General features: G+C 46.2%; 50 protein-coding genes and 1 other RNA gene (2 of these 51 cut by a window edge). 13 read left to right on the forward strand and 38 right to left on the reverse strand.

The window, feature by feature from the left end; all coding sequences use genetic code 11:
• The 15 genes from ftsZ to rsmI all read right to left on the reverse strand — a co-directional run.
• Positions 1-607 carry the 5' portion of a cell division protein FtsZ gene (gene ftsZ / locus L3V30_RS13260; RefSeq protein ID WP_012842149.1) on the reverse strand. 632 nt of this gene lie to the left of the window's left edge, so 607 of the gene's 1,239 nt are visible here — the first part of the coding sequence; it begins with the start codon at positions 605-607; its stop codon lies beyond the left edge, outside the window.
• Positions 608-637: 30 nt separating this feature from the next.
• Positions 638-1,900, reverse strand: coding sequence for a cell division protein FtsA (gene ftsA / locus L3V30_RS13265; protein ID WP_012842150.1), 1,263 nt, complete (start codon positions 1,898-1,900; stop codon positions 638-640).
• Complete coding sequence (locus L3V30_RS13270; protein ID WP_012842151.1) at positions 1,893-2,675, reverse strand: cell division protein FtsQ/DivIB; 783 nt, start codon at positions 2,673-2,675, stop codon at positions 1,893-1,895. Before L3V30_RS13270 ends, ftsA begins: the two co-directional genes overlap by 8 nt.
• Positions 2,676-2,867: 192 nt before the next feature.
• Positions 2,868-4,325 carry a UDP-N-acetylmuramate--L-alanine ligase gene (gene murC, locus L3V30_RS13275; protein ID WP_005396442.1) on the reverse strand — a complete coding sequence of 486 codons (1,458 nt, stop codon included), beginning with the start codon at positions 4,323-4,325 and terminating at the stop codon, positions 2,868-2,870.
• A gap of 22 nt (positions 4,326-4,347) precedes the next feature.
• Positions 4,348-5,415, reverse strand: a complete 1,068-nt coding sequence (gene murG / locus L3V30_RS13280) for an undecaprenyldiphospho-muramoylpentapeptide beta-N-acetylglucosaminyltransferase (RefSeq protein WP_104974500.1) — start codon at positions 5,413-5,415, stop codon at positions 4,348-4,350.
• Positions 5,402-6,598, reverse strand: coding sequence for a cell division protein FtsW (gene ftsW, locus L3V30_RS13285; RefSeq protein WP_005396444.1), 1,197 nt, complete (start codon positions 6,596-6,598; stop codon positions 5,402-5,404). Before ftsW ends, murG begins: the two co-directional genes overlap by 14 nt.
• An 18-nt stretch (positions 6,599-6,616) precedes the next feature.
• Positions 6,617-7,930, reverse strand: a complete 1,314-nt coding sequence (murD, locus tag L3V30_RS13290) for a UDP-N-acetylmuramoyl-L-alanine--D-glutamate ligase (protein WP_237309075.1) — start codon at positions 7,928-7,930, stop codon at positions 6,617-6,619.
• 39 nt (positions 7,931-7,969) lie between these two features.
• Positions 7,970-9,052, reverse strand: a complete 1,083-nt coding sequence (gene mraY, locus L3V30_RS13295; RefSeq protein WP_005372931.1) for a phospho-N-acetylmuramoyl-pentapeptide-transferase — start codon at positions 9,050-9,052, stop codon at positions 7,970-7,972.
• The gene (gene murF, locus L3V30_RS13300) at positions 9,052-10,416 is read right to left on the reverse strand and encodes a UDP-N-acetylmuramoyl-tripeptide--D-alanyl-D-alanine ligase (RefSeq protein ID WP_237309076.1); all 1,365 of its coding nucleotides are present in this window, start codon (positions 10,414-10,416) and stop codon (positions 9,052-9,054) included. The genes mraY and murF overlap by 1 nt, the downstream gene beginning before the upstream one ends.
• Positions 10,413-11,894, reverse strand: a complete 1,482-nt coding sequence (murE, locus tag L3V30_RS13305) for a UDP-N-acetylmuramoyl-L-alanyl-D-glutamate--2,6-diaminopimelate ligase (protein WP_237309077.1) — start codon at positions 11,892-11,894, stop codon at positions 10,413-10,415. Before murE ends, murF begins: the two co-directional genes overlap by 4 nt.
• A gap of 62 nt (positions 11,895-11,956) precedes the next feature.
• Positions 11,957-13,750 carry a penicillin-binding transpeptidase domain-containing protein gene (locus L3V30_RS13310; protein WP_006743237.1) on the reverse strand — a complete coding sequence of 598 codons (1,794 nt, stop codon included), beginning with the start codon at positions 13,748-13,750 and terminating at the stop codon, positions 11,957-11,959.
• Positions 13,747-14,064 carry a cell division protein FtsL gene (gene ftsL / locus L3V30_RS13315; protein WP_012842154.1) on the reverse strand — a complete coding sequence of 106 codons (318 nt, stop codon included), beginning with the start codon at positions 14,062-14,064 and terminating at the stop codon, positions 13,747-13,749. Before ftsL ends, L3V30_RS13310 begins: the two co-directional genes overlap by 4 nt.
• A gap of 5 nt (positions 14,065-14,069) precedes the next feature.
• On the reverse strand, positions 14,070-15,020 hold the full coding sequence (rsmH, locus tag L3V30_RS13320) for a 16S rRNA (cytosine(1402)-N(4))-methyltransferase RsmH (RefSeq protein WP_006743238.1): 951 nt from the start codon (positions 15,018-15,020) through the stop codon (positions 14,070-14,072).
• 229 nt (positions 15,021-15,249) lie between these two features.
• Positions 15,250-15,677: RNase P RNA component class A (gene rnpB / locus L3V30_RS13325), an RNA gene on the reverse strand.
• 167 nt (positions 15,678-15,844) lie between these two features.
• Positions 15,845-16,708, reverse strand: a complete 864-nt coding sequence (rsmI, locus tag L3V30_RS13330) for a 16S rRNA (cytidine(1402)-2'-O)-methyltransferase (RefSeq protein ID WP_005396454.1) — start codon at positions 16,706-16,708, stop codon at positions 15,845-15,847.
• A gap of 68 nt (positions 16,709-16,776) precedes the next feature.
• Between rsmI and L3V30_RS13335 the strand changes: the two genes are divergently transcribed.
• From L3V30_RS13335 to L3V30_RS13350, 4 genes are read left to right on the forward strand one after another with little or no spacing between them, the layout of a single operon-like run.
• Complete coding sequence (locus tag L3V30_RS13335) at positions 16,777-18,588, forward strand: penicillin-binding protein activator (protein WP_237309078.1); 1,812 nt, start codon at positions 16,777-16,779, stop codon at positions 18,586-18,588.
• On the forward strand, positions 18,575-18,943 hold the full coding sequence (locus L3V30_RS13340; protein ID WP_012842156.1) for a YraN family protein: 369 nt from the start codon (positions 18,575-18,577) through the stop codon (positions 18,941-18,943). Before L3V30_RS13335 ends, L3V30_RS13340 begins: the two co-directional genes overlap by 14 nt.
• Positions 18,944-18,946: 3 nt before the next feature.
• Positions 18,947-19,537: a phosphoheptose isomerase gene (locus tag L3V30_RS13345; protein ID WP_005372901.1), complete on the forward strand. Its 591-nt coding sequence runs from the start codon at positions 18,947-18,949 to the stop codon at positions 19,535-19,537.
• A gap of 21 nt (positions 19,538-19,558) precedes the next feature.
• Positions 19,559-20,224: a BON domain-containing protein gene (locus tag L3V30_RS13350; RefSeq protein ID WP_005396458.1), complete on the forward strand. Its 666-nt coding sequence runs from the start codon at positions 19,559-19,561 to the stop codon at positions 20,222-20,224.
• Between the two features lie 70 nt (positions 20,225-20,294).
• On the opposite strand, the gene sspB is transcribed toward L3V30_RS13350, so the two are convergent.
• From sspB to zapE, 8 genes are all read right to left on the reverse strand, one after another.
• Positions 20,295-20,780, reverse strand: coding sequence for a ClpXP protease specificity-enhancing factor (gene sspB, locus L3V30_RS13355; RefSeq protein WP_031780550.1), 486 nt, complete (start codon positions 20,778-20,780; stop codon positions 20,295-20,297).
• Between the two features lie 17 nt (positions 20,781-20,797).
• On the reverse strand, positions 20,798-21,433 hold the full coding sequence (sspA, locus tag L3V30_RS13360; RefSeq protein ID WP_005372897.1) for a stringent starvation protein SspA: 636 nt from the start codon (positions 21,431-21,433) through the stop codon (positions 20,798-20,800).
• 96 nt (positions 21,434-21,529) lie between these two features.
• Positions 21,530-22,267, reverse strand: coding sequence for a cytochrome c1 (locus tag L3V30_RS13365; RefSeq protein WP_005372881.1), 738 nt, complete (start codon positions 22,265-22,267; stop codon positions 21,530-21,532).
• Positions 22,264-23,529, reverse strand: a complete 1,266-nt coding sequence (locus tag L3V30_RS13370) for a cytochrome bc complex cytochrome b subunit (protein ID WP_005372880.1) — start codon at positions 23,527-23,529, stop codon at positions 22,264-22,266. Before L3V30_RS13370 ends, L3V30_RS13365 begins: the two co-directional genes overlap by 4 nt.
• The gene (gene petA / locus L3V30_RS13375) at positions 23,529-24,119 is read right to left on the reverse strand and encodes a ubiquinol-cytochrome c reductase iron-sulfur subunit (protein ID WP_005396462.1); all 591 of its coding nucleotides are present in this window, start codon (positions 24,117-24,119) and stop codon (positions 23,529-23,531) included. Before petA ends, L3V30_RS13370 begins: the two co-directional genes overlap by 1 nt.
• 618 nt (positions 24,120-24,737) lie before the next feature.
• Entirely contained in the window at positions 24,738-25,130 is a 393-nt protein-coding gene (gene rpsI / locus L3V30_RS13380) for a 30S ribosomal protein S9 (protein ID WP_005372876.1), read from the reverse strand.
• A 15-nt stretch (positions 25,131-25,145) separates the two neighbouring features.
• Entirely contained in the window at positions 25,146-25,574 is a 429-nt protein-coding gene (gene rplM / locus L3V30_RS13385) for a 50S ribosomal protein L13 (protein ID WP_012842158.1), read from the reverse strand.
• Between the two features lie 250 nt (positions 25,575-25,824).
• A complete protein-coding gene (gene zapE, locus L3V30_RS13390; protein WP_237309079.1) occupies positions 25,825-26,928 on the reverse strand; it encodes a cell division protein ZapE in 1,104 nt (367 codons plus the stop codon).
• A 195-nt stretch (positions 26,929-27,123) separates the two neighbouring features.
• Between zapE and zapG the strand changes: the two genes are divergently transcribed.
• The 3 genes from zapG to degS all read left to right on the forward strand — a co-directional run bounded on the left by zapG (position 27,124) and on the right by degS (position 30,393).
• A complete protein-coding gene (gene zapG, locus L3V30_RS13395; RefSeq protein ID WP_005395919.1) occupies positions 27,124-27,567 on the forward strand; it encodes a Z-ring associated protein ZapG in 444 nt (147 codons plus the stop codon).
• A 203-nt stretch (positions 27,568-27,770) separates the two neighbouring features.
• The gene (locus L3V30_RS13400) at positions 27,771-29,138 is read left to right on the forward strand and encodes a Do family serine endopeptidase (protein ID WP_005395920.1); all 1,368 of its coding nucleotides are present in this window, start codon (positions 27,771-27,773) and stop codon (positions 29,136-29,138) included.
• Between the two features lie 190 nt (positions 29,139-29,328).
• Positions 29,329-30,393: an outer membrane-stress sensor serine endopeptidase DegS gene (gene degS, locus L3V30_RS13405; protein WP_046873999.1), complete on the forward strand. Its 1,065-nt coding sequence runs from the start codon at positions 29,329-29,331 to the stop codon at positions 30,391-30,393.
• 38 nt (positions 30,394-30,431) lie between these two features.
• On the opposite strand, the gene parC is transcribed toward degS, so the two are convergent.
• The 6 genes from parC to nudF all read right to left on the reverse strand — a co-directional run bounded on the left by parC (position 30,432) and on the right by nudF (position 37,444).
• The gene (gene parC / locus L3V30_RS13410; RefSeq protein WP_164666723.1) at positions 30,432-32,717 is read right to left on the reverse strand and encodes a DNA topoisomerase IV subunit A; all 2,286 of its coding nucleotides are present in this window, start codon (positions 32,715-32,717) and stop codon (positions 30,432-30,434) included.
• Between the two features lie 3 nt (positions 32,718-32,720).
• On the reverse strand, positions 32,721-34,601 hold the full coding sequence (parE, locus tag L3V30_RS13415) for a DNA topoisomerase IV subunit B (RefSeq protein WP_006743361.1): 1,881 nt from the start codon (positions 34,599-34,601) through the stop codon (positions 32,721-32,723).
• 249 nt (positions 34,602-34,850) lie between these two features.
• Positions 34,851-35,435, reverse strand: coding sequence for an esterase YqiA (gene yqiA / locus L3V30_RS13420; protein WP_046874000.1), 585 nt, complete (start codon positions 35,433-35,435; stop codon positions 34,851-34,853).
• A 47-nt stretch (positions 35,436-35,482) separates the two neighbouring features.
• Positions 35,483-36,289: a 3',5'-cyclic-AMP phosphodiesterase gene (gene cpdA / locus L3V30_RS13425; protein ID WP_046874001.1), complete on the reverse strand. Its 807-nt coding sequence runs from the start codon at positions 36,287-36,289 to the stop codon at positions 35,483-35,485.
• 61 nt (positions 36,290-36,350) lie between these two features.
• Entirely contained in the window at positions 36,351-36,794 is a 444-nt protein-coding gene (locus tag L3V30_RS13430) for a DUF1249 family protein (protein ID WP_005395930.1), read from the reverse strand.
• On the reverse strand, positions 36,794-37,444 hold the full coding sequence (nudF, locus tag L3V30_RS13435) for an ADP-ribose diphosphatase (RefSeq protein ID WP_170892353.1): 651 nt from the start codon (positions 37,442-37,444) through the stop codon (positions 36,794-36,796). Before nudF ends, L3V30_RS13430 begins: the two co-directional genes overlap by 1 nt.
• Before the next feature lie 229 nt (positions 37,445-37,673).
• Between nudF and tolC the strand changes: the two genes are divergently transcribed.
• Entirely contained in the window at positions 37,674-39,038 is a 1,365-nt protein-coding gene (gene tolC / locus L3V30_RS13440) for an outer membrane channel protein TolC (protein WP_053808562.1), read from the forward strand.
• Positions 39,039-39,216: 178 nt separating this feature from the next.
• Here tolC and hldE read toward each other — a convergent pair whose 3' ends face one another.
• From hldE to L3V30_RS13455, 3 genes are all read right to left on the reverse strand, one after another.
• Positions 39,217-40,647, reverse strand: coding sequence for a bifunctional D-glycero-beta-D-manno-heptose-7-phosphate kinase/D-glycero-beta-D-manno-heptose 1-phosphate adenylyltransferase HldE (gene hldE / locus L3V30_RS13445; RefSeq protein ID WP_012842166.1), 1,431 nt, complete (start codon positions 40,645-40,647; stop codon positions 39,217-39,219).
• A 67-nt stretch (positions 40,648-40,714) separates the two neighbouring features.
• Positions 40,715-43,558 carry a bifunctional [glutamate--ammonia ligase]-adenylyl-L-tyrosine phosphorylase/[glutamate--ammonia-ligase] adenylyltransferase gene (gene glnE, locus L3V30_RS13450; protein ID WP_237309080.1) on the reverse strand — a complete coding sequence of 948 codons (2,844 nt, stop codon included), beginning with the start codon at positions 43,556-43,558 and terminating at the stop codon, positions 40,715-40,717.
• 113 nt (positions 43,559-43,671) lie between these two features.
• Positions 43,672-44,928, reverse strand: a complete 1,257-nt coding sequence (locus L3V30_RS13455) for a methyl-accepting chemotaxis protein (protein ID WP_005395942.1) — start codon at positions 44,926-44,928, stop codon at positions 43,672-43,674.
• A gap of 105 nt (positions 44,929-45,033) precedes the next feature.
• On the opposite strand from L3V30_RS13455, the gene L3V30_RS13460 reads away from it, so the two are divergent.
• On the forward strand, positions 45,034-45,807 hold the full coding sequence (locus L3V30_RS13460; protein ID WP_237309081.1) for a potassium channel family protein: 774 nt from the start codon (positions 45,034-45,036) through the stop codon (positions 45,805-45,807).
• A gap of 40 nt (positions 45,808-45,847) precedes the next feature.
• Here L3V30_RS13460 and L3V30_RS13465 read toward each other — a convergent pair whose 3' ends face one another.
• Complete coding sequence (locus L3V30_RS13465) at positions 45,848-47,380, reverse strand: inorganic triphosphatase (protein ID WP_005395946.1); 1,533 nt, start codon at positions 47,378-47,380, stop codon at positions 45,848-45,850.
• A 212-nt stretch (positions 47,381-47,592) separates the two neighbouring features.
• Here L3V30_RS13465 and L3V30_RS13470 point away from each other — a divergent pair, with 212 nt between their 5' ends.
• The 3 genes from L3V30_RS13470 (at position 47,593) to L3V30_RS13480 (ending at position 50,454) form a co-directional block, all read left to right on the forward strand.
• Entirely contained in the window at positions 47,593-48,273 is a 681-nt protein-coding gene (locus L3V30_RS13470; RefSeq protein WP_031780508.1) for a TIGR00153 family protein, read from the forward strand.
• Positions 48,274-48,404: 131 nt separating this feature from the next.
• Complete coding sequence (locus L3V30_RS13475; RefSeq protein ID WP_005395948.1) at positions 48,405-49,664, forward strand: inorganic phosphate transporter; 1,260 nt, start codon at positions 48,405-48,407, stop codon at positions 49,662-49,664.
• Positions 49,665-49,842: 178 nt separating this feature from the next.
• Positions 49,843-50,454, forward strand: coding sequence for a TIGR04211 family SH3 domain-containing protein (locus tag L3V30_RS13480; protein WP_031780509.1), 612 nt, complete (start codon positions 49,843-49,845; stop codon positions 50,452-50,454).
• 91 nt (positions 50,455-50,545) lie between these two features.
• On the opposite strand, the gene ggt is transcribed toward L3V30_RS13480, so the two are convergent.
• The 3 genes from ggt to L3V30_RS13495 form a co-directional block, all read right to left on the reverse strand.
• Positions 50,546-52,276, reverse strand: coding sequence for a gamma-glutamyltransferase (gene ggt / locus L3V30_RS13485; RefSeq protein WP_237309082.1), 1,731 nt, complete (start codon positions 52,274-52,276; stop codon positions 50,546-50,548).
• Between the two features lie 280 nt (positions 52,277-52,556).
• Positions 52,557-53,240, reverse strand: coding sequence for a general secretion pathway protein GspB (locus tag L3V30_RS13490; protein WP_005395951.1), 684 nt, complete (start codon positions 53,238-53,240; stop codon positions 52,557-52,559).
• Complete coding sequence (locus L3V30_RS13495) at positions 53,240-54,856, reverse strand: ExeA family protein (RefSeq protein ID WP_150916238.1); 1,617 nt, start codon at positions 54,854-54,856, stop codon at positions 53,240-53,242. The genes L3V30_RS13490 and L3V30_RS13495 overlap by 1 nt, the downstream gene beginning before the upstream one ends.
• Before the next feature lie 138 nt (positions 54,857-54,994).
• Between L3V30_RS13495 and L3V30_RS13500 the strand changes: the two genes are divergently transcribed.
• Positions 54,995-56,215, forward strand: coding sequence for a multifunctional CCA addition/repair protein (locus L3V30_RS13500; RefSeq protein WP_237309083.1), 1,221 nt, complete (start codon positions 54,995-54,997; stop codon positions 56,213-56,215).
• Positions 56,216-56,444: 229 nt separating this feature from the next.
• On the opposite strand, the gene L3V30_RS13505 is transcribed toward L3V30_RS13500, so the two are convergent.
• A complete protein-coding gene (locus L3V30_RS13505) occupies positions 56,445-57,248 on the reverse strand; it encodes an undecaprenyl-diphosphate phosphatase (RefSeq protein ID WP_006743204.1) in 804 nt (267 codons plus the stop codon).
• 9 nt (positions 57,249-57,257) lie between these two features.
• Positions 57,258-57,671, reverse strand: partial view of a 2-amino-4-hydroxy-6-hydroxymethyldihydropteridine diphosphokinase gene (gene folK, locus L3V30_RS13510; protein WP_012841141.1) — the 3' portion only. Its footprint extends 75 nt past the window's final position; the window shows 414 of its 489 coding nt (coding positions 76-489); its start codon lies off the right edge, out of view — the gene reads right to left on this strand; its stop codon occupies positions 57,258-57,260.

A 57,671-nucleotide genomic window follows, 5' to 3' on the forward strand; every position in this document is an offset into this window, starting at 1 on the left:
GAGTAATTAGCTCTGCAATGCCTTGAACTGCGTTCTTAAGAACGTCGTTCGCACTTGCAAAAGCTTCTAGTAGCGTGACACCACGGCCAAGTACTTTAAGCAGCTTTTCGTTTGGAATCGTAATCAAAGAGTCAACGTGCTTAGACAGCTCATCGATACCTTGCTCAGCGAACGCCAAACGCTTTTTGCCTTCAAAGCTGAACGGTTTTGTCACGACCGCGACAGTTAGAATGCCAAGCTCTTTAGCTACTTCAGCAATAACAGGTGCTGCACCAGTACCAGTACCACCACCCATACCAGCTGCGATAAACACCATATCGGCGCCAGTTAGGGAATCTTTAATTCTATCTCTGTCTTCGAGAGCTGCGTCACGGCCAACCTGTGGATTAGCACCTGCACCCAGACCTTTGGTGATATCGCCACCGATCTGAATAACATTGCCAACGCTTGTCTTACGAAGTGCTTGCGCATCAGTGTTGACGCTGATGAATTCCACACCTTCGATGGATTCACGCACCATGTGTTCAACGGCGTTACCACCGCCGCCACCAACCCCAACGACCTTGATTACTGCATCGTCAGACATTTCCATCATCGGTTCAAACATGTGTTGTCTCCGTTTATCCTGCAACTCAGGTTAAAACTCTTTTTGTATCCAGTTACGCAATTTATCGAAAAAGCCAGTAACAGATGAGCGTTTAGGTTCATTATAATCGCTATCGTCGCTAGACTGCATGTCTCTTGCGTAATGAAGTAATCCAACTGCCGTAGAATGGTACGGCTCTTTTACATAGTCAGTTAATCCGCTGACTTCGAGCGGTTTGCCGACCCTTACTTGATTGCGGAATACGCGTTCCGCACATTCTATCACTCCGTCCATTTGCGCAGCACCGCCGGTGAGTACAACTCCCGCAGCTAGATGGTGCTTTATACCCTCTTCGCGCAATTTCGCTTGTACAGAGTCAATAGTTTGGTTAACCAGTCCCATAAGTTCAGAGTAGCGTGGCTCTATCACTTCTGACAACGTTTGACGTTGCAGACTACGTGATGGTCGCCCACCTACGCTTGGTACATTAACCGTGTCATCCTTACTGACCAGTTCACTCAAAGCACAGCCATATTTAACTTTTATTTCTTCAGCATCGCTCACTGGCGTACCAAAAGCAAAAGCAATATCGCTGGTTACAGCATTTCCTGCGTACGAAAATACTTCTGTGTGACGTAACGCACCGCCAGTCCAGATGGCCACATCCATCGTGCCGGCGCCAATATCCACCACACAAACTCCAAGCTCTCTTTCATCCTCGGTGATTACTGCATTACTTGCAGCAAGCCCAGAAAATACGAGTTGCTCTACTTTAAGGCCGCATCGTTCTACCGCCTTAATAATATTGCGTGCCATGTCATTATGGCATGAGATAAGGTGGACACTTACTTCCATTCTTACCCCAGATAAACCAAGCGGATTTTTGATTCCCTCTTGGTAATCAATGGTGAACTCTTGCGGAATCACATGAAGGATTCGCTGTTCATCACCGATTTTAATCGATTTTGCGGTATGGATAGCGCGATCCATGTCTTCTTGAGACACTTCTTCATCTGAAATCGTGCCCATACCTTTTTCAATTCGGCTTGCGATATGCTTACCAGACAACGAAATGAAGACTCGGCTGATCTGGCACTCGGCCATCAATTCAGCTTGATCAATTGCACGTTGTACTGATTTTACAACCGACTCCAAGTCATTCACGCCACCTTTATCCATGCCACGTGAAGGGCTACTACCTGCGCCAATAATATTAATTTGACCGTCTGGTAGAACCTCACCCACTAGAGCCGATACGGTTGCAGTGCCTATATCAAGACCAACAATAATGTTGTCATCAGCGGCCTTAGTCATCTGTACTCTCTTCTAACTCTTGTTCAGGAAACCAACCAACTGCGGCTCCTGTATCGTACCTAAGATCGATATAACTGATTCTTTGCGTGTCACTGCCAAGCTTGTTATAGAGCTTAAAAAATCGCTCTATACGCTCAAGAAGAGACTCTTTACCGAGCTCTAATCGAATACCGTTATCAAGGATGATTTGCCAAGCTCGTCGCTCGTTTAATACCAGAGACGATATCGCTAAACCCAATTGCTGAAACTTAGGACTCAAATCACGGTAAGTCTGTAAGACTTCTGGTCCGCTGTCTTTGGGTCCGTACAGTTTCACTTTTTCTTCTTGTAACAGAGCCACATCGCCATCAAAAACAAACCCGTTTTTATCTAACAGTTCGTTGCCATTCCAAATGGCTTCAGGTTGATGCTCTGTCAAAAAAACTTTTACTGTATCCGGCCACTGCTTTCGGATTGCGGCATGCGCCACCCACGGCAGAGCTTCGACACTTTGCTGTAATACATCAATATCCTGAGACATAAATGTACCGATGTGATCTATTCGACTAAATGCAGCCTGCACATCGTCAGCTTGGACATACTCCAGTTTTCCCTGAAGTACTATTTTGGAGAGAGGTAACCTTTGGTCATCCCACATCCAACTGATCGCCGAGTACAAAACAGAACTAATTAAGGTCACAACCACAACGAAAAATAACGCACCCAAGATTTTCTCTTGGCGACCACGGTTATTATCCGTGTTTGGTCGCTCGTCATTCAGTGCAATATTCAACAACGTCTTCGTTTCCTGACTTTTGTCGTGTACTTTTTACCCACATAATTACGCAGAGGTAAAAGTCTTGACTTTAACCTTGGGATTATACTGAGCTCTTGTAAACTATCAAACACTGATAGCAATAAATCACAATGATATTGACGCAAAATCGAGATCTGAGTCTTTATCTGTCCTTCGCGCCAACAATCTATGTTAACCAAGCATCTTGTTTATATTTAATTCAAGACCTGCCAGTTGTTTCGCCACTTTACCAACATCACCCGCACCTTGCGTTAAGATTAGGTCGCCGTCTTGTATAACGTTAGCTAAAACTGAAGGTAATTGCTCGATTTCTGGAACAAAAATCGGATCTACCTTACCTCGGCTGCGAATTGTGCGACACAATGAACGTCCATCAGCTCCTGCAATTGGCTTTTCACCTGCGGCATAAACATCCAACATGATTAATACATCAACTTGCTCTAGAACATTCGCAAAGTCATCGTATAGATCACGAGTACGGCTATAACGGTGTGGTTGGAAAATCATAACGAGACGTTTATCTTGCCAACCGCTTCGCGCAGCATTAATGGTCACATCAACTTCTGTTGGGTGGTGTCCGTAATCATCCACTAACATGGCATGACCATTACCGGTATCAAACTCGCCAAGGTGATCAAAACGTCGTCCCGTGCCTTGCGTTCCGGCCATTGCTTTTAGAATTGCATCGTCTTCAATGTCATCTTCGGTAGCCACTGCAATCGCAGCCGACGCATTAAGTGCATTGTGACGACCTGGAATGTTCAGAGTGATATCTAGGTTGGCACGCCCTTTACGTACTACCGTAAATTTGCCTTGCTGACCTTCTTGACGATAGTTTTCAATGCGTACGTCAGCATCTGCGGAGAAACCGTAAGTAATCACTTGACGACTAATACGTGGGATTAACTCTCGAACCACAGGATCATCAATACAAACAATAGCTTGGCCGTAGAACGGTAGATTGTGTAGAAAATCAATGAAGGTTTGCTTTAACGTTTCAAAGTCACCCCCATAAGTATCCATATGATCGGCTTCAATATTAGTGACGATACTTACCATTGGTTGCAGGTGCAGGAATGACGCGTCGCTCTCATCCGCCTCAGCAATTAGAATACGACTCGAGCCTAAACGAGCATTTGTACCTGCGCTTTTCACCAAGCCGCCGTTTACAAACGTTGGATCAAGACCGGCTTCAGAATAAATTTGTGTCACGAGTGCCGTCGTCGTCGTTTTACCGTGCGTGCCCGCAACGGCAATACCATGACGGAAGCGCATCAACTCAGCGAGCATCTCAGCACGACGTACAATAGGTATACGTAACTCCCGCGCAGCCATCACTTCTGGGTTTTCTTCGTTGATAGCGGTTGAAACCACAACCACACTGGCTTTTTCAACATTGCTAGCTTGGTGCCCGATAAATACCGTCGCACCTTTTGATACTAAACGCTCTGTCACAGGGTTTTCTGATAAGTCAGAACCCGTGATTTGATAGCCTTCATTCAACAGCACTTCTGCAATGCCGCTCATGCCCGCACCACCAATACCGATGAAGTGGATGGATTTCACGCGGCGCATCTCTGGCACCATGGCGCGAATCTGAGCTAAGTCTTGTGTATGTTGGATTGTCATCAATTCTATTCTCAATAATTCGTTAACGCTTTTCGGTCAAAGCGACAATGGCTTGTGCGACAACTCGGTCGGCATTCAATTTAGCAGCGCCACGCGCTTGCTCAGCCATCGTAAGTAAAGCTTGGCGATCCAATTGTTGGATCTGCTGAGTCAGAGACTCAACGGTTAAATCTGGTTGTTCAATCATTTTCGCTGCGCCGCATTCTACTAGATGATCGGCATTCAGTGCTTGTTGGCGATCTTTATGCATAAAAGGAATAAAGATCGCACCAACGCCAGCAGCAGAAACTTCAGAAACGGTTAACGCCCCTGAACGACAAACTAAAAGGTCAGCCCATGCATAAGCCTCTGCTACGTCGTCAATGAACTCTGTGACTTCTGCATTTACCACACCATTAGCTTGGTATGCTGCGTTCACTTCTTCGGCGGAACCTTTGCCCGCTTGATGACGAATACAGTAATCACCGCCCAACTTTGCCATCACTTCTGGCAGAGTTTGGTTAAGAATGCGTGCACCTTGGCTACCGCCCATCACCAGAATACGAATTGGGCCTTGGCGATCTTGCATTCGCTCTGCAGGCGCTTCTAATCTTGTTAGGTCTTCACGAACTGGGTTACCGACTACCTCAGCATTAGGGAACGCGCCAGGAAAGGCCTGAAAGACTTTCTTAGCAATTTTTGATAGCCATTGGTTTGTCAAACCCGCAACCGCGTTTTGTTCGTGCAGAACAACAGGAATACCGCTCAACCAAGCCGCAATACCACCGGGACCACTCACATAACCACCCATACCTAACACGGCATCGGGCTTCCAATGCTTCATGTGCGCCCGAGCTTGCATGATGGCATTAATAATTTGAAATGGAGCTGCAAGCAGACGCTTTACGCCTTGACCTCGTAACCCTTTCACTTTGATAAAATCGATTTCAATGCCATGTTTTGGCACCAAATCCGCTTCCATTCGATCCGCCGTGCCTAACCAACGGATCTCCCAGCCTTGCTCTTGCAGCTGTTTTGCTACAGCTAACCCTGGGAATACGTGACCGCCAGTACCACCAGCCATCACCATCAAACGTTTATTTTGTTTCATTAGTTTGTTGTTCTGATTGTTGTTGCTCGCGTTTCAAGCGGCATTCGTAATCGATACGCAGCAATATGGACACTGCGACGGACATAATAATCAGACTGGAACCACCATAACTGATTAGCGGGAGTGTTAAACCTTTGGTTGGTACGATACCGGCTGCAGCACCAACGTTAACCAAGGTCTGGAACGCAAACCAAATACCGATACCGAAAGCCAGATAACCGCCGAACATTTCGCCTTCTTCAAACGCACGCTTGCCTATGTAAACCGCTTTTAACACTAAGCTAAAAATCAACATTAAGACCAACACAACGCCAACAAAACCGAGCTCTTCAGCAAGTACGGCAAACACAAAGTCGGTATGCGCTTCCGGTAGATATTCCAGTTTTTGAATTGAATTACCGAGACCTTGACCGAACCATTCACCACGACCAAACGCCATCAAAGACTGAGTCAACTGATAGCCACTGCCAAATGGGTCTTCCCACGGGTCAAGGAAGGAGGTTACTCGTCGCATACGGTATGGTTCGACTAAAATCAAACCTACCACAGCGCCGATACCTGCCACCATCAACGCGAGAAACTGAGTCAGTTTTGCGCCTGCGATAAACAGCATGCCAAACAGTGTTACTAGCATCACGACGACCGTACCCAAGTCTGGCTGACCAAGCAGTAATACTGCGAAGAAAGCAAACACCATGATTGGCTTCATAAAGCCACCAAAGAAGGTTTGTCGTACTTCGTCTTGTTTTCGAACTAAGTAACCAGACATGAAGATAAACAGCGATAGCTTCGCGACCTCTGCTGGCTGAAGGTTAAACAGCCCAAGAGGTATCCAACGAGACGCACCATTGACCGACTTACCCGCCAAGAGCACGATGATCAGCAGTGCGAAAGAAGCCCAAAGTAAGTAATGGCTCTTCTTAAACCACTCTTGCAAAGGCACTTGCAAAATAACAGCGGAGGTTCCTAACGCCAGCACGAGAAACGTCGCATGACGAAACATAAAGTGGAACGGCTGTTCCGTTAATCGAGAGCTGATTGGAAATGATGCAGAGGTTACCATGACCAAACCAGTCAACATCAAACCCAGTGCAATCCACACTAACTGACGATCAAACATCGCCTCTGGGGCTGGATGCTTGAGCCAATTACCAATACTGCGTTTAACGTTACCTAAACCCACGAAGTGTGTAACCTTTAATTATGCATATTTCTGAGCAAGAGCAGCGAAAGCATCACCTCTTGCCATAAAGTTGTCGAATTGATCAAAGCTAGCACATGCAGGAGACAGCATCACCATATCACCTGGTTTTAACTGCGAAGATACTTGTTGAATCACATCTTCCATGGTGTCGAAACGTATTGCAGATTCATGCAGTGGCATAAAGTCATCGCCATCAGCGCCAAAGCAGCACAGTTGCAAGTTAAGCGTCGCGAAGATCGGTTTTAATGGCGAGAAGTCAGCACCTTTGCCAACACCACCAACGAGTAAGTAGAGCTTACCTGTCGACTCCAAACCAGATAGCGCAGCCATAGTGCTCGCAATATTAGTTGCTTTAGAGTCATTCACCCATTTTACGCCTTGATTATCCGCAACCACCTGGCATCGGTGTGTCAGTCCCGTGTAATTTTTAAGTGCATTCAATGCGTTGTGATAGTTTACGTCCGCAGCTTTTAATAGCGCTAAAGCAACCAGAGCATTAGATAAGTTGTGCTTACCAACCAACTTAAGCTCATCACTTGCGACGACTCGTTGACCGTGATCGAGTAGCCAAGTGCGATTGCCATCCAGCTCGAGACCAAAGTCCTGATTGTCGCTGCCAAATGTCACCAATGGCACCTCTGCATCTGGGAAGGTTTCTTGATCATCACGGTTCACTACCGCGAGATCAGCATGATCAAAAATACGCAACTTGGCTTGTCGATAGTCAGACATGCCTTGATAACGGTCCATATGATCTTCAGAAAGATTCAGAAACGCAGCGGCTTTGAGCTTTAAGCTTGACGTTGTTTCCAACTGGAAGCTTGAGAGTTCAAGCACATATAGGTCTGCGTCATGTTCTAGTAAATCCAAGGCAGGAACGCCGATATTGCCACCAACGCCAACATCAAAACCCGCGGCCTTGGCCATCACGCCTGTGAGATCGGTGACAGTGCTCTTACCGTTTGAGCCCGTAATCGCAATCACAGGCTTCTGCACCGCCCAGGCGAATAACTCAATATCACCAACTACTGTCGTGCCTTTTCCCAATACGGCTTGGATCTCTGGTGTCGCTAGCGCAATACCAGGGTTGGTCACGATAAGATCAGCGTCAGAAAGCCAGTCTGTATTCCAACCACCACTATGCAGTTGAACACCTTCCGGCAAGCGCTCTGCTCCCGGAGGGTTTACGCGAGTATCAATGACTTTGACCACAAGCTGTGGCTGATTTTTTCTTAGGTGTTTAACGACAGAGAGCCCGGTAATACCGAGCCCTACGACGACAACACTATGTATGTTTTGCCAACGTTCCATATTTGATCACACTGTAAATCTTGTTCTTGGAAAGTGCGATTAACGCACTTTCAATGTCGCAAGACCAATCAGAACAAGAACCATAGAAATAATCCAGAAGCGCACGATTACGCGAGGTTCTGGCCAACCTTTCAATTCGTAGTGGTGGTGAATAGGTGCCATACGGAAGATCCGCTGACCACGCAGTTTGTATGAACCCACCTGTAGAATTACCGACAGCGTTTCCATCACAAACACACCGCCCATGATCACCAACACCAACTCTTGACGAACGAGAACAGCAATGGTGCCTAATGCGCCGCCAAGCGCTAGTGAGCCGACATCACCCATGAACACTTGTGCTGGATACGTGTTAAACCACAAGAAACCAAGGCCTGCACCGACGATGGCTGTACATACGACAACTAACTCAGAAGCATGTGGTAGGTATGGAATATGAAGGTATTCAGAGAAGTTAACGTTACCCGTCGCCCACGCAATAACCGCGAAGCCTGCAGCAACAAGAACCGTTGGCATGATTGCCAAACCGTCTAGACCATCGGTCAGGTTAACCGCGTTACTCGTACCGACAATCACAAAGTAAGTCAGGATAATGTACATCAAACCAAGTTGCGGCATGATGTCTTTAAAGAATGGCACCACGAGCTGAGTGGCTGCAGTGTCTTTACCGTAAGCGTACAATGCAAAAGCCACGACAAACGCGATCAACGATTGCCAGAAGTACTTCCAACGCGCGATCAAACCATCGGTATTTTTGCGCACCACTTTACGATAATCATCAACAAATCCGACTGCACCGTAGCCAAGCAAGACCGTCAATACCGCCCATACATATGGGTTGGATAAGTCAGTCCAAAGCAAGATTGTGATTGAGATGGCCGCTAAGATCATGATACCGCCCATCGTTGGAGTACCACGCTTACTAAAGTGAGATTCAGGACCTTCGTTACGTACTACCTGACCAATTTGCAGCATTTGCAAACGCTTGATCATGATTGGTCCCATCCATAATGACAGACCCAGAGCGGTTAATACGCTTAGAATTGCTCGAAAAGACAAGTATTCAAACAATCGGAAAAAAGACAGGTATGGCTGTAGCAGCTCGGCAAGCCAAATAATCATTAATAATACTCCTTCAAAGCAGCAGCGACTTCAAACATACGTGCACCGTTCGCTCCTTTCACCAAAATCGTATGGTTTTCAGGAACGGCTTGGTCTAGATGCTGCTTGATGTATTCAATCATCTCTTGGTGCGTCTCAAAATGAATGCCTTGGCAAAGCTCACTGATCACCTTGGCGTCTGCACCATATGTGAGAACATGTTCAAATTTTTGTGGGGCAGCATGTTCCCCGACTTGACGATGAAGTGCAAGACTTTCCTCGCCCAATTCCGCCATATTACCTAAAATCAGCCAGCGCTGACCTGGGAAAGCAGCTAATAAGTCAACCGCCGCTTTCATGGCTGGCACGCTTGCGTTGTAGCTGTCATCAATCAATTTGATTTTTTCGCTCAGCGCTTCAACCTCGACGCGACCTTTCACTTTGTTTAAATGTTTAAGGCCAGCGCGAACCTCTTCTAATGTGGCGCCCATTTGTAACGCAATAATAGAAGCTGCGATTGCATTCGCCACGTTGTGTTGACCTATAATACCCAGAGACAGTTCAATTTCTTGTGAGCTTGCTGCGATATGTAGGTTAAAGCTGGCCTCTCCCGCGGCATTCATCACGATATTTGATGCATAGTAATCAGCCGTAGAATTACTTTGTGAGAAGGTGATAACTTCCTTATCCGCCAGCACGCTTTCCCACTTTGTTTCGCCATTGCTGTCTAAATTGACAATCGCAATACTACCTTCAGCAAGACCTTGGTAAATTTCACCTTTGGCTTGTTTCACGCCATCAATAGAACCAAAGCCTTCAAGGTGCGCGGCGGCTACATTATTCACTAACGCGATATCTGGTTTTACTAACTGCGTTGTGTAAGCAATTTCACCGATATGATTAGCACCAAGCTCAATCACGGCATAATCGTCATCCTGCTGTGAGCGCAATAACGTCAACGGAACACCAATATCATTATTGAAGTTACCTGCAGTAAACAGCACTTTGCCTTTCAATTGCAGAATGCTCGCGACCATTTCTTTGACGGTCGTTTTACCACAACTGCCTGTGATGGCAACGGTAGGTGTTTGGCAAGTTTGATGCACCCAAGAGGCTAACTCACCCAGTGCCATTTTGGTGTCCGACACCACGACTTGTGGCACATTCACATCTAGACGTTTTTGTACGAGTAAAGCACCAGCGCCTGCATCCACCGCTTGTTGGCAAAAATTGTGCGCATCAAAGCGCTCACCCACCAGCGCAACAAATAAAGCACCGTTGTCAATCGCTCGTGTGTCAGTAGAAACCGCGTCGATAAGTAGATCATCGCCGAATAGCTCACCGCGAGTGATGTTGGCAATTTGAGATAACGTTACTTTGATCATAAGGACAATCCTAAAAGCTGCATAGCAGACTCACGGTCGGAATAATGAATCGTTTCGCCATTCCGAATTTGATAATCTTCATGGCCCTTCCCCGCTAACAAGATGATGTCGTTTGGCGAAGCATTCTCAATGGCATAAGACAGTGCTTTGAAACGGTCATGCTGCACAATCGCTTCGGCAGGTTTTGACAGCCCGGATAGCATGTCTTTTACAATCTGAACCGGATCTTCACTGCGTGGGTTATCGTCCGTCAACACCACTCTGTCACCTAGACGCTCTGCAATTTCTGCCATCATTGGACGCTTACCTGCATCGCGATCGCCTCCGCAACCAAAAATAGCCCAAAGCTGCCCCTCACAGTGAACTCGTAAAGCTTGCAGTGCTTTTTCTAGTGCATCAGGAGTATGGGCATAATCGACCACGACTTTGGCATGGTCCTCTGTTTGGAATAACTCCATTCGGCCGAGTACAGGTTGTAACTGACCTGCGGTTTCGAGTAACGCTTGTTTATCCTTACCCAAGCTTAATAAGGTCGCAAAAGCGAGCATTATGTTGGTTGCGTTAAACTCACCAATCAGTGGCGCGTGCAATTGACCTGAGCCAAATTTACCATCAAATTGGATAGTAATCCCCGACTCCGCGTAACGGACATCTGTCGCCCAAATTGCGCTTTCAAATTCAGTGTTCGGTTTGAGTGACACCGCAATCGCATTGCTTAACTGCGACGCCCATGCATGACCGACTTCATCATCGATATTGATAATGGCACGTTCACATTGATGTTGTGTAAACAACCCCAGCTTTGCATTGGCGTACTCTTCCATCGTGCCATGATAATCTAGGTGATCACGACTTAGATTAGTAAATACACCCGCCGCAAACGACAACGCCTTGACACGGCCTTGCGTTAAGCCATGAGAAGAGACTTCTAGCGCGGTGTATGTGGCTTGTTGATTTGCGAGAGAGGAGAGCGTTTTCTGAATTTCTACAGCATTCCCTGTTGTATTCGCGGCTTGCTGTAAATTGTCGAGAAAACCATTTCCCGTCGTGCCCATCACTGCCGCTTTGTGGCCAAGTAGCTCTAGCCATTGTGCAATTAGCTGGGTAATGGTGGTTTTGCCGTTGGTACCGGTGACACCAATCAAATCCATATCTGGGTAAGCATAGAGCTTTCCAGCGATTGCAGATAAACATTGATCCAACGTATCGAGGTAAATAACGGGAACGTCATCGATGATTTCCACCGTGCTGTGTGCTTTTACATCACAGGCTTGCGCTAGAACCGCATTGGCCCCTTGCTCAATGGCAGAAGCAATGAAGTTACGCCCATCCACAACATGGCCAATCACCGCGACAAACGTGGTTCCAGGTTGAACTCTTCGGCTGTCGAGCTCCAATTCAGAAACAAGAACGGACGATAAGCTGGGGCAATCCACCCAAGGGGAAAGCAGCACGTCCATACTGATGGCTTTAGTCATATTTGTTCTCCGAGCTTTGGCTCAGGTTTTCTTAATTTTGTTTGCTCAGTAAGCCACTCAGCTTACTGCTGGAATTTGTTTTCGTCTGGTGCAACATTGAGTATTTGTAGCGCGCCTTTCATGATTTCAGAGAAGACAGGAGACGCTACCGAACCACCATAGTAATCATCACCTTGAGGCTCGTTTACGATCACAACCAATGCAATTCGCGGATCGCTAACCGGAGCAAGCCCTGCCGTATAAGTGATGTACTCATCGCTGTATCCACCTGCAGACGCTTTACGTGAGGTACCCGTTTTGGCTCCCACTCGATAACCAGGAACTGCCGCTCGACGAGCTGAGCCTCCTTTTTGGGTTACGGTTTCCAGCATGTCCAAGACCTGGCGTGCGTACTTTGCACTCACTACTTGGCGCGACATGTCATGATCATTGCTTTCGATAATATGGATTGGCTCGTATTTGCCGAGATTTCCAAGCGTCGCATAGGCATGCGCTAACTGGATTGGCGTTATCGATAGACCATAACCAAACGCAATCGTGGCACGTTCAATAGGAGACCATCGTGTTCGTGTCGGGAAGATACCAGTCACTTCCCCAACGAGGTTCAGACCAGAAAGCTCACCAAAGCCCACAGAGCTGTACAGACCGAGCAGCGCCTCTACTGGCATTTGCATTGCCAGCTTCGTCACACCGATGTTACTCGATTTTTTGAGGATCGTGGTCAAGCTCGCTTTACCCACGCGGGATACATCTCTTACTCGGCTACCACCTAAACGAAGTACACCATTACCGGTATCTACGATGGTATCTTTATCGGCTACCCCATTTTCTAAGGCGGCTAAAATAACGAAAGGCTTAATGGTGGAGCCTGGCTCCATCGAGTCCGTGATCACTCGGTTACGCATTTTATAGCTTTGCCAGTCGCTACGATTGTTAGGGTTGTAAGAAGGCGCATTCACCATGGCCAATACGGCGCCGGTTTTCACGTCCAACATAACAACGGAGCCTGACGTGGCGCGATGGTCCGCAACGGCTTGTTTAATCGCACGATAAGCAATCGCCTGTAGGCGCTGGTCGATTGTCAACTGGAGTGACTTACCTTCTTGCTTGTCTTGCCACGCAATGTTTTCTACGACGCGACCATAGCGGTCTTTACGAATGGTTTTCTTACCTGCGGCGCCAGTAAGCCACTCATCGTAGCTACGCTCAACACCTTCTAGACCATGCCCATCAATCCCCGTCACCCCAACTAAATGAGCACTAACCTCACCGGCAGGATAATAACGACGAGACTCTGACTTAAGACCCACACCAGGCAGCTTTAGCTCACGAATATAGTTCGCCATGGCCGGACTCACTTGGCGCTGCAAGTAAATAAAGCGGCGCTTTTCATTGTGCTTGATCTTGTCTATCAACCCTTGTCGGTCAACACCAAGAACATCTGCTAATGCATACCAACTCTTGGTCTGGCTTAAGGCATTTTCTTTAAATATCGTCGCGGGATCCGCCCAAACGGCCTCAACAGGCACACTGACAGCGAGCGGCTCACCATTTCGGTCCGAAATAATACCGCGTGCAGAAGGAATGGATTTCACACGAACCGAGCGTAGGTCACCTTGTTTAATCAGGTTATCCGGTTCAATGATTTGAATATAGGCTACGCGCGCCACCAAAAGTGCAAATGCACAAAAGACAAAAAACAGTAATAGATGGAAGCGCCAACGAATCAGAAAGGATTCTTCAACCGCCACTTTTACTGCTTTTTTCTCGGTTTTCGTATCCCCCGAAGCGTTTTTTTCTTTCGCGACAGGTTTACGCTTGTTGCTTGGTTTCGTGTTGGTTTTCTTTCTAATCATTTGAGCGTGACAACCACTTCTTTATCGCCATCAGGTCGTTTCATTTCAAGTTCTTTTTTGGCAAGGTCTTGAACACGACTGTGTTCCGCGAGGGCCGTTTCTTCCAACATCAGGTTGCGCCATTCGCTATCTAAACGCTCTCGTTCAACCAAAGTGTGATCTTTTTCGGTGATCGCTTGACGCGCATGGTGGGTAGCAAATACCACTCCCATTGCCGATGCCACGATCAATAGCAACAACAGTAATGGCCAGCGACCAACGGTGATAAGATCCGTTGCAATCAACTTAGCAAGGTTAGGAGTGGGTTTCGTCATAATAATTAAAGCTTTTCTGCAATTCTTAGCACAGAGCTGCGCGAACGAGGGTTCATTTCAATTTCTTGTTTGCTTGGCTTAATCGCTTTGCTCACCGCTTTCATATTCGCACTACCAAGAGCACGAATTTGCTCTTCAGTCATTGGAATGCCATGTGGCACTTCAGGTCCTTTGCTCTCTTTACGGATAAAACGTTTGACCATACGGTCTTCCAGAGAGTGGAAACTGATGACAGATAAACGACCTTCAGGAGCCAGAATACTTGCCGCGCCTTTTAGTGCCGTATCAATTTCTTCTAACTCACTGTTGATGTAAATACGAAATGCCTGGAACGCACGAGTCGCAGGGTGTTTTTTCTCTTTAAAGCTTTTGGGTGCAGCATCTGAGATCAGCTTCGCGAGCTGGCCAGTACGTACCAGTGGTTCATTTTCTTCGTCTTCACGGTAGGCAACAATCGCTTTGGCAATACGGCGCGCGTGTTTGTCTTCACCAAACTCACGAATCACCCAAGTAATATCATCTAAGTCAGCTTCCATTAGCCATTGAGATACGGGAATACCTGATGTTGGGTCCATACGCATATCTAGCGGGCCGTCTTTCATAAAGCTAAAGCCACGCTCTGCGTCGTCTAACTGCGGCGAAGAAACACCTAAATCCAGTAGAACGCCATCAACTTTGCCAACCAAGTCATACTCTTCAGCATACTCAGCAATACCAGAAAATGGACCATGAATGATGGTGAAGCGAGGATCATTGATTTTGCCTGCTTCAGCTATCGCTTGAGGGTCACGATCGATACTGTACAGTCGGCCGTTTTCGCCGAGTTTAGATAAAATAGTCCGGCTGTGACCGCCACGGCCAAATGTTCCATCGATATAGATACCGTCTGGTTTGATAGCTAAGCCATCAATGGATTCATTTAATAACACGGAAATATGTTGGAAGGTTTCGGTCATAGCTTTCTCGTTGAATGATCTTGAAGCGATTTTAAGATATGTTGCTCTCTCATGCTGAATACTTATAGCAAAAGATCAACCTACCATAGTGTACTGATTTCCCACATCATCGCCACCTCAAGTCTAAAGTCTGACGTGATTTAACGCCAAGTTTATTGGTAATGACAGGGTTTGCGTCAATAAAATGCAAAAAACCCATCACTACAAAAAGTAGTGATGGGTCTCGAATAGTTGGAGTCGACACATAAGCCGGGTTCTGTTCCGCTTGCGCGGCGGTAGCCATTCGTCTAGGCCAGCAATCGCTCACTGGCTCAAGCAACCTACCCGCCTCCTTACGCGAGCAACGCAATGTGGAGGCCTATTTGGTCTTGCTCCGGGTGGAGTTTACCCTGCAACGAACTATTGCTAGTCGTCCGGTGCGCTCTTACCGCACCCTTTCACCCTTACCTGTGCCCTAGGGCCATCGGCGGTCTTCTCTCTGCTGCACTTGTCGTAGGCTTGCGCCTCCCAGGCGTTACCTGGCACCCTGCTCTATGGAGCCCGGACTTTCCTCCCCTTTACCAGTCTCCCGAAGGACGTCAACGTCAGTCTCCCAAAGGACTTCAACGTCAGTCTCCCGAAGGACATCAGTAAAGCAGCGACTACCCAGTCAACTCCGAGGGCGGATTGTATAGAGTTATCTACTCAGAGTCTAGTGAGATCACAGATATGATGAAATGAATGCATTGAGTGGTGTTTTTTTAACCTAACCATCAAACATTGAGCCTAAAAAAGGCCGATATTTTCACATCGACCCGCTTTACCATGTGTCTCGTTAGCAGTGCTTAGTCTAAGTTTTCTAAGCCCCACTTATACAGCGCATTCTTCTTCAAGTTATGAATTTCTGCCACCAAAGCCGCTGCTTTTTTCAAAGGCAGCTCTTTGGTTAAAATCCCTAATGTACGCAAGGCATCATCTGGCAATGAATCGTCCGCGGTTTCGCGGTGACCATGTACCAATAATACCATTTCGCCACGCTGTTGGTTATCGTCACTTTTCACCCACTCAATTAACTCACCTAATGGCATACCTTGAATGGTTTCAAAGGTTTTCGTTAGTTCTCTCGCCAACACGACTTCTCTATCTGGGCCAAGAACGTCTAACATGTCTTGTAGAGAGTCCAAAATACGGTGCGGTGACTCGTAAAAAATACACGTACGCTCTACCGAAGCAATCTCTAGGAATTTATCCTTACGGCCTTTGCTTTTCGGTGGTAAAAAGCCTTCGAAGCTAAAGCGATCGGATGGCAAGCCTGATGCACTTAACGCCGTAATGACCGCGCAAGCACCAGGAAGCGGCACAACTCTAACGCCCGCTTGACGACATTTTGTCACCAAATGGTATCCTGGGTCGCTGATAAGTGGCGTACCAGCGTCAGAAACTAACGCGATAGACTGACCGGAAAGCAGCTTTTCTACCAAAACCTGTGCTTTTTGCTGTTCATTGTGATCATGCAGAGCAAAAGTTTTGGTTTGAATATTGAAGTGAGACAGTAATTTACCCGTATGTCGAGTATCCTCAGCAGCAATGATGTCCACCGTCGACAGAATTTCGATAGCACGTTGGGTGATATCCGCTAAATTTCCGATTGGAGTCGGTACGATATAGAGAGTTGGCCCCTCATTCGGCAACTTATTTTTATCTGTCATTTGTTTACCATCACTTCAACGATTAATATAGAGACAATTTTGTACAAAATTATAGAGAACTCACGGCAATGATTAACCATAAGAGACTCAGTGTACCACGCATACTTACTCCTGTTGCACTAGCAATTACGCTCGCCGCCTGTTCTTCAGGTCCAAGACAGCCTGATGGCGTTGATGTAACACTTGAGCCTACTCAGTCTGTTCAGAACTATATGATCCAAGCTGATAGCACGGAAGGCAGTTTACAAAATGACTGGTTGATCATGGCAACCAAAGCCGCTATTCAAGCGAACCAGCTTGATCAAGCAGAACTGTTGATCAAACGTCTGGCTCGACAACAGTTGACCGAAGTTCAGCAAGCGGAGTGGCAACTGGCGCGTGCGACCATACAGCAAAAGCAAGGTAATTACTCGCAGTTGCTGCAATTGTTAAACTTTAAACCTTGGTGGAAATTGCCAAACGAGCAATGGAAAGACTATTACTTGATGCGTGCCGACGCTTATCAAGGCCTTAACCAAGCGTTTGAAGCAAACCGCCAGCTGGTTGCATTTGGTCAATACGCCTCGTCAGCAGAGCAGAGGGAAATCTCTAGCCGTATTTGGATGAACTTTGGCAGCTACTCAGAATATGAACTCACCTCATTAGAAACAGAGCCGAATGAGGATGTTCTAGACGGCTGGCTTCAGCTGGCTGTTTATGCAAAAACGCTATCGGGCAACCTGTCCCAACTTAAAAATACGCTAGAGCGCTGGTTAAGCGAAAATCCTTCGCACCCTGCTGCTATCTATACACCAGAAGAGATTCAAAACATTCTCTCTCTTGATATCGTGAAGCCAAACAATACTGCTTTATTGCTGCCGCTGACGGGTAAGTTCTCGCCACAAGCGCAATTAATTCGTGATGGTTTTGTGTTTGCGATGATGAATGATCGTAATCGAGATCCTAGTGCAACACTTACGGTGATTGACACCAATGCGTATAACGCTGACCAAATTAAACAACGCTTGATCAATGAAAACATCGATTTTGTTGTTGGCCCTCTAGAAAAAGAGAACGTGGAGTTGTTGCACACAACCATGGATGGCTCAGCAAATGGCCCTACCATTCCAGCCCTTGCGCTAAATATCCCCGAGGATGTGCAACCAGATAGCAATATTTGCTACTTGGCATTATCACCGGAACAAGAAGCTGCACAAGCTGCAAAACACTTGTTCAGCGAAGGCTACAACTTCCCTCTTATTCTTGCACCAAAAGGCAGCTTTGGAGAGCGTGTAACTGAGGCTTTCAACAAAGAATGGCGAAAGTACAGCTCTAACAAAGTCGCAGCAAGTTACTTTGGTGACAAGCGCCAACTTCAAAAAGACATCAATGAAGTATTTGGCCTGCAAGAGAGCAAGCAGCGTATCGCCCAAATGCAATCATTAATGCGAATTAAGCTTGAAACACAGCCACGTAGCCGTCGTGATGTTGATGCGGTTTATATCGTAGCTAGAAGCACTGAGCTGACTTTGATCAAGCCGTTTATCGAAGTAGCGATTAACCCTGATGCGAAAGCACCACAAATCTTCTCTAGTTCGCGTAGCAACAGTGGCGGCGCGACATACGAAGATCTAACAGGCATCATCTACAGCGACATTCCATTGCTGATTGACCCAGATCCTAGCGTGACCGCTGAAATGAACGAGCTTTGGTCAGAGCAATCTAACATGGAAAAACGTTTGAAAGCTCTCGGTATGGATGCATATAAATTGATCGGTGAACTTCCACAAATGAAGGTCGTTCCTGGTTACTCAGTCGGTGGCCAAACCGGTATTTTAAGTATCGACAACAACTGTGTTGTACAGCGTGAATTGAGCTGGGCTGAGCGTGGGGCTCTTTAGTAAGCGCCAAATCGGAAATCAATATGAAGCTCTGGCGAAGCACTATTTGCAACGCCAGGGCTTGCGCTTTATTGAACAAAATTTCCTGACCAAGGTCGGTGAGATTGATTTAATCTTCCAACAAGGTGAAACTATCGTGTTTGTTGAAGTCAAATACCGTAAGAACGATCACTTTGGCTCAGCAGCAGAAATGGTAACGCACGCAAAAATGCGCAAGCTAATCAAAACTGCACAAGTTTGGCTTAGCCAACAAAAGCGCTTAAAACACAATATCGATTATCGGTTTGATGTCATCGCTATTCATGACAATGGGCGAGATATCAACTGGATAGAAAACGCAATCTCTGAAGGATAAGCGATGCTAGACAGCATTAAAGACAGCTTTACAGAAAGTATTCAAATTCAAATCGCAGCAGCAGAGGCGCTGCCCGATGCCATTACTCACGCGGCCCAAGCGATGGTCTCAAGCTTGCTCAATGGCAACAAAATTTTATGTTGTGGTAATGGCGGCAGTGCTTCAAACGCTCAACAATTTGTTTCTTGTCTTTTAAACCGTTTTGAAACTGAGCGCCCTAGCCTGCCAGCAATGGCCTTAACAGCCGATAATACAACCCTGACCGCTGTTGCAAACGACTACCACTACCAGGAAATTTTCTCAAAACAGGTACGAGCGTTTGGCCAGCCAGGCGACATTCTGCTTGCCATGTCGACTAGCGGTAACAGCAAAAATATTATCAAAGCGATGGAAGCGGCCGTAACTCGAGACATGACGATTATCGCGCTAACAGGAAAAGATGGCGGTGAGATGGCAGGCCTGCTTGGTGAGAACGACGTCGAAATTCGTATTCCATCACACCGCACTGCACGTATTCACGAAGTACATATGGTGACACTCCATTGTCTTTGTGATCTTATTGACCAGGTGCTTTTCCCTGCTCATGAAGAGTAACCAAGACTGAGGGTCAGAATTATGATACGTAGCCTCGTTATCTTATTAACAGCATTGAGTTTAAGTGGTTGCGCTGGCTTGTTTATCGCTGGCGCTGCAACCACAGCAAATATTGTCACGGACACACGCAGTACAAAACAAATTTGGCAGGACAACAACATCGAATTCGAAGTTGCGGCGATCGGTAACAAGGCGCCGTTTAAAGGTGAAGTTCGTGTGGTTGCCAGCTCCTATAACGGTACGGTTGTTCTTATGGGTCAGGCTCCAACGCAAGACCTTATCCATGCTTTAGAGCGAAGAGCTCGAGAAGTTAGTGGTGTGAAAGTCATACACAATCAAATCAAACAAAAAGAGCCACTCACTGTCACTCAAATTAGCAACGACAGCTGGATCACAACCAAAGTAAAATCAGCCTTGCTTACCGACTCTGAACTCAATGGCGTTAAGGTTAAAGTGATCACCGAAGACGGCGATGTTTTTCTGTTTGGTTATGTCACACCAGAGCAAGGCGAGCGAGCGACAGAAATCGCGCGTAATATCTCTGGCGTAAAACAAGTCATTAAAGGGTTCCAATATGGCGAAATGGAACCTGTTGAAGTGGACTTACCGAGTGACGGTGTACAAACAATAGAAAGTGAGACAAACGCGGAAAATGAAGCCAACGTCGAAGCATTTACGATTGAGTAATTGCGAAACATCACTTGAAAACACGTCAAGACACTAAAAAGAAAAAAAGCAGCGTTACGCTGCTTTTTTATTATTTAATCACTCTTAAGCTTGGTTTGCCTTTTGGTCGAGGAGCATCGTCCTCTTCGGCATCCGAATCAGAGGCTAACTCAGAAGGCTCATCGCTAACCGTTGTAAACGATGGGGATGATTCTTCCTCGGTCATCGCTTCTTCTTCGATGTGAGTGTACGCTTCTTCTGGTTCAAACATAGTACCAGCACCATTCTCACGCGCATAAATAGCTTGGACAGCATACACAGGCACAATTACTGAGTGTGGACGACCGCTAAAGCGAGCATGGAAGGTAATCGCATCATTACCTAACTCAAGATTACCCACCGCACGTGGCGCAATATTCAAAATAATTTGACCATCTTGAATAAACTCAACCGGTACACGTACGCCCGGCATCGTTGCATCCACCACCAAGTGAGGAGTCAAGTCATTGTCTACTAGCCAATCGTAAAATGCACGAAGCATATACGGACGGCGAGCAGTCATTTTTGCAATATCCATAACGTGTTCTAAATCGCTTAGCGAACTAGGCGCATTTCACGTTCAGCTTCAGTTAAAGAAGCAAGGAACGAATCACGTTCAAATACGCGGTTCATGTACACCTTGATTTCTTTTGAACCAGGGCCAACCAGATCGATACCAAGTTGAGGCAAACGCCACAATAATGGAGCTAGGTAACAGTCGATCAAGCTGAATTCTTCGCTCATGAAGTACTCATATTCAGCAAAAATTGGCGCTAATGTCAGAAGATCATTACGCAGCTTTGTGCGTGCTTTTTCTGATTCTTCTGCATTACCTTTCATCACTTTTTCAGCGAGTGAATACCAGTTGCGTTCGATACGGTACATCATCAAGCGGCTGTTGCCACGAGCAACAGGGTAAACCGGCATTAGAGGTGGATGAGGGAAACGCTCGTCCAAGTACTCCATGATGATTTTTGAATCGTAAAGAGCTAGCTCACGGTCAACAAGAGTTGGCACTGATTTATATGGGTTTAGCTCAACAAGCTCAGCAGGAAGGTTTGCTTCGTCAACAAGCTCAACTTCAACACTTACGCCTTTTTCAGCTAGTACAATGCGAACCTGATGGCTATACAAATCTGATGCACTTGAGAAAAGAGTCATCACAGAACGTTTATTGGCAGCTACAGCCATGGAGCCCTCCAGTACACTTACAAATAAAAACAATGGAGGCTAAGCCTCCATTGTACATCAATTAAAATTGGGAATTAGCACGGTATTTTAGCACAATTAATGCACATCGCGCCAATACTCTTTCTTGAGCATCACGACAACGATAGTTAGAAGCACTAAGAAGCCCATTACCCACCAACCTAAAGCATGACGCTCAAGCTGCACTGGGTCACCTGAATAAACCAAGAAGTTCACTAGGTCGCCAACCGCTTTGTCGTATTCGCCTTCGCTCAGCTCACCCGTACCGTCTGTTTCAGTACCAACAACAACTTGTACTTCTTCGCCATCTACGATTTTCGTATCGTAAATCGGCGTCGGGATACCCTGTAGCTCTTCGAGCACATGTGGCATACCAACACTCGGGAAGACAATGTTGTTCACGCCGAATGGACGAGATGGATCAACATAGAAAGAGCGTAAGTAAGTGTATAACCAATCAGCACCACGAACTCGTGCAACCAACGTAAGATCTGGTGGTGGAGCACCAAACCAGTTTGCCGCTTGCTTCGGTGGCATTGCGTTGACCATTAGATCACCGATTTTCGCTTCAGGATTGAAAATCAGGTTTTCTTTCATTAAGTCTGTTGGAATTTCCAAGTCTGTTGCTACACGCTCATAACGCTGATACTGCGTTGAGTGACAAGCAAAACAGTAGTTCATGAACAACTTCGCACCGTTTTGTAGCGAAGCTTTATCCGTTAGGTCAACATTCGCTTTATCAAGCGGAACGTTAGCCCCCGCTGCCATCGCTAGTGATGGCAACATAGCAAATAGAATTACAATCCACTTCTTCATTTGAATGTCACCCTCTCTGGTAATGGTTTGGTTGCTTCATTTTTGCTGTAGAAGAACAGCAACACAAAGAACATGAAGTAACACAAGCTAAAGATCTGAGATAGTAGTGTATACGTTGGGGTTGCAGGTAACGCACCTAAAATACCCAGAGCGATAAAGGCGATAGTGAACTGTACAATATTCAACAGATGAAGTTTGCTACGGTAACGGTATGAACGAACTTTACAACGATCCAACCAAGGTAGAACAAACAGCACTGCAATTGACGCACCCATTAGGATAACACCTAATAGTTTGTCTGGAACCGCACGTAAGATTGCGTAAAACGGCGTGAAGTACCATACCGGAGCAATGTGCTCTGGTGTCTTCAGTGGGTTGGCCGCTTCAAAGTTAGGCGGTTCAAGGAAGTATCCTCCCATTTCTGGGTTAAAGAACAGCACGTAACAGAAGAAGAACAAGAAACCAGCCACACCAACTAAGTCCTTAACCGTACCGTATGGGTGGAAAGGAATAGAGTCGATAATGTCGTATTTCTTCGTGTAGTAATCGTGGAACTTGAACTGTGTCTTGTAATCATCGCCCATTGAACCTTTTGGTAGCTTAGTTTCGATACCATCAGGGTTGTTTGAGCCGACTTCGTGCAGCGCCAATACGTGCAGAACCACAAGAAGAAGCAGAACGATAGGCAGTGCAATAACGTGTAGTGCGAAGAAACGGTTTAACGTTGCACCAGAGATGATGTAGTCACCACGGATCCAAAGCGTTAGATCATCACCGATAACAGGAATCGCACCAAACAAAGAAATGATTACCTGCGCACCCCAGTATGACATCTGACCCCATGGCAGTAGGTAACCCATGAATGCTTCAGCCATTAGAACGAGGAAGATCAACATACCGAAGATCCACAGTAGTTCACGAGGTTTTTGGTATGAGCCGTAGATCAGGCCACGGAACATGTGCAAGTACACAACAACGAAAAACGCAGATGCGCCAGTTGAGTGCATGTAACGTAGAAGCCAACCGTACTCTACATCACGCATGATGTACTCGATAGAAGCAAACGCACCGTCACCAGAAGGAACGTAGTTCATCGTTAGCCAAATACCCGTTAGGATTTGGTTAACCAGAACCAGCATCGCCAGAGAACCGAAAAGGTACCAAAAGTTGAAGTTCTTAGGCATTGGGTATTCAGACAAATGCTTTTTATAAGCATTCATTGCAGGAATACGCTTTTCAACCCAGTCTAACATTGCTTGCATTATGCATCCCCCTCATCAACACCCACAATGAGCTTGGTGTCGCTCAAATACATGTGCTTAGGAACGACAAGGTTCAATGGAGCAGGTACCCCTTGGAACACTCGACCAGCCATATCGAACTTAGAACCATGACAAGGACAGAAGAAACCAGATCTTACGCCCTGGACCTGCTCTGAGAAAGAGTCTGGTAGATAGGTTGGTGAACAACCTAGGTGAGTACAGAAACCAACAGCGACAAAAAACTCTTCCTTAATCGAACGAAACTCATTCTGAGCGTACTCAGGCTGCTGTTCCATTTCAGATTGCGGATCACGAAGCTTATCGCCGATCGTTTTTAAGTTATCTAGAACGCTTTGAGTGCGGCGAACAATCCATACAGGTTTCCCCTGCCACTCGACACGAACCAGCTGACCTGGTTCAATTTTACTTATATCCACTTCCACCGGTGCACCTGCCGCTTTGGCTTTGGCACTCGGATTCCATGATTTGATAAAAGGCACGGCGACGGCGACTGCCCCTAACCCACCAACAACTGCCGTTGTAGCGGTTAGAAAACGCCTGCGACCGTTATTTAAAGGCGCGTTGCTCATCCAAACATTCTCCCATTTGCTCCCTTTGGATCGTTATTATTCCGCTTATAAGAGCATGGCTAACAAATAATGAATTTAGTTCTATTTATTGGAGGGAAATGATAAAGAAAACCCTACTTTTTGACAAGATAAAGCTACCTTTTTGTAACATTTGTGAGGCAAATCGCTCGCGTCGTCACAAAAGCGGCAGAATTATAAAAAATTGATGTGATTTGTAACAAGAAAGCACAACATGGAAGTTCTGCTGAAAGCTATTCAAACCTTTTATCTTGGTAGTTTTCAGTTAATTACACAGCAAAATATTTCTTAGTGCGCATTCAACTTACGTTGTTTGTATTTTCACTTTTGTAGCACGCCGCATACGCAAAAAAGACGAGTAGGCATTTTAAAACATGTTGCAGGGATATTAAGACGTAAAGGCATCCACAGCAGATAAATAAGCTTATAACGTATGGTAAGGAAGAAGCTTTACTCTGAGCCTAGTTATAAGTGAATACAAATGGATATTGATAGGCAGGTATTATTTCTTTAAAAACAAAAAAGCCCGGCATAGAGCCGAGCTTTTGGTACACAGTTTCCAGAGTAACTCTGAAAAGCAGAATTTCCAATAAGAGGAAATTAACGCTTAGAGAACTGTGGACGACGACGTGCTTTACGTAGACCAACTTTCTTACGTTCAACGCAACGAGCGTCACGAGTAACGTAGCCAGCTGCGCGTAGAGCAGGACGTAGAGACTCATCGTATTCCATAAGCGCGCGAGTGATACCGTGACGGATAGCACCAGCTTGACCAGAAATACCGCCGCCTTTAACTGTTACGTAAAGGTCTAGCTTTTCAGTTAGTTCAACAAGTTCTAGAGGTTGTTGTACAACCATGCGAGCTGTTGGACGACCGAAGTATTCGTCAAGGTTACGCTTGTTTACTACAATGTTGCCGCTGCCTGGTTTAATAAAAACACGTGCAGCTGAGCTTTTGCGACGGCCAGTGCCGTAGTATTGATTCTCTGCCATTTTCGAAATCCCCAATTAGATGTCTAGTACTTGTGGTTGTTGAGCAACATGGTTGTGCTCAGCGCCTGCGTAAACTTTAAGCTTACGGTACATAGCACGGCCTAGAGGACCACGTGGAAGCATGCCTTTAACTGCAAGCTCAAGAACCATCTCAGGTTTACGATCGATCAACTTTTCAAAAGTGATAGATTTTAGACCACCTGGGAACTCAGAGTGACGGTAGTACACTTTGTTCTTAGCTTTGTTACCAGTTACAGCAACTTTCTCAGCGTTGATAACGATGATGTAGTCACCAGCGTCAACGTGAGGAGTGTATTCAGCTTTATGTTTGCCACGTAGGCGAGATGCAATTTCACTTGCTAGACGACCAAGAGTTTTACCTTCAGCGTCTACAACGTACCAGTCGCGTTTTACAGTTTCTGGTTTAGCAACGAAAGTTTTCATGCTAATAATAACCCGTTAATTAAAATTTAAACTTTAAGGAACACCGTTCTGGTGCTCCCACACTGTCTAAGAGCCCAGTCATCACCCCTTCGAGTCGTTGGTACTCTCGACCTTCAATTTCGAAATAACTTCGATAATCCGGTCTGCAGTAACGGTGGGTCGCAGGATTATAGAGAAGAGCGAAGAAAAAATCACCTTTTTTTGCGCCAAATCACTAATTTTTTCTTCACTTTTTAAGAACCCACTAGATTTAGGCCAAATGCTCACGCGCGAGGTACTCATGACTTTGCATCTCAGTGAGCCGAGACAAACAGCGCTTAAATTCAAACTCGAGCTGCCCCTCAGTATATAAGTCTTCCATTGGCACTTCAGCAGAAATAATCAACTTCACATTGCGCTCGTAAAACTCATCGACCAGTGCAATAAAACGTCTCGCTGCATCATCTATTTTACGATTCATCTGTTGAACGTCCGCCAGTAATACCGTGTGATAAATTCGGGATAGCTCAATATAGTCATTTTGACTGCGAGCGGTTTGGCATAACTGAGTAAAAGACGCATGCAGAACCCCATCACTCGCTTCAATTACCTCAAGCTGACGGTGATTAACTTCGATTTGATGAGCGACGATCTGACGTTCGCCCGTCAGCTGCTGATAATACTTGTTGAGGTTAATGTTGGCCTGTTCATCAAGTGGATAATGGTATATTTCGGCCTGTTCAAGCGTTCTTAAGCGATAATCAACGCCACTATCAACATTCAACACGTCACAGCGTGCCAAAATCATATCAATTGCAGGCAAAAAGCGCGCTCTTTGTAAGCCATTACGATATAAGTTCTGCGGTTCGATGTTTGAAGTCGCGACTAGGATCATCTGCCGCTTGAACATCTCTTGGAGTAACGTTGCAAGGATCATCGCATCCGTAATGTCAGAGACAAAAAATTCATCAAAGCAAACCACATCCGCTTCTTCTTTGAATTTATCCGCTACTTTTGCTAGCGGATTTTCGACATCACCTAACAGCTTCAACTCATCATGTACTCGATACATGAAGCGGTGAAAGTGTACGCGCATTTTTCTTTGGGTTGGTAAAGCATCAAAAAACGCATCCATGAGGTACGTTTTACCGCGTCCGACTCCTCCCCAAAAGTAAAGACCTTTTGGGGGCTCAGGCATGTCGATTTTTTTCCCCATGAGCTTTTGCCATTTGGAAAGCTGGGGCACAGGAGCTGACTGAAATTCAACGATAGCATGGTAAAGCTTATCTAATGCAACGACCGCTTGATACTGAGCTTCATCACGCTGAAACCCGTGTTCTGCTATGTCTTTTTGATATTGTTGTAGTGGTGTCATCGTATTAAGTCGTATAGAGGTACTGGGAAAAGGGTTACCTCGGGGTCAACTTTGAGAATAGAGAGAAGTAGTTATCAGTCCCCGAAGACATACTGCTATTTTTCTTTATCGGCTGTTCAAGCCATAGTAACATGGACTAGCACCGCGTGTAACTAAGTAGTAAAAGACTTGTTAAAACAACTATAAGGAGCAGTTATGCCTTGGATTTATGCCATTGTGGGTTTGCTGGTCGGTACAATCGTAGGCGTAGTCATTAGTAGACTAACCACCCCTGAATACAAGAAACAAAAGTCTGTGCAGAAAGAACTTGAAGCGGCCAAGTTTGAACTAGAGCAACAACGTCAAGAGCTCGTCGATCATTTTGCACAAACCGCAGAAATGTTGGATACACTAGGTAAAGATTACACCAAGCTGTACCAACATATGGCTAAGACCTCTTCTGAGCTTTTGCCAAACTTGCCAGAGCAAGACAACCCGTTTGATAAGAAAACGGCAATGTCTTCTGAAGCTATTGCAGAAGATCAACCAGAGTTTAATGAACAGCCAAAAGACTACGCCAATGGCGCAACGGGTCTTTTAAAGGATCAAGAGAAAGAAATCATTAATGCTCCCGAAGCGGTAACCGCAAAAGCATCATAATCTTCTCTTACCTCTATCTACTAGGGCCGATACATTTGTATCGGCCCTTTTTTGAACTTTTTCTCCTTACCTTTGCTCTAACTTGGATGTGAACTGCCTCCCCCTTTGATTATCCGAACTAGGCCCTATATTAGTTATTAACAAAGTGAACTAACCGTTCGGATATTTCTTTTTGGCAGACATGTTTCAAGAGGAGTTATTGGATGAAAAAACCACTGCTTGCGCTCACCGTTCTATCTCTGAGTTTGGGCTCTATTATTGCGCCAGTTCAAGCCACCGCCGCATTACCTTTAAATGTGGATGGCCAACAGTTACCTAGCTTGGCGCCCATGCTTGAGAAAGTAACCCCTGCTGTTGTGAGTATTGCTGTAGAAGGCAAACAAGTACAAACCAGCCGTATTCCCGAACAATTTCAATTCTTCTTTGGACCGGACTTTCCGATGGAGCAAAGGCGCGAGCGCCCGTTCAGAGGTTTAGGTTCTGGTGTCATTATTGATGCGAAAAAAGGGCATATCGTCACTAACTACCACGTAATCAAGGGCGCGGATGAGATTCGAGTTCGCCTCTATGATGGTCGCGAGTATGACGCTACGCTCGTTGGCGGCGATGAGATGGCCGATGTTGCGTTGCTTAAATTAGAAAAAGCGAAAAACTTAACGCAAATTAAAGTCGCAGATTCCGACAAACTTCGCGTAGGTGACTTTACGGTTGCGATTGGTAACCCATTCGGACTCGGTCAAACCGTGACGTCGGGCATCGTCTCAGCGTTAGGCCGTAGTGGCTTGAACGTTGAAAACTTCGAAAACTTCATCCAAACCGATGCCGCAATTAACAGCGGTAACTCTGGTGGTGCATTGGTCAACCTTAATGGTGAGCTGATCGGTATTAATACTGCGATTTTAGGCCCTAACGGCGGTAACGTGGGGATTGGCTTTGCGATTCCGTCCAACATGATGAAAAACCTCACCGAGCAAATTCTAGAGTTTGGTGAAGTCAAACGCGGCATGTTGGGTGTACAGGGCGGTGAAGTAACCTCTGAGCTGGCTGATGCATTGGGTTACGAGTCGAGTAAAGGAGCCTTTATTGGCCAAGTCGTACCAGACAGCGCAGCCGATAAAGCTGGATTGAAAGCCGGTGATGTAATTGTATCGGTAAACGGCAAAGCGATTAATACTTTCTCAGAGCTCCGCGCAAAAGTGGCAACGCTGGGCGCAGGAAAAGAAATCACGTTAGGTGTGGTTCGAGATGGTAAGAATAAAACCTTTGATGTAACGCTTGGCGAATCTACAAATATGAAAGCCAAAGCCGAAACATTACACGAAGGGCTCAAGGGTGCGGAATTAAGCAATACGACACCAAGTGATGCAATTCAAGGCGTTAAAGTATCGAGCGTTGCAGATAACTCTCCGGCTGCTCAATATCAATTACAACAAGGGGACATCATTATCGGTGTGAACCGTCAGCGCGTGAAAAACCTTGCTGAGCTTCGTGCAATCGTGGATAAGCACAAAGGCGTATTGGCTCTGAATATTCAGCGTGGCGAACGTACTATTTATCTTGTTATTCGTTAGTCACTTTCAAAGTAATAGGAAATAAGGTTTTCGATGCATAGCATCGAGTAATAAGCCTCGAATACTTTTCCTTATCGCTCAATAGCTAATGAAAAGGGCAGCACGATTCCGTGCTGCCCTTTTGTTATTTTTCAATGTAATGCTATTCTTCATCTTCTATGCCATTTTGGCGCTCATGCATGGAGAGGATATGCTCAGCTTTTTATTACGTTCTGTCTTTTTAGGCTTGGCTACTGCCGCAGTGGTATTACTGGCGGTGCCATCTTTGCGCCACAACGTAATTCCTGCCGCGCTAGATCCGCAACCTGTTAATATCGCGTCCGTTGAGTTGACATTTAATCAGGCGGTGCGAAGAGCAGCACCTGCCGTAGTAAACATCTACAGCCGTAAATATGTTGAAAATGATCGCAGTAAACTCTCGACTCAAGGTCTGGGTTCAGGTGTCATTGTCAGTGAGAAAGGCTACATCATTACCAACTACCATGTGGTTGCTCAAGCAGACCAAATTGTTGTCGCATTACAAGACGGTAGAGCCGCGGCAGCTCAGCTAGTTGGCACGGATAAACGCACAGACATTGCCGTACTTCGTGTCGAAGGTTCGAATTTACCTGTTATTCCTCTTAACTCTAATTACAAACCACAAGTTGGTGATGTGGTCCTAGCCATCGGTAACCCATACAACCTTGGGCAAACCACAACGTTCGGCATTATTTCAGCAACAGGACGCTCATCTATTAGCGATGGTCGCCAAGCATTTATTCAAACCGATGCCGCTATCAATGAGGGGAACTCTGGTGGCGCCCTAGTGAACACTCAAGGTGAGCTCGTCGGCATTAATACCGCCTCTTTTCAGCAAGCGACAGACTTAGAAACTTACGGTATTTCTTTTGCTATCCCTGCGCCACTAGCGAGTAAGATCATGCAGAAAATCATCGCTGATGGCCGCGTGATTCGTGGTTATATTGGAATCGACGGCCAAGACATTAATGCGGTCACTGCTCGTCTACTTGGAAATGAACACATAGGTGGTATTGTCGTACTTGGTATTGATCCAAATGGCCCAGCAAATGCGGCTGGCTTTCAAAAACAAGATATCATTATCAGTATTGATGGCAATAAAGTTCAAGGACGTCAGAGCGTTATGGATATCGTCACCGATTTACGGCCTGGCACCACCGTGGATGTCGGCATTATTCGCAAAGGAAAAGAGATGAGCTTGAAAGTCACGATTGCTGAAGACAAGCAAGAAGCATAAAAAATCCCAGCCATTGGCTGGGATTTTTTATTTGTGCGTTACTCGCTATCGCTTGGTGTTTCCGTCGTATCGGAATCGTCCAGCTCAACCTCAATGCGAGTGACTCGCTGCAAACCTCTTGGTAATAACCCACCTCGGCGACCACGTTCGCCACGGAAGTTATCAAGGTCAGACGGTTTAAGACCCAACTTTCGCTTACCCGCGTACAGCGTTAACGATGCACCTTTTGGTAAAGACATTAAGTGAGATAGTACTTCTTCTCGCTCTTTTGCTTTAGCAGCAGGAATATTGATGATCTTATTCCCTTTACCTTTCGCCAGTTGTGGCAGGTCTTTGATTGGGAACAGCAGCATGCGACCTTGGTTAGTGATTGCTAAGATTTCATCAGAATCTAAATCTTCAATCGCTTTTGGCGTCATGACCTCAGAGTTAGCCGGTAAAGTGACCAGCGCTTTACCACTGCGGTTTTTAGACAGCAAGTCAGCGCCTTTACATACAAAACCGTAACCTGCATCAGAGCCCACCAGCCACAGCTGATCTTCTTCACTCATGATCACTTGGCGAATACTGCTACCAGCCGTAATATTCAAACGACCGGTAATCGGCTCACCTTGACTACGAGCAGAAGGCAGCGAGTGTGATTCCAGAGAGTAACTTCGACCGTCACTACCTAGGAATACCGCTGGCTGATTACTCTTACCTCGCGCATGCGCTAAGTATTTATCACCCGACTTATAGTTCAGGCCTTCTGCATCTACGTCATGGCCTTTCGCGTGACGAATCCAACCTTTCTCAGAAAGCACAACCGTGATTGGTTCGCTTGGAACAAGATCACGTTCAGTAAGCGCTTTTGCCTCTGCACGCTCAACCAATGGAGATCGACGGTCATCACCGTATTTCTCAGCATCCGCTTTGATTTCTTTTTTCAGTAGTGTGTTTAGACGACGCTCAGAACCGAGCAGCTGTTCTAGCTTCTCACGCTCTTTCTCTAGCTCGTCTTGCTCACCACGGATCTTCATCTCTTCTAGTTTGGCTAGGTGACGAAGTTTGGTGTCTAGAATCGCATCCGCTTGGATATCGGTAATACCAAAACGTGCCATCAATACCGCTTTAGGATCATCTTCAGTACGGATGATCTCAATCACTTCATCTAGGTTTAGGTAAGCAACCAGCAAACCTTCCAAAATGTGTAAGCGAGCCATGACTTTGTCTAGGCGGTGTTGTAGACGACGACGTACGGTCGTGCGACGGAACTCAATCCACTCTGACAGAATTTGCACCAGACCTTTAACTTGAGGACGATTATCCAAACCAATCATGTTCAAGTTAACGCGGTAGCTGCGCTCAAGATCCGTTGATGCGAACAAGTGGTTCATCAACAAATCACAATCGACGCGGTTTGACTTAGGAACCACAACGATACGCGTTGGGTTCTCGTGATCCGACTCGTCACGAAGATCGTCAACCATTGGCAGCTTCTTCGCTCGCATCTGGTTAGCGATTTGCTCAAGCAGTTTTGCACCCGATACTTGGTGTGGCAGAGAGGTGATAACGATATCAGCCCCTTCTTTGTGCCATACCGCGCGCATCTTGATGCTGCCGCGACCATTGCGGTAAATCTTCTCAATATCCGCTTGCGGCGAGATGATTTCTGCTTCTGTTGGGTAATCCGGACCTTTAACATATTGCATCACGTCCGGCAGTTCTGCTTTCGGGTTGTCGATCAAATGAATAGTCGCATCTGCGATTTCACGAACGTTATGCGGTGGGATATCTGTTGCCATACCAACCGCAATACCGGTTACACCGTTAAGCAGGATATGAGGCAGACGTGCTGGCAACATTTGTGGCTCTTTCATTGTGCCATCAAAGTTAGGTTGCCATTCAACCGTACCCTGGCCCAGTTCGCCTAGCAATACTTCAGCAAACTTAGACAGTTTTGCTTCGGTATAACGCATTGCCGCGAATGATTTCGGGTCATCTGGCGCACCCCAGTTACCTTGACCATCCACTAATGGATAGCGGTAAGAGAATGGCTGAGCCATCAATACCATCGCTTCGTAACACGCTGAATCACCGTGCGGATGGTATTTACCTAACACGTCACCAACGGTACGTGCAGATTTTTTGTATTTTGCTGATGCAGAAAGACCAAGCTCTGACATCGCATAAATGATGCGTCGTTGAACCGGCTTTAAGCCATCACCAATGTATGGCAAGGCGCGGTCCATGATTACGTACATCGAGTAGTTCAGATAAGCGTCTTCAGTGAACTTGCGCATTGGCAACTGTTCGACGCCATCGTAGGTAATTTCTGTAGACATCCGTTACACCTCTGCCAAGTCGCCGTTGTTTTGTAGCCAAGAACGACGGTCATCTGCACGCTTTTTACCTAGCAGCATGTCCATCATTTCCATGGTCGCCGTAGAGTCGTCAATGGTTAACTGCACTAAGCGACGCGTGTTCGGATCCATGGTGGTTTCACGCAACTGAAGTGGGTTCATCTCACCCAAACCTTTGAATCGTTGCACGTTGATTTTGGCTTTCTTCTTCGACAAGCGCTCTAAGATGCCATCTTTTTCATCGTCATCGAGGGCGTAGAACACTTCTTTCCCGCAATCGATTCGATACAGAGGCGGCATCGCCACGTAGATATGACCCGCTTCAACCAGTGCACGGAAGTGACGAGTGAACAGTGCACAAAGCAGCGTTGCGATGTGAAGACCATCCGAGTCCGCATCGGCAAGGATACAGATCTTACCGTAGCGCAACCCCTCAAGGTTATCGCTGTCAGGATCAATCCCCAAAGCCACTGAGATATCGTGTACTTCTTGAGACGCAAGAACTTGATCGGCAGAGACTTCCCACGTGTTCAAGATCTTACCACGCAGTGGCATCACGGCTTGGAATTCACGGTCACGTGCCTGTTTTGCCGAGCCACCCGCAGAGTCACCCTCCACAAAGAAGATTTCAGTGCGACTTAAGTCCTGTGCTGAACAGTCGGTCAACTTGCCTGGCAGTGCCGGGCCGGACGCCACTTTCTTACGTACGACTTTTTTCGCTGCACGCATACGACGGTGCGCGTTAGCGATACAGACTTCTGCCAATTGCTCTGCTAGCTGAGGCTTTTCGTTCAACCAAAGACTGAACGCATCTTTTACTACGCCAGAGACAAATGCCGCGGTTTGACGAGAAGACAGACGTTCTTTGGTCTGGCCTGCAAATTGCGGATCTTGAATTTTAACCGACAACACGTAAGAACAGCGGTCGAAAACGTCATCACCCGTTAGCTTCACGCCACGAGGTAATAGATTACGGAACTCACAGAATTCGCGCATCGCTTCTAACAAGCCTTGGCGTAAACCATTAACGTGCGTACCACCTTGAGCGGTTGGGATCAGGTTAACGTAGCTTTCGGTGATCATCTCACCACCTTCTGGCTGCCAAATTACCGCCCAGTTTGCTGCTTCGGTATCCGCCAAGAACTCACCAGTAAATGGTTCTTCAGGAATAACTGGGTAGCCTTTTACGCCTTCCGCAAGATAGTCTTTAAGACCGTCTTCGTAGTACCACTTATAGTCTTTACCATTAACTTTGTCGGTTAATGTAATCTCTAGGCCCGGGCACAAAACCGCTTTTGCGCGCAGGTTGTTGACTAAGCGCGTAACAGAGAAGTTAGCCGAATCGAAGTACTTCGCATCAGGCCAGAAATGCACGCTGGTACCGCGATTGCGACGACCACATGTGCCGGTTACGGTCAGGTCAGAGACTTTATCACCGTGTTCAAATGCAATTTCATACACTTGACCATCACGACGAACGGTTACTTCAACGCGTTTTGACAACGCGTTTACTACCGAAATACCTACCCCGTGCAAACCACCAGAGAATTGGTAGTTTTTGTTAGAGAACTTACCACCTGCGTGCAGCTTGCATAGGATTAACTCTACGCCTGACACTTTCTCTTCTGGGTGGATATCAACAGGCATGCCTCGACCATCATCGATCACTTCTAGTGATTGGTCGGCATGTAGGATGACTTGTACTTTTGAGGCATGTCCGGCTAGCGCTTCATCGACACTGTTGTCGATAACTTCTTGGCCCAAATGGTTTGGGCGCGCTGTATCCGTATACATCCCTGGTCGGCGACGTACTGGCTCTAAGCCATTCAGTACTTCAATGGCACCAGCATTATATTGTTCAGTCATAATACGGAATTATTCTCAAAGTTTACTTGTTGCCTGAATATCACCAATGGGTGACCCCATACTCAGGAAACGAAAAAGCCACCCTGTTCACATCACTAAGTGCTTGTAAACATGATGCATAACAAAGTAGCCAGGGTCCTCGACCCTTAAGATCTTTTGGCAAAACATAGTCGGAAAGCATACCGCCCATGTCAAGAAACGGTTGGATATATCAATAAAAACTATGAGCCTTTTCCAATCGCTTTCGAATTACAGTTCTAGAAATTCGATAATCTGTGCAGGATAACGCTCAAAGCCTACAAAACTGTGATCACCGCCTTGTTCTACTGTTTGCTTAGCGTCTGCAAACTTATCTACCGCTTGTCGATAGTCTAAAACCTCATCTTCTGTTTGCTGCAACAACCAGAAAGAATGTGGCGACGCGATGCTTTGTACATCAAGAGCTTTTAACTCGTCAATATGACAAGCTTCAAGTGTATAGGTTTCGTGCGTATAAGGGTTAGTTTGCTCACCCAAATAATCTACTAACAACTCATAGGGCTTAACCGCGGGGTTGACCACAACCGCTTTAAATCCAAACTTGTCATTTAGCCACATTGACATAAAGCCGCCTAATGAGCTGCCCACCAGACCAATGTTATAGTCGTCTTTATATTGCTCGATGATATCCAACAACATTTTCGCCGCTTGTTGAGGATAACAAGGTAACTGGGGAACAATCACTTTGATATCAGGACGATGCTGCTCGCAGTATGCTCTCATCACATTGGCTTTCATTGAGAGTGGGGAGCTGTTAAAACCATGGATATACAGAAGAAGTGAAGGTTTACTCATAGATATCTCGCACAAAAAAGCGAGCCCGAACATAGAGCTCGGGCGCGTTAGTATCCGTTAGAAGAGAAGTCTGGTTGGAACTGACCATCAGGAAGTCGGCCCACTTGAGTCGTAATATCACCACAAGCATGCAGCTGCAGTTCACGCCAACCAGGCGAAGTCGTATCGAGGGCAAAATCATCCGAGTTAGGCTTAAACTGAACACACGTCGAGGGTGTTGCCATCACTCGAATGCCATTATGAAGCACATTCATGTCTTGATGAACATGACCACAGAGAATACCTTTCACGTTATCAAAACGATCGACAACCTGCCAGAACGCTTCGGCATCTTTTAAGGTATGTTGATCAAGCCACGCGCTTCCCACTAATAATGGATGGTGATGCAGCAACACAAGTGTGTGCCTTTCTGGGTGTTCTGCTAACTTTTCTTCGAGTAACGCTAACTGCTGATCACTCAAGCGTCCGTGGGGAACGCCAACAACTTGCGAGTCTAAAAGAACCAACTGCCAATGCGCGCCAAGCAATACATGCTCTGCCGCTTTGATTTGTTGCGAAGGTAATACACTGCCCATATTGGGCTTGTAGTCATGATTACCAGGCAGCCAAAAGCAGTCTTTCTCTAGCGGTTCAATGCCTTCGGCAAAGCGCTGGTAAGATTCTGCACTATGGTCTTGGGAAATGTCCCCTGTCGCCAAGATGTAATCAAACGTCACGTTGCGGCGTAAAACATCAGCAACAACAGCGTTAAAGCTATCGGCCGTTTTTACGCTCAGCAAACTTCCCTCATCGGCAGCAAACAGATGAGTATCCGTAATTTGTAAAAGTTTGATGCTGTCACTAGATGATTGCAAAATGAAAACCTGATTCGTCCACTATATCGTTATTTGTTATTTTCCTTTAGTGACGTGACGATCAATTGAAGGCAAGTGGTGTTCTACTGATACCACTTCGTAAACAAAACGTCAGCCATTCACCGAGGAATGTGTTTAGTTGATGCTTTTCATCTTTCTGCATCAGTTGGTCGTTGGGATAATCATACTTAGCTTTTATGCGAGAGAACTCTCCGCTTGAGCATACTTCGGCTACTCTCGCATCGTGATAAAGCCTGACAGACATCGTCGGTAAAGGAAACACTGGCGTTTCATCACTCTGACATATCTCAACAACTGTGGTGTATTTTGTGATTTCATTCACGGTCAGTTGGTAAACCATGTTCGCCGCTTGATAGCAGCGTACATCCCCAACTTCGGCAGAAGCAGGCAATAAGGCGTTCAATTTAGCGTAGTTGGTCTCATAGGTTCTCATTAGACCCGCTAAATCAACATGATACCTCTGTTTTTCAGCCACTTGTGCCATTACTTACTCTCCACCATTTGGGGTTGTCCCCACTGTGACTTCAACTCTTGATGGTTTAATTGCAACCATTGCAACGCAATAATCGACGCACCATTTTCAAATTTTCCGTCTTTCACCCATTGATATGCTTGCTCACGACTTAAAACATGCACGCGAATATCTTCATTCTCATAGTCTAAACCATGAATGCCGTGCGCTTTAGATGCGTCCACTTCACCAACAAATACGTCCAACTTTTCCGAGCAACCGCCAGCTGAAGGATAATAAGAAGTGACTGGCGCAACACGCCCCACTTGTATCCCCGCCTCTTCGACAGCTTCTCGGCGAATGACGGCTTCAGCTGATTCATCACGGTCAATCATACCCGCGACAATCTCTAGCTGCCATGGGTATTGATGCTCTAAGGCTCCTACTCGAATCTGTTCAATGATAACCACTTGATCCGTATTTGGATCATAAGGAAGCATCGCTGCAGCATGACCACGCTCGAACATTTCTCGTTCGACAACCTCGCTCCAACCTCCAGCAAATAGCTTATGCTGAAAGCGATATTTCACCATTTTGAAAAAGCCTTCAAATAAGGTTTCTTTCGAGATGACTTTTACATCTTGCGAAGTAAAATCCTTTTGTTGTTTGTCACACTGTTGCATTCGACACCTCTCTGAGTGAATCTTGTAGTTTACTCATTGTTATTCGCTTGCTCAAAGGACTTGGCTCAACTTTTTGTACAATAGTTACAAATTAATTTAAGTCTTTGGTGAAAATTTATTGCACAACTGGATAATTACGTGTAAAAAAGTGCAAACTTTAGAGTAAATATCGTGCAAATTGAGTTAAACTACTGAGAATTAACCAATCTATTGACCGCGGGAATGGAAAATGAAAAAATTGCTTCCACTATTTATCAGTGCAGCGCTAGGTAGCATGAGTACGTCTGCGTTCGCAGACTCTTTGGCTGAAATCTACGACTTAGCAAAACAAAATGATCCACAATTGCTCAGTGTAGCAGCACAACGTGACCAAGCTTTCGAAGCAATCACCTCAAGCCGTAGTGCTCTATTACCACAAATTAACCTCACTGCGGGTTATAATCTAACTCGTGGTGATAACGATTATAACGATGGTGCTCTGGGCAAATCTTCTAATGATCAAGATGCTCTAACTGCTGGTGTAAGTTTCTCACAAACTCTGTACAATCGCGCATCTTGGATCTCGCTAGATACCGCTGAAAAAAGTGCTCGCCAAGCAGACGCAACTTACGCTGCGACTCAACAAGCACTAATTCTTCGTGTTTCACAAGCGTATTTTGAAGTTCTACGCGCACAAGACAACCTTGTCTTCGTCCGTGCAGAAAAAGCCGCAGTTGGTCGTCAACTAGAGCAAACAAAACAGCGTTTTGAAGTAGGTTTATCTGCGATCACTGACGTACACGACGCGCAAGCTCAGTACGACCAAGTACTGGCGGATGAAGTGTTAGCAGAAAACGCACTGACTAACAGCTACGAGTCATTACGTGAAATCACTGGTCAAGAGCACAAAGATCTCAACATCTTAGATACTCGCCGCTTCACTGCTAGCCCATCGACCGTGCCTGCTGAATCACTAATTGACGAAGCAAAAACCAAAAACCTGACCTTGCTATCTTCACGTATTCTTCAAGATATCGCACGTGACAATATTTCACTAGCAAGCTCTGGCCACCTACCAACGCTGTCTCTAGATGGTGGTTACAATTACGGAGATTACTCAGGCACGGATAACACATTCAATAGTGGCCTTAACCGTAATGCCAATAGTGACCGTACTAGTGACAACTTCAATATCGGTGTGAACCTTGCGGTGCCGCTATACACGGGTGGTAACGTCACCTCTCAAACCAAACAGGCTGAATACGCGTACGTGGCTGCAAGTGAAGATCTTGAAGCACAATACCGTAGCGTAGTAAAAGATGTTCGCGCACAAAACAACAACATTAACGCCTCTATCGGCGCACTACGTGCTTATGAGCAAGCCGTTATTTCTGCGCGCTCTGCACTAGAAGCAACAGAAGCAGGTTTTGATGTGGGTACTCGTACTATCGTAGACGTGCTAGACGCAACTCGTCGTCTATACGATGCGAATAAAAACCTATCGAACGCTCGTTACGACTACATCTTAAGTGTTCTTCAGCTACGCCAAGCCGTTGGTACGCTAAGCGAACAAGACATCTTAGACGTTGATGCAGGTTTGAAAGCGGCAAAATAATTGCTGACTGAATGCTTCAGTTCTCAATAAATAAAAACGCCAGTTGATTTATCAGCTGGCGTTTTTTATTGCTTATAGTTCAGTTCCTAAAAGCGCTTCAGAACATCAAGTATTAAAAAGGCCGCACTTGGCGACCTTTTACAAACAAATAGCGTTTCAATGCCAACAAATCGTAGGCTTAGCCCTTACCGCCTTTGATTGCATTGATGATTTCACTGGTTGAGCAACCATCCTCAAAGTTCAATACACGAACTTCGCCACCTGCAGCAATGACTTCTTTACCACCAGCAATCTCTTCTGGTTTGTAGTCACCACCTTTTACTAGCAAGCTTGGCAGAACTTCCGAGATCAAACGTTGCGGCGTATCTTCACTAAATGGTACAACCCAATCCACAGCGCCCAAACCTGCCAATACCGCCATGCGGCGATCGGTTGGATTCACAGGACGACCAGGCCCTTTAAGACGCTTCACTGATTCATCGGTATTCACCGCAACAATCAGGCGATCACCAAGTTCTGCAGCGTGATTGAGGTAAGAAACATGCCCAGCGTGAAGAATATCAAAGCAGCCGTTTGTCATAACGACTTTCTCGCCACGTGCACGTGCTTTTTTCACTGCTTCAATCAGCGCTTTTTCTGAAATCACACCGTAATCCGTGTCTTGGCTGCCATGTACCGCTTCTGCCAGTTCAATTTCAGACAAGGTCGAGGTACCAAGCTTACCAACAACAACGCCTGCCGCAGCATTCGCTAGTGCACACGCTTCTTCGAAGGATTTGCCTGCGGCAACAGACGCTGCCAATACAGAGATAACCGTGTCGCCCGCACCTGTCACGTCGTACACTTCTTTCGCTTGAGTCGGAAGGTGGAATGGCTCTTGACCACGGCGGATCAACGTCATGCCGTTTTCACTACGCGTAACCAGTAGCGCTTCAAAATCAAACTCTTCAACAAGCTGAAGTGCTTTTTCAACCAGCTCTTGGTCTGATTTTACTTTGCCAACGACATCTTCAAACTCTTTCATGTTTGGTGTTAAGAGTGTCGCGCCGCGGTAGCGTTCAAAATCCGCACCTTTAGGGTCAATGAAAACTGGAATGTTTGCTGCGCGCGCTTTTTGGATGTATGCCTGAACATGCTCTAACGAGCCTTTTGCGTAGTCAGACATAATCACGGCTTTAACGTTTGGCAGAGCGGCATCCATACGCGATAGCACAGGTGCAGAATCCGTGTTTTCAAACTTATCTTCGAAGTCGAGACGAATAAGCTGTTGTCCACGGCTCATTACGCGAAGCTTCGTGATCGTTGGGTAATCAGGCAGTGCAACGAAATCGCACTTCACATTGAGTGAGCTCAGCGTCTCCGTCAGCACTTTTGCAGGCTCATCTTCCCCTGTTAGACCAACAATGTGAGCATGGCCACCTAGTGATGCGATGTTCATCGCAACGTTCGCAGCACCACCAGGACGCTCTTCATTGTTTTCTACTTTTACAACAGGAACCGGCGCTTCAGGAGAAATGCGTCCGGTTGGGCCATACCAGTAACGATCTAGCATGACATCACCGATGATGAGCACACCAGCGCTGTTGTAATCAGGTAGAATTGGTTTCATTATTGGTCTCCAAAAATTAAATCGAAGTGAGTTTATCACAGCCCTTATCGAGGCTAAATATATGGTCTTAACTGAACCACTGATTCCAAGCCTGTTTTACCCACTCCCTTTCGGCAACAAACTTATCTTCCACCACATCAGCATCTAAATTGAGTAGATTTCTTCGGTGTATTTCGTTTCGCATTGTCGTGTAGGCACGTATCAACTGCATTGCCTGGTCTTCGTCCATGACATTTTGTGCAATGAGCGTTTCAAAGATGCGCACATTATCACACCAACGCGTTAATTTCGGCTTATCGTGACTATAGTTGAGCACTAAGTACTGAGCGAGAAATTCGATATCGGTAATCCCTCCCACATCTTGCTTGAGCATAAAACGGCCGGGCTTTTTCCCCCCAAGATGACCGCGCATTTTCTCTCTCATTTCGACAACGGCTTTTTTCAGTTCCGCCCGATCGCGCGCTTTGCACAACACATCATGTCGCGTATTGTGAAATGCAATAGCAAGGGGTTCATCGCCGTAAATCAAGCGCGCGCGCACAAGTGCTTGATGCTCCCATGTCCAGGCTTCTTGATGCTGATAATCGTCAAACGCATCGGTTGGGCTAACCAACAAACCTGACGCGCCAGACGGGCGCAAGCGGGTATCGACTTCGTACAAAATGCCGGAAGCGGTGCGAGTCGAGAAAATATGGATGATGCGCTGCGCTAGGCGAAGGTAGAACTGACGACCGTCGATTTCCTTTTTGCCATCTGTATAGACATTGACTGGGCAGTCATGCATGAAGACGATATCCAAGTCGGAGTTATAGCCGAGTTCCCAGCCACCGACTTTGCCATAGCCAATGACGGCAAAACCCTTGCCTTCACGATCTTTCACATGCGTTGGCTCGCCGTATTTTTCGGACACTTGCAACCAAGCCTGACTGACCACAGCATCAACGATAGCTTCCGCCAAATAGGTTAAGTGATCACTCACTTTCATCACCGGCAGTGCACCAGCAATATCCGCCGCCGCAATACGTAAAATGCAGATTTGCTTAAACTGGCGCAACGCTTCCATTTGCTGCTCCATATCATCTTCTGGAATACGGGCCAGATAATCACGCAGCTCTGTACGGTAACTGTCTAATGGGATTGGATTGTACAACTGTGCAGGGTCGATCAACTCATCGAGTAAGATCGGATACCGAGATAGCTGCTCTGAAATCATTGGGCTTGCGGTACACAAACGCACGAGCTGTACTAAAGCCGCTGGGTGCTCATCCAATAACTCCAGATAAGTCGTACGAGTGCAGATATTGTGCAGTAAATGCAGCACTCGCGGTAAACCAAACTGTGCATCAGGGTGAGCAAACACCGCATCAAACACCTTCGGCATCAAACGGTTTAACACTTCTCGTCCACGCGGTCCTAACGTTTTTTTAGCCAGATCGGTTTTAAAGTTGATGATGGTTTTCGCGCATGAAGCAAAGTCTTCAACCTGAATATCCTGCTGCAAGATATGTTCAAGCACATCTTGTTTGTTCGCCATATCCCATAACTCATGAAAATGACGAGCAACCGTAGTGCCCTCGTCTTCTTCATCATCACCAATTAACGACTCAAATACTTGATGGACATTCGCCATGTGCTGCTGAGTTTGCTCAATCAGTTGCTCCCAAGAGGTCATTTGCATCGCGGTGGCGAGCTTTAAGCGTTCGGTTTCGCAATCAGGCAGCGTCTGGGTTTGCTTATCCGCCATCGCTTGCAACAAGTTTTCTAATTGACGCAAGTACTTGTATGCAGCTTCTAGACTGCTGACTTCTTGCGAAGTGAGTAACGCCAGCTCTTCAATGCCTTGCAGCGTTTCCAACAACCCTCGATTACGAAGAGAAGGCTCGCGCCCCCCTCGAATTAATTGAAAAACTTGGGCGATAAATTCAATTTCTCGGATGCCACCTGCGCCTAACTTGATGTTGTTGTTCAAACCTCGGCGACGAACCTCACTACTGATCATCGATTTCATCCGACGCAAAGACTGAATCGCACTGAAATCAATATAGCGACGAAAAACAAAAGGACGCAGCATTTGGCGTAGCTCTTGGTATTGCGGGTACATTTCGCACCCCATCACTCGAGCTTTGATCATCGCGTAACGCTCCCAGTCACGTCCCTGTTCTTGATAGTAATCCTCTAGTGCCGCATAGCTCATGACTAATGGACCACTCTCACCAAACGGACGCAAACGCATGTCTACGCGGTAACAGAAGCCATCGAAGGTTTGTTGGTCGAGCGCTTTGATGATGCGTTGACCAAGACGAGTAAAGAACTGGGCATTGGCAATGCTGCGGCGCGCGCCTTGTGTCTCACCGTTTTCTGGATACGTGAAAATCAGATCGATATCGGATGAAAAGTTTAGCTCGCCGCCACCCAGTTTCCCCATGCCGATAATCAACATCGGCTGTACTTCACCTTCCTCACTCGTCGGCGTTCCCCACTCCTGACAACACGCTTGATATTGCCATTGATAGGTTTCAAAAATCATCGCTTCTGCCAACTCGGATAAGTGGCTTAAAGAAGCTTCTAGCGACCATGTATGCGTGAAATCCTTCCACGCAATGTACACCATTTCTCGGTTGCGAAACTGACGCAACACGCGATGACCAGACATCTCATCCGGGCATTGTCCCAATAGTTCAGCAAGACGTGAGCGGTAAGATTCCTGACGACTTGGTTGCGCTAACATGCTTGGCAACTCACGGGCTAAAACTTCATCGCGATGAATGGCTTCGGTAATAAACTGGCTTAAGCCCGCCACATAGCGAAATTGCTGCGCAATCTCATCTGGCCAAAGGGGAAAATAACCTGCCTCTTGAGCATTTTGTACGGCAGATTCAGCGATAGAAATCAGTGGCGAAGGCAGCTGCATTTTTCTTCCTTGTTTGAAAAGCACGGTAACTCATTCTTTATACCAGACTTAAAGCAAATAAAAACGCCCACAAAAGGTTTGTGGGCGTTTTATCAAAAGTTCTGGATGGAATATTAAACTTGGAAAGATTTGATCTTCTTGTCTAACTCGCCAGCATTATTTTGCATCATTTCAGAAGTTTCTAGCAGCTCTGTCACAACCACAACCGAGGCTTCTACCAGCTCACGTACATTGGTGAGGTTTTGACTCATCTCTTCTGCAACACTGCTTTGCTGACCAGACGCCGTCGCGATTTGGAAGTTCATGTCATTGATTTGCGTCACTTGCCCAACAATACCATCGAGCTCAGATCCAGCATTAGAAACCAGCTCGTTTCCATCGGCCGCTTCCACTACGCTTTTCTCCATGAGTTCTACAGCAGATTCTGCACTGGTTTGCAGCTGAGCAATCATCTCTTGAATTTCTACCGTCGCTTGTTGTGTACGTTGTGCAAGGTTACGAACTTCATCTGCAACCACCGCAAAACCACGACCCGCCTCGCCAGCTCGCGCCGCTTCAATCGCCGCATTCAGTGCAAGCAGGTTAGTTTGTTCAGAGATACCTTGAATCGTACCCACAACACTACCAATGGATTCAACACGTTCTTCGACCTGGTTAACCGCCTGCGCCGATGAAGCGATGTCCGACGAGAGTTCACTCATTTTCGCCATCGTACTTTGCAAGAACTGTTGACCAGAAATCGCTTGTGCGGAAGCTTGCTCTGTAAGAGAAGACGCCGTCTGGGCATGTTCTGCGACGGTTTGCACCGTCGACGACATTTCACTCATCGCCGTCGCAAGTTGATCAATTTCGTTAAACTCTTCTTGCGCCGATTCCTTCGTTTCCGACATGCTCAGCGTCATCACTTCCGTGAGTGTGGATAACTCATCAGAAGCGTTGATTTGCATTTGAATCACATCGTGCAGTTGGCGACGTGTTTTTTCTAACTCGCGTGCCACGTCTCCGTATTCATCTTTACAATCCATACCAAATGGCACGGAGAGGTTCTTGCTCGCCATCAGTTTGATCGCGTCGCTCAGATACTGTGTTTGACGCAACATCACTCTAGCCGCCGCTAATAAGAGCACGACAAAAACCACTATCAATAAGGCAGTTTGCCAAGCAACTTGCGTTAAGTATGCTTCGTAATGCTGTTGGGCAACTTGCGCGTTTTGTGTCGCCGCTAAAAGTGAATCGTAAAAGGTGTTCGCGTCCCACAGTTGTTTTGCCACTATCAGGACAGTACTGAAGACCATCAACATGACCATTTTAGGAACCAGTCGAATGTCGGATATGACCCTTTCCCATGGCTTAAATGCCAGCTTTTCCATTGTCAGTTCTCCACCGAGTCTTATATAGTCTTTATCTATAATCTTTATATTACTTATAGTTATGTTCGCGTTTAGCGTGGTTACGCGATTTATTTCGAGCTTCGTATGAAAAACAATGATATCAAAGACAGCACACGACCGATGGGCCTGTTGTCACTAATATTGTCTTTTATGGCACTATTTGTGATCTCTGGCTTGTTGTTTTTCCCGATCGATCACGAAACCCGTCAAGTTCTTATCGGTCTGGATTTCATAATCTGTAGTATTTTTCTATTACAGCTCACCATTGATTTGATCCGGTCCACAGATCGGTGGTTATTTCTTAAACGTCATTGGATAGATTTCGTGGCGAGCATCCCATTAATAGAGCCACTGCGCTTTGCTCGTATCTTTCATATTCTTCGAGTGGTATTAGTACTGCGCTCGTCGAAGTTCATTTTGCATCAGCTCAAAGAGAACCGCCGCGAAACCACGGTCGCCTCAATATTACTGTTGATGGTGATCCTCATTACGCTCGGTTCTAGTGCCATGCTGTTTATCGAAGCGAAAAACCCAGAAGCAAATATTCGCACTGGCGCCGATGCTTTGTGGTGGGTATTCGTAACGATCTCAACCGTTGGTTACGGCGATCATTATCCGGTGACCTCAGTAGGAAAGTTTTTAGCCGTCATCATCATTGTTTGTGGTGTGGGGATCTTTGGTATGATTTCGGGTCTTATCACCTCTATTCTTACCGCCCCGACGAAACAACAGACGCACAGCTCAATCAATAAAGAACGTATGCTCGAGCAGCTCCTAAGCCAACAAGCGCAAATACTAGAACGACTCGATTTCATGGAAAAAGAGCTACAACAACGTAAAACAGAGACAAAAAAATAGGACCATGCGGTCCTATTTTTTGTCCTTATCACCAGAACGATCATTCACGCCAATAAGGCTGCACTTCCACACTGATCGCTCGGGTTTGATCCATTGCATGCAAAATTGAACGCTCTTGACGGTGCAACCAGCGTTCTAACTGCTCTTTTTCTGCGTCTTCCAACATATCTACCAACGGAAGTAAGTGGTTCAGCATTAGCAGATCATCAATACCATGCACCAGATCCGCCCATGGCAAACGGAAGCTGTTACGCTCATCCGAGTTATATAGACTCGCGAAACCAATACCGGTATAGAGGTTACGCAGCAAGCGATAGCGCTGATCAACGTACTCTTGCGCCGTCAGGTCGCGCTCTGCTGGGAAAGCTTCCATTAGTTCTGCCCAAGTGCGATCGAGCTGAGTGACTGAAAACGGCATGATATTACTTGCCATTTTTTCGCGCGCTTTTTCATCAAGAAACGGCTGCCAGCCACGCGCTAAGATCCAGCGACTAAGATCCAGCAATAACCCGGTGTAACGCGCGGAATTGAGCAACCCTAGCACTTCTTCACGGCTTGGCAGCTCTTGTAACTGCTGAGTCAACTCAGATACTAAGAACTTACGCGCATCCAACTTACGCAGCACATTGCCTTTGTCATCTAAGAGCTCTTCAAGGTGTGCATGCTCATCCAACCAACTCAGTTCTTCTTCCAACCATTTAAGCTCTTGGCGCAGAATCGCACTCGCGCGACGAGGGACAACACCACCAAAAATGGTCAATGTTTGACGAATAAAACGAATGGCATTGCTGATTTCACGTAGCGCTTCCACATTGTCACGCTCAGCATAAATTTGCTCGTGATAATGCCAGTGAGATAGGGCGTGTTCTAAAGAGTTGATCAAGCAGTATTCAACGGTATCCGTCGGGCTACTGTCCACAAGCGCCAACGATTTTACTTCATCACCTGCATAGCCACTAGCAAGTCGATAGCCTTTCGCCGCTTTACTCAAGTTACCCAAACGCATGCCACCTTGCTCGCAAAAGCTACGTGCTAGTGTAAATAGGGCATCGGTTTGGCCCGATTTAAGTTCCAGTTCAACTTCGCAAATCGGTTCTTGTTTCTCTTCCCCATCTTCACCTTTGGCTACGACCATACCTTGGTCAAACGCCACTTCTATTTGGCTACCATCTGGCATGCCAATCAGCCACTGTTCACGTGTGAAGTTGGTCGAGAATAACGGCATAAGCTCAGATTGCAGCGTTGCTGCGTCTTTACCTGGCGGCCAAATGTCTACAGGATGAAGCGACAGGTTAGGCTCGTCGCTAGTGTGCTCAGCATTGTATTCTGGTCTTTGATGTAAGCCTGCGACGACGCGTCCTGCTGTCTTTACGGTTTGGACGAATACATCATCAAAACGGCGAATTCTTAAACCAATGTCGTGCTTTCTCAGCCATTTATCGGCGGTATCAAAGTAGGTGTTACCCAAGTCACGACAACTATGCTGAAGTACTTTTGTCTCAGAAATTTTTTCTTTTAAAGTTTCTGAAAATTCAGGAGAAACAAAAAACTTCAGTTCTATTTCGGTTTCCATAGCTATACCTTTCAAAGCAGATAGAAACAGGATATTGCGTAATTTCTCGCACGGCAAGAGAGAAATATCGCCGGAATGATGATCTAAAACAGTTTTAATGAGCGATTTAATGCGTTACCATGCGCGCCTTTATAGCCATCGTTCAACATTTCGCCAAGCACTCAGAAATGGTGTATGTTTTTTTAAGGTTATAGTTATTAGGTTGAATGACCATGCCAGTAAATACAATTATGGGGTTATTTGCAAAGTCCCCAATTAAGCCTTTGCAACGCCACGTTGTGTGTGTCAACGAATGTTGTTCACACTTGGTGAAATTCTTTGAAGTATCTTCAAAGGGTGACTGGGAAAAAGCATCTGAAATCCGTGCACAAATTTCTCACCTAGAGAAAGAAGCGGACGTGCTGAAACGTGAAATCCGTCTAAAACTGCCTCGCGGTTTGTTCATGCCAGTAGACCGTACTGACATGCTTGAGCTTCTGACTCAGCAGGACAAACTTGCAAACCTGGCAAAAGACATTGCTGGCCGTGTATATGGTCGTCAACTTGTCATTCCTGAGGCTCTCCAACCAAACTTCCTCGCTTACGTTCAACGTTGTCTTGATGCGGCCGATCAGGCGCAAAAGGTAATCAATGAACTTGATGAATTGCTAGAAACCGGCTTCAAAGGTCGTGAAGTGACTCTCGTCGCTGAAATGATTCATCAATTAGATGTCATCGAAGATGATACCGATGCTATGCAGATTGAACTTCGTCAACAGTTGATGGCGATTGAGTCTGACATGAACCCTATCGATGTCATGTTCTTGTACAAGATTCTTGAATGGGTAGGTGGTATTGCCGACCAAGCGCAGCGCGTAGGTGCTCGTTTGGAAGTCATGCTATCTCGATCTTAAAACATAAAGTTAACGACATAACGAAGAGCATAATGAACACGTGTCATAGGGACGATGACTATTTTCATCGTCTTATGGTTTGGCGCGCGTAAAATTTTGTTCCGCTTGTTATAAAACAACTAGGTATTACGATGGATATCCTTGCGAACTACGGCACTGTCCTGATTATTGTTGCAGCGATTTTTGGTTTCATGATGGCGATTGGTATTGGCGCGAACGACGTTGCTAATGCGATGGGTACATCAGTAGGTTCAAAAGCGCTAACCGTAAAACAAGCTATCATCATTGCGATGATCTTCGAATTTGCAGGTGCTTACCTTGCAGGCGGTGAAGTAACCGACACTATCCGTAAAGGTGTAATCGAAACTTCTTTATTTGCTAGTCAACCTGACGTTCTTGTCTACGGTATGATGTCTGCTCTTTTGGCTGCGGGTACATGGTTACTTCTTGCCTCTTACATGGGCTGGCCAGTATCTACGACTCACTCAATCATCGGTGCAATCATCGGTTTTGCATGCGTATCAGTAGGTACTGAAGCGGTTGACTGGGGCAGCGTTCAAGGCATTGTTGGTAGCTGGATTATTACTCCAGTGATTTCAGGTTTCTTTGCTTACGTTATCTTTGTCAGCGCACAACGTCTGATTTTTGATACTGAGAACCCGTTATTCAACGCCAAACGTTTTGTTCCTGTTTACATGTTCATCACAACAATGGTGATTGCACTTGTAACTATCAAAAAAGGTCTAAAACACGTTGGTCTTCACCTAACCAATGGCGAAGCTTGGATGTGGGCAGCAGCAGTTTCAGCACTCGTGATGGTTGGCGGCTACGTATACATCCAGAAAAAATTCGCTAATCGCGAAGAAGACCGCAGCTTTTCTGGCGTGGAAGGTATCTTCAGCGTTCTGATGGTTATCACCGCTTGTGCAATGGCATTTGCACACGGTTCAAACGACGTTGCAAACGCCATTGGTCCACTGTCTGCTGTAGTATCGACTGTTGAACACATGGGCGAAATCAGCACGAAAAGTACCATCGCTTGGTGGATTCTACCTCTTGGTGGTATTGGTATCGTGGTCGGTCTTGCGACACTGGGTCACAAAGTAATGGCAACCGTTGGTACAGGTATCACTGAACTAACTCCTAGCCGTGGTTTTGCAGCTCAGCTAGCAACCGCTTGTACTGTTGTTCTAGCTTCTGGTACTGGTCTGCCAATCTCAACCACTCAAACATTGGTTGGTGCGGTTCTCGGTGTTGGCTTTGCTCGTGGTATCGCGGCACTAAACCTAGGCGTAGTTCGTAACATCGTGGCATCATGGATCGTTACACTACCAGCAGGTGCACTATTGGCCGTTGTATTCTTCTACGGACTTCAAGCGATGTTCGCTTAAGACACTCGTCAATAGAATGTAAGCGCTTTGTCATTATTGACTCAAACGCACAGAAAGGGAGGCTTTGCCTCCCTTCTTTGTTGCACCGAAGTTTGAAACTGCATACTATTCGTCTATTTCCGGCTCCAATCATTCGGTGCCAACGCTGTCTCCAAGAAAAATCGTTAAGGGATTTACTGTGAAAAAACTAATCATCACGGTTTTGTTTACTTTGCTAGCAGCGCCAGCGGCCCTAGCAGCAGACCGTTATATTTCTGATGACCTCTTCACTTTTATGCACTCAGGTCCAAATAACACCTACCGTATTATTGGTAGTGTTAATGCCGGTTCTAAAGTACAACTGATTAAAACCAACCGAGATACTGGCTATACGCAAGTTCGTGATGACCGCGGTCGTACTGGTTGGGTACAAAGCAAGTTTGTGACAAACCAAGAAAGCATGGCGATTCGCCTTCCTCGCATTGAGAAAGAGCTAGCAGAAGTGAAAGAGCAGCTTGCTAACGCTCGTAAAACTTCTGATGCAGAGAAAGCCGGCCTTGTTACCTCTCTAGAAACGCGTAACCAACAAATTTCCGATCTTGAGAATAAATACTCTGAGATCAGCGACCAGCTTACTTCTGTTGAAACAGAAAACCGCGAGCTGCGCGCTAAACTGGATACACAAAAAGACGACATGCTGCTTAAGTACTTCACTTATGGCGGCGGTGTTGCAGGTTTAGGTTTGCTATTTGGTTTGATTCTTCCGCATGTCATGCCTCGTAGAAAACGTTCACCTGCGGGTTGGGCATAAGTCCTTCGCCCTTTTATCTATAAAAAAGAATGCAAAAGCCAGTCGATATTCGACTGGCTTTTTTGTTTGCTTAGTTTTACGGAAATCTGCATTACTCCCCCATTGAACTAGACGCTCGACGACGATCCGTTGCGCCATAAAGCTTGCCATCTTTTAGCTCAATTGCATTCAAACCACTTACCACTGGAATAACGTGTACTGGGTAGCCAAGCTCCATAAACTCCGGCACCAACATTTCTGCGAAGGTTTTCTTCTCCACTAGCAAGCCTGTTGGGTCATACGGCTTGGTGCGGTCTATCTTGGTACCGTACTGGATGTTTGGTAAGTCAATAGCCTCTTGCGCTGATAAGTTCCAATCCAGCACGCCAACCACAGTTTTGAGTACATACCCCGGGATTTGCGAACTTCCTGGTGAACCGACAACCAAACGCAAGTTATCATCACTGTCCATCACCATTAATGGCGTAATGGCTGAGCGTGGACGCTTACCCGCTTCAATCGAGTTTTGAGTAGGCTTACCGTTAAGCGTTGGTTGAGGTGAAAAGTTTGCCATTTGCGCGTTCAAGATAACGCCATCGACCATCACACCCGAGCCCATACCCGTTCCTACCGTACTAGTCATCGCTATTGCATTTCCATCTCTATCGACGATAGAAATATGCCCTGTATCTTTGCTCTCGAAGCCTTGATATTGCGCATACTGAGTTTGCGTTATCTGTCCTGCTTTTGGATTCTCTTTCGAGGTGCCATTATCAGGGATTAAATCACGTCTCTGGTCCAAATAGGTTTTAGATAACAGTTGTTCAACTGGTGCTTCCACATAATCCGGATCTCCGGCATACGCAATACGATCAGCTTTTGCTAAGCGCATCGCCTCAGTCATTAAACGCCAAGGCTCTACATCAGTTAATGCCATCTGAGATATATCGTACGGCTCCAGCAATTTCAGACTTTGAGCAACCATCACACCGCCAGAGGCCGGGTAACCAAACGAAACGATTTTGTTGCCTCGATAATCGCTTTCAATAATATCGCGAGATTTCACCTGATAGTTTTTAAAGTCCTCTAACGACAATTTCTCATGCTGATCGTTAATACGACGATTCACCGAATCAACAATATGTTGACCAAGTGCACCACCATACAAATAGCGATCGCCTTGCTGAGCTATTTTCTCTAGCGTCTCAGCCATTTTAGGGTTCTTCATTAACGTCCCTGTTGGCTTCACTTCATCATCTTGCCAATACAAGGCTTTAATTTCTGGATCGCGAGCCAAACGCGTTTGCTCTCGCACGACGATATCATAGGTATAGCTATTCATCGCGTACCCATCACGCGCGAGCTTAATCGCAGGTTGAACCAACTCAGACCATGGTAATTTGCCGTATTGCTCATGAGTGGAATAAAGCAAACGTAAGGTGCCCGGTACCGCAACGGAGCGAGGCCCCAAAATTTCATCGCGGCTGAGTGCTTTCCCATTTTCAATAAACATCTCAGGGTGAGCGCTAGACGGCGCTTCATCTCGCCCATCAAGGGCTAAAAACTTCTGCTTGTCATGTTGATAAAACAGCACGAAAGTACCGCCGCCAATTCCCGTCATATCCGGTTCAACCACAGACATCACCATCTGCATCGCGACCATGGCATCAACGGCGTTCCCGCCCTCTTTCAATATTGAATAACCAGTGCTGCTCACGTAAGGGTTGGTCGCACTGACCATAAAATCTTGTCCGTTATTATCTGGTGTTATAGGGAAAGGGGCCGGCTTTGCTGCGTAACTTAACGACGCAACAACACTTAAAGAAAAAATCAGAATACGCATGTGTCTCTGTGTAGACTCCTGTTATTTCATGGGGTCTAACGTGGACCAGGTCGTGATGACGAAGTTCGTCAATATGGCGATTTTTTACACAACGCTGACTGGAGTCATTCTACTAATACATGACTGATATTGATGTAATTTAAACAACTGAGAAAAGCTATATTTAGCTTGTGTGAGTCCCTAAAAATCATCACTCAAATAGATGAAAAAAGACCTTATGAGAAACAAAAAAAGCCAGCGACATAACCTCGCTGGCTTGATGATTTACTATAAAAAACGGCTACCCTTTCCACTCATACAACGCTGGGATACGAATTTGCTCACCTTGGAACTCGACAATCACCGCTTGCGGTTGTATTTCTCTTAATGTGACCTGCCCATCAACAACGTCTCCTTGATGATATTCAACATTGTTAATTTTCACCCAGCGGCGATTTTCATCACTGGCGTACATGTGAGTTTGCAAATTGAGCGCAGGTAAACGCCCTTGCCATTGGTGAGCGTTGCGCTCTAAATCGTTCACGCGCACCGTTTGTGGTGAAGGCGCATCATCTCGGGATAACGCATTTTCGACCTTTCGCGCCAAATCAGGAGATAATGAGGACAAGTCAAGATCATCCAGAGACAAACCTAGGTCCTCTTCAACTACTGAAGTGCCTTGAGTTGATACAGATGTTTCTATCTCGTCTTTGTTTGCTGTATTACTCACGTATTCATCAGATGTTGCAAACGTACCAAAATCACGAGACAGCTCTGCACTTGGCCACTCTCTTGGCAATTGCGCCAACTGAGTAGTTTCAGGGTAGTCCAATGCTTTGAACGGTTGTTCCGCTTCCATCTTAGCCTTAGGGGCGGAAGTACTAGCTTCAGCATGAGGCGTAAGGAGATCTAAATACCAAGCAACTCCGATTGCAGCAACGGTGATCGGCAACAAGAACAAACCAATATGTTTCATGGCTGACATTATGCGTCCTCCTTCTCGATTCTCGCCAGTTGAGGCGCATCTGGCTGCACGTTTTGTTGAAGACGATCTAGCGTCCGCTTACCTGCAATGCCGTCGACCCCAATACCTTGCCAACGTTGGAATAACTCAACTCGCTCTCTCATCGCACCATCAAAAATAGACGTTTCAAGCAGTGGCTCACTTACCGCTTCTGCTAATAGTCGGTCTAATACTTCGATCGCAGGGCCTTCCATGTCTAAACGTAATGTCTCTTTCAACGGCGCTTGCCACAGTTCAATGATATTGCCTTGCCACATCGGCTTTAGCCACGAAATAGGCAGACGCAGACGCTGCTTGCCATTGAGCACTTCGACTTTGTCATTGCCGACGGCGTACAAAATGACATACCCAACATCACCTTGATAATTCAACTCCAAAATCACAGGGCGATTTTGTTGCATCAGCAGCGGCCAGGTCGCCATTTTACGCTCACAACGCATGGTCGATTGGGGCTCTGATAAACAAAGATTGTCGCGAACCGATGCTTGATAACCCCACAAACGATACAAATCATTCACGGCGAGATTCGACTGTTTTTGTGCTAACAATAAGTCACGCTGATCATCTGTCAATTGTTGGTTAACGACTATTGGCGTTGGCTCCTCTCTTGGTGCGGTCACTTGCGCCAACACTGACGTTGCTTGAGCTGGCATATAATTAACGACCGCCCACCCCGTACCCAATGCAGCAATAAGACCCACCGTGACTGAGCCCCAAGCAGGCCAACGGAAAGTACGGCGCTCTTTTTTATCTTGCTGATAAATATCTGCCTGAAACTGCATCACCTCTTCACAGGCCTGCTGAACAGTTTGCTTATCCACCACCACATTACCTTGGTGATAACTGATGTTGAGAGATTTATCACAGATAAGATTAATCAAGCGCGGGATGCCGTGACTGTATTTGGCAATGAGTTTACAAGAAGCACGATTAAACAGTTGCTGGTCACCACCTGCCGTATGTAATCGAAACGCGATGTAATCTTCTGTCTCTTTTTCATCCAACGGCAACAAGTGATAACGCCCAGTAATGCGCTGAGCGAGCTGGCGTAGTTGCGTCGTTTGTAATAACCGCTGTAATTCAGGCTGTCCGACCAACAACACTTTGAGCAGTTTTCTGGTATCGGTTTCCAAGTTGGTCAACAAACGTAGCTGCTCTAAAACGTCGGCAGCAAGGTGTTGAGCCTCATCAATGACCAGCAATGTCTGCCAGCCTGAACGATAATTACGCAGCAAGTATTTGTGAATCACTTGGTTTAGCTGTTTGAGGTTTGCATCTGGCGGGTAAGTAATTTTGAATTCATCGCAAATAGCTTCGAGCAAGTCTCGACTCGAAAACGTGGGATTTAGGATCAGACCCGCTTTGGTGTTATCACCTAAATTCGCCAGCATCGCTTTTGCGACGGTCGTTTTGCCTGTACCCACTTCGCCAGTAAGCATAGCAAAACCACCGCCATCGCCTAGCCCGGCTTGGAGATGTGTGATTGCCTCTTTGTGACGTTGGCTTAAATACAAATAACGCGAGTTTGGAACAATCGAAAATGGTTGTTCTACAAACCCAAAAAAGTCCTTATACATTAGGCTCTCCAGCTAAAAAACCACCAGGGAATAGTCAGATATAATATAAACATAGCTGCATCTACTCTCGGGAGTAAAGAAAAGTACCATTGCTTGCTACAATGTCCAACGGCATATCAATAAATTAAGAGGTAATTCGTGCAAGTTTATTTAGTAGGTGGCGCAGTTAGAGATAAATTGCTCGGAATTGATAGTTATGACAACGACTGGGTGGTCGTAGGTGCGACTCCCGAGATGATGCTGTCCCAAGGGTACACCGCCGTTGGTAAAGACTTTCCTGTATTTTTGCACCCAAAAAGTAAAGAAGAACATGCACTTGCACGAACAGAGAGAAAATCAGGCTCTGGTTACACTGGCTTTGAGTGTTTCTTTGATCAAAGTGTCACCTTAGAAGAGGATTTAATTCGTCGTGATTTAACCATTAATGCAATGGCAATGGATGATGCAGGTAAGCTCCATGATCCTTACGGCGGCCAGAAAGATCTCAACGATAAACTGCTACGCCATGTCTCAGACGCCTTTATTGAAGACCCTCTACGCGTTTTACGTGTCGCTCGCTTCGCTGCCAAGCTTGCTGATCTAAACTTTACGGTTGCCGACGAAACCATGCAGTTAATGCGCCACATGGCAGAATCTGGAGAGCTGAGCACACTGACTCCCGAGCGTGTTTGGCAAGAATGGCATAAGTCCCTCTCCACCCCTCGCCCTGATATCTTCTTATCGGTTCTAAGAGATTGTGGTGCATTGGCCGTTGTTTTACCTGAAATTGATGCTCTATTTGGCGTGCCTCAACCAGCAAAATGGCATCCAGAAATCGATACAGGCATCCATACTTTGATGGTGGCAGAGCAAGCCGCAAGATTGAGTGACTCACTCCCCGTCAGATTTGCCGCTCAAGTGCATGACTTGGGCAAAGGGGTGACGCCAGAGAGCGAATGGCCAAGCCACAGAATGCATTGTCATACAGGATTAAAACTGATCAAAAAACTGTGCGAGCGTGTCCGTGTACCGAATGAGTTTCGTGATTTAGCCTTGATGGTGTGCGAACAGCACTCCAATATCCATCGTGCGGCCGAGTTAAAGCCGCAAACCATCATAAAAATACTCAACAAATTCGATGTGTGGCGCAAAGCTGAGCGCTTAGAAGATATTTTAATATGCTGTCAGGCTGACCATGCAGGTCGAAAAGGGTTAGAAGAGAAGCCTTATCCTCAAGCTGAGATTTTTACCCACGCTTATCAAGCCGCAGCCGCCGTAGATGTTCAGAGCATCATTAAGGATGGATTTAAAGGCCCGGCAATACGTGATGAACAAGAAAAGAGACGGATTGAAGCGGTAAGAGTCGCTTTGAATAAATGATCTGAGCTCAGCTTAATTAACCGAATTGTATTCATGCCAGGTCATTCCAGCGAGCCTTAGCGAGACTAGGAATCTAACATCAGCACGCAGGGAAGTTTTAGAAATGGCCAACGCCATAAGAAACTAAGAGGAGAAGATTCTGAACCTCGCTCCTTCGTCGCTGTTCAGAATGACGTTGTGGTTTAGGTATGCAGCTTGCGGTTAAGCAAGCTGCCAATCCGTCGCGTTATCATGCGCTAAGCAAGAACGCAAACAAGCCGAAACCTAGAATCAGACGGTAAATCACAAACGGTGTCATGCCCATGCGTGAAATCATCTTTAAGAAGAAGTGGATACAGATGTACGCACTGATAAACGATGTGATGATACCAGTCAGCAAGAAACCAATATGGACAGGTTCACCACTGGTCACTAGCTTCATGCCTAAGTAGCTACCTGCTAATGTAATGATCGGGATCGACATTAAAAATGAAAAGCGCGCAGCCGCTTCTCGAGTAAAGCCAAGGTAAAGTGCAGCCGTAATGGTCGCCCCTGAACGCGACGTTCCAGGAATCATCGCTAAGGCTTGGGCAATACCGATAAACACGGCTTTCTTCCAACCCGTTTGGTATTCATCCGCAACCAACTTAGCGTTTTTGTCTACCCACCAAAGCAACAAACCAAATACGATCGTTGTGGTCGCGATGACATAAGCGCTACGTAGATACACTTCAATGATGTCTTTCATCAACAAGCCAAACACACAAGCTGGAATCGTGGCGATCACGATCATCCAAGCAAGTTTTGCTTCTTTACTCCGATCTCCTTTAAAGATCGAAGCAAATAATGCCTGGAACAGAGTGATCACTTCATGGCGAAAATAGATCACTACCGCCATTAATGTACCGACGTGAACAGCAACATCAAAGGCTAGACCTTGGTCTTCCCATCCCAAAATGGCGGAGGGCAGGATCAAATGGGCAGAGCTCGAAATAGGCAAAAACTCTGTCAGACCCTGAATCAGAGCCAGAATAAAGGCTTCAAAATAACTCATGTAAACAACTCAAATTAAAAATGAAAAAGAAACAGGTTTGAGTGAATCGACTGGCTGCATTGCATGCCAAATATCTGCGACTGTGCGTCCATCGCCTGGGATCACTAATTGAGGTTCGAGATCATACAGAGGCTTTGTGACAAAAGGATATTTGTAGATATCACTGCGAGGTAGCTCAGGTTTTTTCTTGGAGACACATTCACCGAACAACACTATATCGAGATCCAGTGTTCGATCCTGATACTTTTGCGCATTTTCTTCGCGTCCCCACTTAAATTCAATCTCACGTAGCTGATGACTCAACTCTTCTAATGACAACTCGGTACGCATTGCAACGACAAAGTTGTAGAAGTTCTGGCTGCTAAAGCCAATAGGTTCACATTCATATACCGGCGATACGAGGAGACTTTCTCCAAGCTGTAG

Origin of the sequence: Vibrio sp. A1-1 (assembly GCF_021728175.1) — a bacterium.
GTDB lineage: Bacteria > Pseudomonadota > Gammaproteobacteria > Enterobacterales > Vibrionaceae > Vibrio > Vibrio diabolicus.

What these genes read in the sequence shown, in the direction of transcription:
- L3V30_RS13370 (WP_005372880.1), bottom strand. Translation starts at nt 23,529, where the DNA reads ATGCAAGCAATGTTAGACTGGGTTGAAAAGCGTATTCCTGCAATGAAT.
- L3V30_RS13430 (WP_005395930.1), bottom strand. Translation starts at nt 36,794, where the DNA reads ATGGCACAAGTGGCTGAAAAACAGAGGTATCATGTTGATTTAGCGGGT.
- L3V30_RS13310 (WP_006743237.1), bottom strand. Translation starts at nt 13,750, where the DNA reads ATGATTAGAAAGAAAACCAACACGAAACCAAGCAACAAGCGTAAACCT.
- rsmI (WP_005396454.1), bottom strand. Translation starts at nt 16,708, where the DNA reads ATGACAGATAAAAATAAGTTGCCGAATGAGGGGCCAACTCTCTATATC.
- parE (WP_006743361.1), bottom strand. Translation starts at nt 34,601, where the DNA reads ATGACTGAACAATATAATGCTGGTGCCATTGAAGTACTGAATGGCTTA.
- mraY (WP_005372931.1), bottom strand. Translation starts at nt 9,052, where the DNA reads ATGATTATTTGGCTTGCCGAGCTGCTACAGCCATACCTGTCTTTTTTC.
- tolC (WP_053808562.1), top strand. Translation starts at nt 37,674, where the DNA reads ATGAAAAAATTGCTTCCACTATTTATCAGTGCAGCGCTAGGTAGCATG.
- ggt (WP_237309082.1), bottom strand. Translation starts at nt 52,276, where the DNA reads ATGCGTATTCTGATTTTTTCTTTAAGTGTTGTTGCGTCGTTAAGTTAC.
- L3V30_RS13365 (WP_005372881.1), bottom strand. Translation starts at nt 22,267, where the DNA reads ATGAAGAAGTGGATTGTAATTCTATTTGCTATGTTGCCATCACTAGCG.
- yqiA (WP_046874000.1), bottom strand. Translation starts at nt 35,435, where the DNA reads ATGAGTAAACCTTCACTTCTTCTGTATATCCATGGTTTTAACAGCTCC.
- L3V30_RS13475 (WP_005395948.1), top strand. Translation starts at nt 48,405, where the DNA reads ATGGATATCCTTGCGAACTACGGCACTGTCCTGATTATTGTTGCAGCG.
- L3V30_RS13345 (WP_005372901.1), top strand. Translation starts at nt 18,947, where the DNA reads ATGCTAGACAGCATTAAAGACAGCTTTACAGAAAGTATTCAAATTCAA.
- L3V30_RS13400 (WP_005395920.1), top strand. Translation starts at nt 27,771, where the DNA reads ATGAAAAAACCACTGCTTGCGCTCACCGTTCTATCTCTGAGTTTGGGC.
- L3V30_RS13490 (WP_005395951.1), bottom strand. Translation starts at nt 53,240, where the DNA reads ATGTCAGCCATGAAACATATTGGTTTGTTCTTGTTGCCGATCACCGTT.
- petA (WP_005396462.1), bottom strand. Translation starts at nt 24,119, where the DNA reads ATGAGCAACGCGCCTTTAAATAACGGTCGCAGGCGTTTTCTAACCGCT.
- L3V30_RS13465 (WP_005395946.1), bottom strand. Translation starts at nt 47,380, where the DNA reads ATGGAAACCGAAATAGAACTGAAGTTTTTTGTTTCTCCTGAATTTTCA.
- L3V30_RS13455 (WP_005395942.1), bottom strand. Translation starts at nt 44,928, where the DNA reads ATGGAAAAGCTGGCATTTAAGCCATGGGAAAGGGTCATATCCGACATT.
- L3V30_RS13460 (WP_237309081.1), top strand. Translation starts at nt 45,034, where the DNA reads ATGAAAAACAATGATATCAAAGACAGCACACGACCGATGGGCCTGTTG.
- zapE (WP_237309079.1), bottom strand. Translation starts at nt 26,928, where the DNA reads ATGACACCACTACAACAATATCAAAAAGACATAGCAGAACACGGGTTT.
- degS (WP_046873999.1), top strand. Translation starts at nt 29,329, where the DNA reads ATGCTCAGCTTTTTATTACGTTCTGTCTTTTTAGGCTTGGCTACTGCC.
- murC (WP_005396442.1), bottom strand. Translation starts at nt 4,325, where the DNA reads ATGACAATCCAACATACACAAGACTTAGCTCAGATTCGCGCCATGGTG.
- nudF (WP_170892353.1), bottom strand. Translation starts at nt 37,444, where the DNA reads ATGCAACAGTGTGACAAACAACAAAAGGATTTTACTTCGCAAGATGTA.
- ftsL (WP_012842154.1), bottom strand. Translation starts at nt 14,064, where the DNA reads ATGACGAAACCCACTCCTAACCTTGCTAAGTTGATTGCAACGGATCTT.
- hldE (WP_012842166.1), bottom strand. Translation starts at nt 40,647, where the DNA reads ATGAAACCAATTCTACCTGATTACAACAGCGCTGGTGTGCTCATCATC.
- rsmH (WP_006743238.1), bottom strand. Translation starts at nt 15,020, where the DNA reads ATGACCGAAACCTTCCAACATATTTCCGTGTTATTAAATGAATCCATT.
- sspA (WP_005372897.1), bottom strand. Translation starts at nt 21,433, where the DNA reads ATGGCTGTAGCTGCCAATAAACGTTCTGTGATGACTCTTTTCTCAAGT.
- zapG (WP_005395919.1), top strand. Translation starts at nt 27,124, where the DNA reads ATGCCTTGGATTTATGCCATTGTGGGTTTGCTGGTCGGTACAATCGTA.
- murE (WP_237309077.1), bottom strand. Translation starts at nt 11,894, where the DNA reads ATGACTAAAGCCATCAGTATGGACGTGCTGCTTTCCCCTTGGGTGGAT.
- murD (WP_237309075.1), bottom strand. Translation starts at nt 7,930, where the DNA reads ATGGAACGTTGGCAAAACATACATAGTGTTGTCGTCGTAGGGCTCGGT.
- rpsI (WP_005372876.1), bottom strand. Translation starts at nt 25,130, where the DNA reads ATGGCAGAGAATCAATACTACGGCACTGGCCGTCGCAAAAGCTCAGCT.
- L3V30_RS13505 (WP_006743204.1), bottom strand. Translation starts at nt 57,248, where the DNA reads ATGAGTTATTTTGAAGCCTTTATTCTGGCTCTGATTCAGGGTCTGACA.
- murG (WP_104974500.1), bottom strand. Translation starts at nt 5,415, where the DNA reads ATGAAACAAAATAAACGTTTGATGGTGATGGCTGGTGGTACTGGCGGT.
- L3V30_RS13495 (WP_150916238.1), bottom strand. Translation starts at nt 54,856, where the DNA reads ATGTATAAGGACTTTTTTGGGTTTGTAGAACAACCATTTTCGATTGTT.
- glnE (WP_237309080.1), bottom strand. Translation starts at nt 43,558, where the DNA reads ATGCAGCTGCCTTCGCCACTGATTTCTATCGCTGAATCTGCCGTACAA.
- ftsA (WP_012842150.1), bottom strand. Translation starts at nt 1,900, where the DNA reads ATGACTAAGGCCGCTGATGACAACATTATTGTTGGTCTTGATATAGGC.
- rplM (WP_012842158.1), bottom strand. Translation starts at nt 25,574, where the DNA reads ATGAAAACTTTCGTTGCTAAACCAGAAACTGTAAAACGCGACTGGTAC.
- sspB (WP_031780550.1), bottom strand. Translation starts at nt 20,780, where the DNA reads ATGGATATTGCAAAAATGACTGCTCGCCGTCCGTATATGCTTCGTGCA.
- parC (WP_164666723.1), bottom strand. Translation starts at nt 32,717, where the DNA reads ATGTCTACAGAAATTACCTACGATGGCGTCGAACAGTTGCCAATGCGC.
- L3V30_RS13335 (WP_237309078.1), top strand. Translation starts at nt 16,777, where the DNA reads ATGATTAACCATAAGAGACTCAGTGTACCACGCATACTTACTCCTGTT.
- L3V30_RS13470 (WP_031780508.1), top strand. Translation starts at nt 47,593, where the DNA reads ATGCCAGTAAATACAATTATGGGGTTATTTGCAAAGTCCCCAATTAAG.
- murF (WP_237309076.1), bottom strand. Translation starts at nt 10,416, where the DNA reads ATGATCAAAGTAACGTTATCTCAAATTGCCAACATCACTCGCGGTGAG.
- L3V30_RS13350 (WP_005396458.1), top strand. Translation starts at nt 19,559, where the DNA reads ATGATACGTAGCCTCGTTATCTTATTAACAGCATTGAGTTTAAGTGGT.